The sequence below is a fragment of the Amycolatopsis umgeniensis genome (assembly GCF_014205155.1).
Taxonomy (GTDB): Bacteria; Actinomycetota; Actinomycetes; order Mycobacteriales; family Pseudonocardiaceae; genus Amycolatopsis; species Amycolatopsis umgeniensis.
This window is the reverse complement of sequence record NZ_JACHMX010000001.1, coordinates 2,919,098-2,975,422: the sequence shown is the minus strand read 5'-3', so window position 1 is coordinate 2,975,422 and position 56,325 is coordinate 2,919,098. Positions and strand designations below refer to the sequence as shown.

The 56,325-nt window shown below is 67.8% G+C and carries 52 protein-coding genes (2 of these 52 only partly in view); 28 read left to right on the top strand and 24 right to left on the bottom strand.

Annotated elements, in window-relative coordinates; all coding sequences use genetic code 11:
• From HDA45_RS13570 to HDA45_RS13550, 5 genes are all read right to left on the bottom strand, one after another.
• A protein-coding gene (locus HDA45_RS13570; RefSeq protein ID WP_184895230.1) for an MASE1 domain-containing protein crosses the window boundary here: on the bottom strand, window positions 1–107 show its 5' portion. It extends 928 nt beyond the left edge of the window; only the first 107 of its 1,035 coding nucleotides appear in the window; it begins with the start codon at window positions 105–107; its stop codon lies off the left edge, out of view.
• 151 nt (window positions 108–258) lie between these two features.
• Window positions 259–1,467 carry an acyl-CoA dehydrogenase family protein gene (locus HDA45_RS13565; protein ID WP_007033833.1) on the bottom strand — a complete coding sequence of 403 codons (1,209 nt, stop codon included), beginning with the start codon at window positions 1,465–1,467 and terminating at the stop codon, window positions 259–261.
• An 18-nt stretch (window positions 1,468–1,485) separates the two neighbouring features.
• Window positions 1,486–2,781 carry an acyl-CoA dehydrogenase family protein gene (locus HDA45_RS13560; RefSeq protein ID WP_184895227.1) on the bottom strand — a complete coding sequence of 432 codons (1,296 nt, stop codon included), beginning with the start codon at window positions 2,779–2,781 and terminating at the stop codon, window positions 1,486–1,488.
• 204 nt (window positions 2,782–2,985) lie between these two features.
• Window positions 2,986–4,191, bottom strand: a complete 1,206-nt coding sequence (locus tag HDA45_RS13555; protein WP_184895225.1) for a low temperature requirement protein A — start codon at window positions 4,189–4,191, stop codon at window positions 2,986–2,988.
• A gap of 35 nt (window positions 4,192–4,226) precedes the next feature.
• A complete protein-coding gene (locus HDA45_RS13550) occupies window positions 4,227–5,420 on the bottom strand; it encodes a TetR/AcrR family transcriptional regulator (RefSeq protein WP_184895223.1) in 1,194 nt (397 codons plus the stop codon).
• Between the two features lie 145 nt (window positions 5,421–5,565).
• Here HDA45_RS13550 and HDA45_RS13545 point away from each other — a divergent pair, with 145 nt between their 5' ends.
• The 7 genes from HDA45_RS13545 to HDA45_RS13515 all read left to right on the top strand — a co-directional run bounded on the left by HDA45_RS13545 (window position 5,566) and on the right by HDA45_RS13515 (window position 12,782).
• Complete coding sequence (locus HDA45_RS13545; protein ID WP_184895221.1) at window positions 5,566–6,777, top strand: acetyl-CoA C-acetyltransferase; 1,212 nt, start codon at window positions 5,566–5,568, stop codon at window positions 6,775–6,777.
• A 10-nt stretch (window positions 6,778–6,787) separates the two neighbouring features.
• A complete protein-coding gene (locus tag HDA45_RS13540) occupies window positions 6,788–8,959 on the top strand; it encodes a 3-hydroxyacyl-CoA dehydrogenase NAD-binding domain-containing protein (protein ID WP_184895219.1) in 2,172 nt (723 codons plus the stop codon).
• A gap of 252 nt (window positions 8,960–9,211) precedes the next feature.
• Window positions 9,212–9,385, top strand: a complete 174-nt coding sequence (locus HDA45_RS13535) for a hypothetical protein (RefSeq protein WP_158255732.1) — start codon at window positions 9,212–9,214, stop codon at window positions 9,383–9,385.
• A 61-nt stretch (window positions 9,386–9,446) separates the two neighbouring features.
• A complete protein-coding gene (locus HDA45_RS13530) occupies window positions 9,447–9,998 on the top strand; it encodes a MauE/DoxX family redox-associated membrane protein (RefSeq protein WP_184895217.1) in 552 nt (183 codons plus the stop codon).
• Between the two features lie 2 nt (window positions 9,999–10,000).
• A complete protein-coding gene (locus tag HDA45_RS13525; protein WP_184895215.1) occupies window positions 10,001–10,543 on the top strand; it encodes a TlpA family protein disulfide reductase in 543 nt (180 codons plus the stop codon).
• Window positions 10,540–12,369, top strand: coding sequence for an ATP-binding cassette domain-containing protein (locus tag HDA45_RS13520; RefSeq protein WP_184895213.1), 1,830 nt, complete (start codon window positions 10,540–10,542; stop codon window positions 12,367–12,369). Before HDA45_RS13525 ends, HDA45_RS13520 begins: the two co-directional genes overlap by 4 nt.
• Window positions 12,366–12,782: a S26 family signal peptidase gene (locus tag HDA45_RS13515; RefSeq protein WP_184895211.1), complete on the top strand. Its 417-nt coding sequence runs from the start codon at window positions 12,366–12,368 to the stop codon at window positions 12,780–12,782. Before HDA45_RS13520 ends, HDA45_RS13515 begins: the two co-directional genes overlap by 4 nt.
• Window positions 12,783–12,828: 46 nt before the next feature.
• Here the strand turns inward: HDA45_RS13515 and HDA45_RS13510 are convergent, their stop codons facing one another.
• From HDA45_RS13510 to HDA45_RS13500, 3 genes are all read right to left on the bottom strand, one after another.
• On the bottom strand, window positions 12,829–14,928 hold the full coding sequence (locus HDA45_RS13510) for an MMPL family transporter (protein ID WP_246480703.1): 2,100 nt from the start codon (window positions 14,926–14,928) through the stop codon (window positions 12,829–12,831).
• Window positions 14,929–15,037: 109 nt separating this feature from the next.
• Window positions 15,038–15,706: a response regulator gene (locus HDA45_RS13505; RefSeq protein WP_184895207.1), complete on the bottom strand. Its 669-nt coding sequence runs from the start codon at window positions 15,704–15,706 to the stop codon at window positions 15,038–15,040.
• Window positions 15,703–16,779, bottom strand: a complete 1,077-nt coding sequence (locus HDA45_RS13500) for a histidine kinase (protein WP_184895205.1) — start codon at window positions 16,777–16,779, stop codon at window positions 15,703–15,705. The genes HDA45_RS13505 and HDA45_RS13500 overlap by 4 nt, the downstream gene beginning before the upstream one ends.
• A gap of 67 nt (window positions 16,780–16,846) precedes the next feature.
• Between HDA45_RS13500 and HDA45_RS13495 the strand changes: the two genes are divergently transcribed.
• The 7 genes from HDA45_RS13495 (at window position 16,847) to HDA45_RS13465 (ending at window position 23,794) form a co-directional block, all read left to right on the top strand.
• Complete coding sequence (locus HDA45_RS13495) at window positions 16,847–17,404, top strand: ArsR/SmtB family transcription factor (protein ID WP_184905599.1); 558 nt, start codon at window positions 16,847–16,849, stop codon at window positions 17,402–17,404.
• Window positions 17,397–18,284 (top strand): SRPBCC domain-containing protein, encoded by an 888-nt coding sequence (locus tag HDA45_RS13490; protein WP_184895203.1) that lies wholly within the window; start codon window positions 17,397–17,399, stop codon window positions 18,282–18,284. Before HDA45_RS13495 ends, HDA45_RS13490 begins: the two co-directional genes overlap by 8 nt.
• 9 nt (window positions 18,285–18,293) lie before the next feature.
• Window positions 18,294–19,046: an SDR family NAD(P)-dependent oxidoreductase gene (locus HDA45_RS13485; RefSeq protein WP_184895195.1), complete on the top strand. Its 753-nt coding sequence runs from the start codon at window positions 18,294–18,296 to the stop codon at window positions 19,044–19,046.
• Between the two features lie 72 nt (window positions 19,047–19,118).
• A complete protein-coding gene (locus HDA45_RS13480; protein ID WP_246480701.1) occupies window positions 19,119–19,601 on the top strand; it encodes a DUF3761 domain-containing protein in 483 nt (160 codons plus the stop codon).
• Between the two features lie 63 nt (window positions 19,602–19,664).
• On the top strand, window positions 19,665–21,086 hold the full coding sequence (locus HDA45_RS13475; RefSeq protein ID WP_184895193.1) for an MFS transporter: 1,422 nt from the start codon (window positions 19,665–19,667) through the stop codon (window positions 21,084–21,086).
• A 641-nt stretch (window positions 21,087–21,727) separates the two neighbouring features.
• Window positions 21,728–22,882, top strand: coding sequence for a ParB N-terminal domain-containing protein (locus tag HDA45_RS13470; protein WP_184895192.1), 1,155 nt, complete (start codon window positions 21,728–21,730; stop codon window positions 22,880–22,882).
• 438 nt (window positions 22,883–23,320) lie between these two features.
• Window positions 23,321–23,794: a helix-turn-helix transcriptional regulator gene (locus HDA45_RS13465; protein ID WP_184895190.1), complete on the top strand. Its 474-nt coding sequence runs from the start codon at window positions 23,321–23,323 to the stop codon at window positions 23,792–23,794.
• A gap of 49 nt (window positions 23,795–23,843) precedes the next feature.
• Here the strand turns inward: HDA45_RS13465 and HDA45_RS13460 are convergent, their stop codons facing one another.
• Window positions 23,844–25,397, bottom strand: a complete 1,554-nt coding sequence (locus tag HDA45_RS13460) for an acetolactate synthase large subunit (protein WP_184895188.1) — start codon at window positions 25,395–25,397, stop codon at window positions 23,844–23,846.
• A gap of 12 nt (window positions 25,398–25,409) precedes the next feature.
• On the bottom strand, window positions 25,410–26,792 hold the full coding sequence (locus tag HDA45_RS13455; RefSeq protein WP_184895186.1) for an FAD-binding oxidoreductase: 1,383 nt from the start codon (window positions 26,790–26,792) through the stop codon (window positions 25,410–25,412).
• 189 nt (window positions 26,793–26,981) lie between these two features.
• Between HDA45_RS13455 and HDA45_RS13450 the strand changes: the two genes are divergently transcribed.
• Window positions 26,982–27,770 carry a Calx-beta domain-containing protein gene (locus HDA45_RS13450; RefSeq protein ID WP_184895183.1) on the top strand — a complete coding sequence of 263 codons (789 nt, stop codon included), beginning with the start codon at window positions 26,982–26,984 and terminating at the stop codon, window positions 27,768–27,770.
• On the opposite strand, the gene HDA45_RS13445 is transcribed toward HDA45_RS13450, so the two are convergent.
• The gene (locus HDA45_RS13445) at window positions 27,754–30,741 is read right to left on the bottom strand and encodes an AfsR/SARP family transcriptional regulator (RefSeq protein WP_452039139.1); all 2,988 of its coding nucleotides are present in this window, start codon (window positions 30,739–30,741) and stop codon (window positions 27,754–27,756) included. The genes HDA45_RS13450 and HDA45_RS13445 overlap by 17 nt on opposite strands.
• Window positions 30,742–30,890: 149 nt before the next feature.
• On the opposite strand from HDA45_RS13445, the gene HDA45_RS13440 reads away from it, so the two are divergent.
• Window positions 30,891–31,877, top strand: a complete 987-nt coding sequence (locus tag HDA45_RS13440; protein ID WP_184895181.1) for a hypothetical protein — start codon at window positions 30,891–30,893, stop codon at window positions 31,875–31,877.
• A gap of 62 nt (window positions 31,878–31,939) precedes the next feature.
• Here the strand turns inward: HDA45_RS13440 and HDA45_RS13435 are convergent, their stop codons facing one another.
• Both HDA45_RS13435 and HDA45_RS13430 read right to left on the bottom strand, forming a co-directional pair.
• Window positions 31,940–32,437 (bottom strand): DUF3830 family protein, encoded by a 498-nt coding sequence (locus HDA45_RS13435; protein WP_184895179.1) that lies wholly within the window; start codon window positions 32,435–32,437, stop codon window positions 31,940–31,942.
• Window positions 32,437–33,687 carry an aspartate aminotransferase family protein gene (locus tag HDA45_RS13430; protein WP_184895178.1) on the bottom strand — a complete coding sequence of 417 codons (1,251 nt, stop codon included), beginning with the start codon at window positions 33,685–33,687 and terminating at the stop codon, window positions 32,437–32,439. The genes HDA45_RS13435 and HDA45_RS13430 overlap by 1 nt, the downstream gene beginning before the upstream one ends.
• Window positions 33,688–33,775: 88 nt before the next feature.
• Here HDA45_RS13430 and HDA45_RS13425 point away from each other — a divergent pair, with 88 nt between their 5' ends.
• The 3 genes from HDA45_RS13425 (at window position 33,776) to HDA45_RS13415 (ending at window position 37,549) form a co-directional block, all read left to right on the top strand.
• Window positions 33,776–35,239: an NAD-dependent succinate-semialdehyde dehydrogenase gene (locus HDA45_RS13425; protein WP_184895176.1), complete on the top strand. Its 1,464-nt coding sequence runs from the start codon at window positions 33,776–33,778 to the stop codon at window positions 35,237–35,239.
• Window positions 35,236–36,324: a tartrate dehydrogenase gene (locus HDA45_RS13420; protein ID WP_184895174.1), complete on the top strand. Its 1,089-nt coding sequence runs from the start codon at window positions 35,236–35,238 to the stop codon at window positions 36,322–36,324. Before HDA45_RS13425 ends, HDA45_RS13420 begins: the two co-directional genes overlap by 4 nt.
• 748 nt (window positions 36,325–37,072) lie before the next feature.
• On the top strand, window positions 37,073–37,549 hold the full coding sequence (locus tag HDA45_RS13415; protein ID WP_184895172.1) for a DUF4262 domain-containing protein: 477 nt from the start codon (window positions 37,073–37,075) through the stop codon (window positions 37,547–37,549).
• A 4-nt stretch (window positions 37,550–37,553) separates the two neighbouring features.
• On the opposite strand, the gene HDA45_RS13410 is transcribed toward HDA45_RS13415, so the two are convergent.
• Genes HDA45_RS13410 through HDA45_RS13400 form a run of 3 tightly spaced genes read right to left on the bottom strand, consistent with a single transcriptional unit; the run spans window position 37,554 to window position 39,804 of the window.
• Window positions 37,554–38,246 carry a GntR family transcriptional regulator gene (locus HDA45_RS13410; protein WP_184895170.1) on the bottom strand — a complete coding sequence of 231 codons (693 nt, stop codon included), beginning with the start codon at window positions 38,244–38,246 and terminating at the stop codon, window positions 37,554–37,556.
• A gap of 3 nt (window positions 38,247–38,249) precedes the next feature.
• A complete protein-coding gene (locus tag HDA45_RS13405; RefSeq protein WP_184895168.1) occupies window positions 38,250–39,020 on the bottom strand; it encodes an aspartate racemase/maleate isomerase family protein in 771 nt (256 codons plus the stop codon).
• A gap of 43 nt (window positions 39,021–39,063) precedes the next feature.
• Window positions 39,064–39,804 (bottom strand): maleate cis-trans isomerase family protein, encoded by a 741-nt coding sequence (locus HDA45_RS13400; RefSeq protein ID WP_184895166.1) that lies wholly within the window; start codon window positions 39,802–39,804, stop codon window positions 39,064–39,066.
• A 100-nt stretch (window positions 39,805–39,904) separates the two neighbouring features.
• Here HDA45_RS13400 and HDA45_RS13395 point away from each other — a divergent pair, with 100 nt between their 5' ends.
• Both HDA45_RS13395 and HDA45_RS13390 read left to right on the top strand, forming a co-directional pair.
• Complete coding sequence (locus tag HDA45_RS13395) at window positions 39,905–40,906, top strand: NAD(P)-dependent oxidoreductase (RefSeq protein WP_184895164.1); 1,002 nt, start codon at window positions 39,905–39,907, stop codon at window positions 40,904–40,906.
• On the top strand, window positions 40,903–42,279 hold the full coding sequence (locus tag HDA45_RS13390) for an amidase (protein ID WP_184895162.1): 1,377 nt from the start codon (window positions 40,903–40,905) through the stop codon (window positions 42,277–42,279). The genes HDA45_RS13395 and HDA45_RS13390 overlap by 4 nt, the downstream gene beginning before the upstream one ends.
• Before the next feature lie 43 nt (window positions 42,280–42,322).
• Here HDA45_RS13390 and HDA45_RS13385 read toward each other — a convergent pair whose 3' ends face one another.
• Both HDA45_RS13385 and HDA45_RS13380 read right to left on the bottom strand, forming a co-directional pair.
• Window positions 42,323–43,543, bottom strand: a complete 1,221-nt coding sequence (locus tag HDA45_RS13385; protein ID WP_184895160.1) for an MFS transporter — start codon at window positions 43,541–43,543, stop codon at window positions 42,323–42,325.
• Window positions 43,540–44,052: an ArsR/SmtB family transcription factor gene (locus tag HDA45_RS13380; protein WP_184895158.1), complete on the bottom strand. Its 513-nt coding sequence runs from the start codon at window positions 44,050–44,052 to the stop codon at window positions 43,540–43,542. The genes HDA45_RS13385 and HDA45_RS13380 overlap by 4 nt, the downstream gene beginning before the upstream one ends.
• 108 nt (window positions 44,053–44,160) lie before the next feature.
• Between HDA45_RS13380 and HDA45_RS13375 the strand changes: the two genes are divergently transcribed.
• On the top strand, window positions 44,161–45,135 hold the full coding sequence (locus tag HDA45_RS13375; protein ID WP_184895156.1) for an aldo/keto reductase: 975 nt from the start codon (window positions 44,161–44,163) through the stop codon (window positions 45,133–45,135).
• Here HDA45_RS13375 and pqqB read toward each other — a convergent pair.
• The 5 genes from pqqB to pqqA all read right to left on the bottom strand — a co-directional run bounded on the left by pqqB (window position 45,132) and on the right by pqqA (window position 48,224).
• Window positions 45,132–45,995, bottom strand: a complete 864-nt coding sequence (gene pqqB, locus HDA45_RS13370; RefSeq protein WP_184895154.1) for a pyrroloquinoline quinone biosynthesis protein PqqB — start codon at window positions 45,993–45,995, stop codon at window positions 45,132–45,134. The genes HDA45_RS13375 and pqqB overlap by 4 nt on opposite strands.
• Complete coding sequence (gene pqqE, locus HDA45_RS13365) at window positions 45,992–47,080, bottom strand: pyrroloquinoline quinone biosynthesis protein PqqE (RefSeq protein WP_184895152.1); 1,089 nt, start codon at window positions 47,078–47,080, stop codon at window positions 45,992–45,994. Before pqqE ends, pqqB begins: the two co-directional genes overlap by 4 nt.
• Window positions 47,071–47,343 carry a pyrroloquinoline quinone biosynthesis peptide chaperone PqqD gene (pqqD, locus tag HDA45_RS13360; RefSeq protein ID WP_184895150.1) on the bottom strand — a complete coding sequence of 91 codons (273 nt, stop codon included), beginning with the start codon at window positions 47,341–47,343 and terminating at the stop codon, window positions 47,071–47,073. Before pqqD ends, pqqE begins: the two co-directional genes overlap by 10 nt.
• A gap of 2 nt (window positions 47,344–47,345) precedes the next feature.
• The gene (gene pqqC, locus HDA45_RS13355) at window positions 47,346–48,026 is read right to left on the bottom strand and encodes a pyrroloquinoline-quinone synthase PqqC (protein ID WP_184905593.1); all 681 of its coding nucleotides are present in this window, start codon (window positions 48,024–48,026) and stop codon (window positions 47,346–47,348) included.
• A 102-nt stretch (window positions 48,027–48,128) separates the two neighbouring features.
• A complete protein-coding gene (pqqA, locus tag HDA45_RS13350; RefSeq protein WP_101613483.1) occupies window positions 48,129–48,224 on the bottom strand; it encodes a pyrroloquinoline quinone precursor peptide PqqA in 96 nt (31 codons plus the stop codon).
• 338 nt (window positions 48,225–48,562) lie between these two features.
• Between pqqA and HDA45_RS13345 the strand changes: the two genes are divergently transcribed.
• Window positions 48,563–49,549, top strand: coding sequence for a PQQ-dependent sugar dehydrogenase (locus HDA45_RS13345; RefSeq protein WP_184895148.1), 987 nt, complete (start codon window positions 48,563–48,565; stop codon window positions 49,547–49,549).
• A gap of 47 nt (window positions 49,550–49,596) precedes the next feature.
• Here HDA45_RS13345 and HDA45_RS13340 read toward each other — a convergent pair whose 3' ends face one another.
• Window positions 49,597–50,973 (bottom strand): WS/DGAT/MGAT family O-acyltransferase, encoded by a 1,377-nt coding sequence (locus tag HDA45_RS13340; RefSeq protein WP_184905591.1) that lies wholly within the window; start codon window positions 50,971–50,973, stop codon window positions 49,597–49,599.
• Window positions 50,974–51,069: 96 nt separating this feature from the next.
• Between HDA45_RS13340 and HDA45_RS13335 the strand changes: the two genes are divergently transcribed.
• The 5 genes from HDA45_RS13335 to HDA45_RS13315 all read left to right on the top strand — a co-directional run.
• On the top strand, window positions 51,070–52,083 hold the full coding sequence (locus HDA45_RS13335; protein WP_184895146.1) for a glutathione S-transferase family protein: 1,014 nt from the start codon (window positions 51,070–51,072) through the stop codon (window positions 52,081–52,083).
• A complete protein-coding gene (locus tag HDA45_RS13330; protein WP_184895144.1) occupies window positions 52,067–53,224 on the top strand; it encodes an NAD(P)/FAD-dependent oxidoreductase in 1,158 nt (385 codons plus the stop codon). The genes HDA45_RS13335 and HDA45_RS13330 overlap by 17 nt, the downstream gene beginning before the upstream one ends.
• Window positions 53,217–53,846: a pyridoxamine 5'-phosphate oxidase family protein gene (locus HDA45_RS13325; protein WP_184895142.1), complete on the top strand. Its 630-nt coding sequence runs from the start codon at window positions 53,217–53,219 to the stop codon at window positions 53,844–53,846. Before HDA45_RS13330 ends, HDA45_RS13325 begins: the two co-directional genes overlap by 8 nt.
• A 770-nt stretch (window positions 53,847–54,616) precedes the next feature.
• Window positions 54,617–56,248 carry a thiamine pyrophosphate-binding protein gene (locus HDA45_RS13320; protein WP_184895140.1) on the top strand — a complete coding sequence of 544 codons (1,632 nt, stop codon included), beginning with the start codon at window positions 54,617–54,619 and terminating at the stop codon, window positions 56,246–56,248.
• Window positions 56,245–56,325 carry the 5' portion of a hydantoinase/oxoprolinase family protein gene (locus HDA45_RS13315; protein ID WP_184895138.1) on the top strand. The gene runs 1,980 nt beyond the window's last position, so the window shows 81 of its 2,061 coding nt (coding positions 1–81); it begins with the start codon at window positions 56,245–56,247; its stop codon lies off the right edge, out of view. The genes HDA45_RS13320 and HDA45_RS13315 overlap by 4 nt, the downstream gene beginning before the upstream one ends.

Below are 56,325 nucleotides of genomic sequence, written 5' to 3'. Positions count from 1 at the left end.
GCCCATTGGATCCCGATCTGGCCCGCCGCGAAGTAGCCCACGGTTATGGCGAGAACGATGAGGCACCAGCGTGCGGCAGGGGAGAGCTGTCGAGCGGCGAGTCTCATCGCGACTCCGGCCTTAGCGGGCAAAGGAAGGTTTGAGGGTACCTCTGTCCGGTCGCCACGGCGGTTCACTTGATGGTGTTGTCATTCTGTTGGGAATAAACGAAAAGGGAGCCCGTGCAGCTGCACGGGCCCCCTTCGTGGCACTGGGGTGCTACTTGAGCTCGGCGCTGGTCTTGCCCAGGATCCGGCGAGCCACGATCAGCTGCTGGATCTGTTGCGTGCCCTCGAAGATATCGAGGATCTTCGCGTCCCGGCTCCACTTCTCCAGCAACGATTCCTCGGTGTAGCCCAAGGTTCCGGCCAGCTCGACACACTTCAGCGTGATCTCGACGACCGACCGGCCCGCCTTCGCCTTGGCCATCGAGGCCTGCAGCGAGTTCGGCTTGCGGTTGTCGGCCATCCACGCCGATTCCATGGTCAGCAGGTACGCCGCTTCGTAGTCGGCTTCCAGCTGCAGGAACGTGGCCGCGGCCGCGTGCTGGCTGTGGACGGGCTTGTCGTAGTCGATGGTCACGCCGGCGTCGGTGAGGATCTTCCGGGTCTCCTCCAGCGCCGCGCGGGCGACACCGATGGCCATGGCGGCGACCAGCGGACGGGTGTTGTCGAAGGTCTGCATGACCCCGGCGAAACCCTTGGCGGTGTCGATCTCCGGCGTGCCGAGGAGGTTCTCCTTGGGCACGCGGACGTTCTCGAAGCGCAGCACGGCGGTGTCGGAGGCGCGGATGCCGAGTTTGTGCTCGACGCGCACCACCTCGAAGCCGGGCGTGCCCTTCTCGACGACGAAGGACTTGATCGCCGCGCGGCCCTTCGTCTTGTCCAGAGTGGCCCAGACGACGACGGCGTCGGCGCGTTCGCCCGCGGTCACGAAGATCTTCTCGCCGTTGATCACGTACTCGTCGCCGTCGAGGCGCGCGGTGGCGGTGATCGCGGCCGAGTCCGAGCCGCAGTCCGGTTCGGTGATCGCCATCGCGGCCCACAGCCCGGAGAACTTCTTGAGCTGTTCGTCCGTGGCGACCGAGCCGATGGCGGCGTTCCCGAGGCCCTGACGCGGCATCGACAGCAGCAGTCCGACGTCGCCCCAGCACATCTCGATCGTGCCGAGCACGATGTTCAGGTTGGACCCGTTGCGGTTGCCCGGTTTCTCGTTCTTCTCTGACCGGCGGACGCCCGCCGCGCCCGCACCGCCCTCGCCGGAGGAGTTCAGTCCGTCCAGCAGCGCGGCGAACATGTCGAGTTCGGCCGGATAGGTGTGCTCGGCGCGGTCGTACTTGCGCGAGATCGGCCGGAACACCTCGGCCGCGGCCTGGTACGCCTGGTTGATCAGGGTGCCGGCCTTCTTCGGAACCTCAAGGTTGATCATGATTGCCTTTCGAAAGTCCTAGAGAAGGACGGCGCCTTCCATGACGCCGATCGCCCGGAGGTCGCGGTACCAGCGTTCGACCGGGTGTTCCTTGACGAAGCCGTGCCCGCCGAGTAGCTGCACACCGGCGCTGCCGATCTGCATTCCCTTGTCGGCGGCCAGCTTCCGGGCCAGCGCGACCTCGCGGGCGTACGGTTTGCCCTGTTCTGCGCGAGCGGCGGCGCGGAGCGCGACCAGCCGCAGTCCTTCCAATTCGATGGCGATGTCGGCCACCGAGAACGCGACGGCCTGCCGGTGGCTCACCGGTTCGCCGAACGCCTTGCGCTCGTTGACGTAAGGCACCACGTAGTCGAGGACGGCCTTCGCGGTTCCTGCGGCCAGCGCGGCCCAGCCGAGCCGCGAGAGCCGGACGACCTCGGTGAAGACCTCGGCCTTGCCGCCGCCGAGCAGCGCTCCGGCGGGCAGGGCGACCTTCTCCAGGTGCAGCTTGCCGGTCGCCGCGCCGCGCAGGCCCATCGCCGGTTCGGTCTCGATGGTGACGCCCGAGTTGGACGACTCCACGAGGAACAGCGCCGGACCACGGCCTTCGAGATCGGCCGACACGATGAACAGTTCGGCGTCCGCGGCACGCGGGACCAGTGACTTCACGCCGTCGAGCTGGTAACCCTTCGGCGTGCGGCGGGCCTTGGTGGCCGGCTTGAACGGATCGAACAGCGCCGTCCGCTCCTGTAGCGCGAGCGCCGCGGCCGGGACGTTCTCGCCGACGAACGCGGGCAGGTAGTCCGCCTGCTGCTGCTCGTCGCCGTAGGACACCAGCGCGGTGCTGACCGCTGACGGCGCGAGCACCGTGACGGCCAGTCCGAGGTCGCCGTGCGCGAGGGCCTCGGCGACCAGCGCGTTCGTGACGACCGAACGTTCGGTGCCGATGCCGCCCAGCTCCTCGGGGATGCCGACGAGCGTGATGCCGAGTTCGGCGGCGCGGCTCAGCAGGCCTTCGGGCGCCTGGAGCTTCGCGTCGGCGTCGGCGGCGGCGGGCCGCAGCTGTTCGGCCGCGAACTCCGTCACGGTCTCGACGATGAGCTGCTGGTCCTCGCTCGGGGTGAGGTCGAACAGCCCCGTGTCCTCGGCCGGCGCGAGCCGCGCGGGCTTGCCGAGCTTCTGGGCGGATTTGAACGTCCGTCCCGCCGCGCCCGCGACCCGGAAGCCGTTGCGCGTCCCGGCACTGACCAGGTTCTGCACGGGCTTCCGAAGTCCGGCCCGTTCAATGACCTTGCTCCCGGCCAGCCGGGTGAGCGCGGACAGGCCAAGGCCCATCGCGTCTCGTTTCCTAGGCGCACCCACGGTGAGTCTCCCTGCCTCGCTTACCTACTCGTGAGTAGGTTAACTCCCTTGAGGCCGATGCGCTACCAGGGGGGAGGCGAACGTCACGCTCGTGAGTGATTTGGGTCCGTCGGGGAGGCCGGATTGCTCACGAGGTGAAGGGGTCTTTCCTCGCATCTCACTCGGTGAAGGGCCCCTTCAGCCCAGATCCGGGGTCTCGGTCACCAGTGGTCGCTTCGCCAGCCGGCGCCTCTCGAAGATCACCAATCCCACGGCCGCGAGCGCCACGATGCCGACCAGCACGACCGCGGGCACCAGTTCCAGCAACGGCGTCGCCGCCAGCAGGACGACAGCGAGCACCAGCCGCTGCACGTTCCACGAACCGAGGTTCCGCCGACGCAGCCCGCTCAACGCGATCAGATAGAGCGCGAGCCCGCCGGTGAGCGCCCAGATCGGTGTCCCGTGCAGGCTGTCGGAGAGGCTGTGGTGCTCAGTATCGGACACGTACAGCAGCGACTTCTTCAGCCCCAGTGCCACGAGCACGATCCCGGCGATGAGCGGGAGGTGCAGGAATGTGTAGGTGTCCGTCCCGATCTGCACCCGCTCCACGCCCTCCGCGCGCTTCAGGTTGTGCTCGGAGACGTGCGCGACGACGGCGAAGTACATCCACCACATCGCCGACGCCAGCACCAGCCCGAAGACGGCGGCGAGGGTGATCGGCCAGGACATCGGATACGAGCTGATCCCGATGCCGATCGCCACGATCGACTCGCCGAGCGCGATGATCACGATCAACCCGAACCGCTCGGCGAAGTGACCGGGCTGGTGCAGCCGCCAGTCCGAAGACCGGGTCCGGAAGACGTTGACGTAGTCGGCGAGCAGCGCGACGGCCCAGATGCCGAGCTGGACCCAGCCGGTGAAGAAGGCCGCGACGGTCAGCAGCGCGACGCTCGGCAGCAGTCCGACGAACATCCTCAGGATCACCTTGCGCAGTCCCGGATCGGTCCGGGCGGCGCCGAAGTAGGCGAGCAGGTGCAGCAGCCGCACGATGAAGTAGCAGCCGACGAACATCAGCGGCGCGTACAGGCCGCCGGGCAGGTCGGTGAACGCCTCCGGGATGGTCAGCGAGACGAGGAACATCGTCCCCATCGCGGCGAACATCGCCAGCTGGGCGATGCCCCGGTCGACGTGCAGGGTGTTGGCCAGCCAGGCGTAGGCGCACCAGCACCACCACAGCACGGCGATCGTGGCCACCCCCTGCCCGATGCCGAGCGGGGAGAGGTGGTCGGCCATCAGCTGGGTGGTCTGGGTGATGGCGTAGACGAAGACCAGATCGAAGAAGAGCTCCAGCGGGGAGACCTTGTGGTCTTCGTCCCGGGTCACCAGATGCAAGGGCACGCGCACATCGTGCCCTCGGTGCCTTTGCGGAACACGCGAGTTTACTGAGAGCTGACCTTCAGGACGGCGTGCATCAGCGTCGTCAGCTCGGCCTCGATGTTCGGGCGGCCGTTGACCCGGCGGGTGCGCGCGAGGTCGTTCGCGATGGTCAGCGCCGCGTGCACGGTGATCTTCACTTCGCGCAGGCTCAGTTCCGGGCGGACTTCCGAAGCCAGCGCGATCCAGCGCGCGACGTAGTCCCGCTGGACCCGGATCAGGTCCGCCTTGTCGCGTTCCGGCAGCTCCATGGGGCTGCCGGAGAACGACACCAGCAGCTCGGGCGTGTGCAGCAGGGTGTGCACATAGGACGCCGCCAGCCTGCGCAGCGCGTCACGCTCGTCGTCGGTCCGCAGCGCGCGTTCCGCGGCGAGCGCCAGCCTGTCGGCCGCGCGGTGCCCGATCGCCACCATCAGCGCGGCCTTGCTGGGGAAGTGCCGGTACACGCTGGGCCCGGCGATCCCGGCCGCCGCGCCGATCTCCTCCATGCTCACCGCGCGGAAGCCGCGCTGTCCGAAAAGCTCTGTCGCGGCCGCGAGGATCTGCTCGCGGCGGGACGGCTCGCCGAGCGCGATCGACGGCGTCTCGTCCGGCAACTCCGCGGGCTCGGGCAGTGTGACATGCAGCACCGACTCCGCCAGCTGCACCAGGATCTGCGCGAAGCGTTTCTTCGCCACGGACGTGTGATGGACGGACACGCTCCCGAAGACGCTCAGCCCCGCCCAGCACAGCAGCTCGGCGTCGTCGGCGGTCAGTTCGGGACGAACCGCGAGCAGTGCCTTGGACCACGCCGCGAGCACCGCGCCCGAACGGCGGCGGATCTCCCGGCGGCCGTCCCGGGGCAGATGCCTGCCCTCCCAGCGCCACAGCGCGGCGACCTCCCGCCGCTCCACGGCTTGTGCGGCGAGAGTGTCCAACAGGGCGTTGACCTGGGCGGGAACGGGAAGGTCGACGTCGGCGAGCGCTTCGGTGGTGGCCGTCTCCATGTCGTCGATGCCGGACAACACGACGTAGGACAGCACCGCCTGCTTGTCCGCGAAATGCCGGTACAGGGCGGGGCCGGTGATACCCGCCGCGGCGGCGATGTCGTTGATGCCGACGCCGTGGAACCCGCGGGCGCGGAACAGCTCCGCGGCGAGGCCTGCCAGCTGGGCCTTGCGGTCGCGCGGTCGGGCTGAACGCTCTGTCGGGTGATCCATAGGTGAACACACGATAGCGCCGGTTGCGTGCATCGCAACCCATTGACACCATGGGGTTATCGCGGTTTATGTTAATGACCATTAGCATGGCTACTGGCCGGTACGATCCGTCCTGATACAGCGCCGTACGCGGAGGAGTTTTTCTGTGAGTAGCGAGGCCTACATCTACGAGGCGATCCGTACGCCTCGCGGCAAGAACAAGGGCGGTGCCCTCCACGGCACCAAGCCGGTCGATCTGGTGGTCGGCCTCATCGAGGAACTGAAGGTCCGGCACCCGAACCTCGACCCCGCCGTGATCGACGACATCGTCCTCGGCGTGGTGTCCCCGGTCGGCGAGCAGGGCGCCGTGATCGCGCGCACCGCCGCGCTGAACGCGGGTCTTCCCGAGACCGTCGCGGGCGTACAGCTGAACCGCTTCTGCGCCTCCGGCCTCGAAGCCACCAACACCGCCGCGCAGAAGGTGCGCTCGGGCTGGGATCAGCTGATCATCGCCGGCGGCGTCGAGTCGATGTCGCGCGTGCCGATGGGCTCCGACGGCGGCGCGCTGTTCATGGACCCGGCCACCGCGTACGACAACTACATCGTCCCGCAGGGCACCGGCGCCGACCTGATCGCGACCATCGAGGGCTTCTCCCGCGAGGACGTCGACGCGTGGGCCGTCCGTTCGCAGGAGAAGGCCGAAGCGGCCTGGTCCGGCGGCTACTTCGCGAAGTCCGTCGTCCCGGTGAAGGACATCAACGGCGTCACGATCCTCGACCACGACGAGCACCGTCGCCCCGGCAGCACCGTCGAGGGCCTCGGCAAGCTCAAGCCCGCCTTCGCCGGCATCGGCGAGCTGGGCGGCTTCGACGCTGTCGCGCTGCAGAAGTACCACTCGGTCGAGCGCATCAACCACGTCCACACCGGCGGCAACTCGTCCGGCATCGTGGACGGCGCCGCGGTGGTGCTGGTCGGCAACGAGCAGATCGGCAAGGACTTCGGCCTGACCCCGCGTGCCCGCATCGTGGCCACCGCGACCGTCGGCTCCGAGCCCACGATCATGCTCACCGGCCCGACCCCGGCCACCGAGAAGGTCCTCAAGATCGCCGGCCTCACCCCGGACGACATCGACCTGTGGGAGCTGAACGAGGCCTTCGCTTCGGTCGTCCTCAAGTGGATCAAGGACCTGCACCTCGACGAGGAGAAGGTCAACGTCAACGGCGGCGCCATCGCGATGGGGCACCCGCTGGGCGCCACCGGCGCGATGCTGGTCGGCACCGTCGTCGACGAGCTGGAGCGTCGTCAGGCGCGCCGCGCCCTGGTCACCCTGTGCATCGGCGGCGGCATGGGCGTCGCGACCATCATCGAGCGGGTCTGAGGAAGAGACAATGACTGAAGCGAAGACCATCCGCTGGGAGCAGGACGCCGACGGCATCGTCGTGCTCACCCTGGACGACCCGAAGCAGTCCGCCAACACGATGAACGCCGACTTCCGCGAGTCGCTCGGCGTGGTCGTGGACCGCCTGGAGGCGGAGAAGGACGGCATCACCGGTGTCGTCCTCACCTCGGCCAAGAAGACCTTCTTCGCCGGTGGCGACCTCAACGACCTGATCAAGGCCAAGCCGGAGAACGCGGCCGAGATCACCGAGAGCAGCGCCCTGATGAAGGGCCAGATGCGACGGCTCGAGCAGCTGGGCAAGCCGGTCGTGGCCGCCATCAACGGCGCCGCGCTCGGTGGCGGCCTCGAAATCGCGCTCGCGACGCACCACCGCATCGCGGCCGACGTCAAGGGCAGCCAGATCGGTCTCCCCGAGGTCACCCTCGGCCTGCTCCCCGGCGGCGGTGGCGTGGTCCGCACCGTTCGCCTGCTGGGCATCCAGAGCGCGCTGCTGAACGTGCTGCTGCAGGGCCAGCGGCACCGTCCGGCGAAGGCCAAGGAACTCGGCCTCGTGCACGAGCTCGTCGGCACCGTCGAGGAACTGGTCCCGGCCGCGAAGGCGTGGATCAAGGCCAACCCCGAGGGCGGCGTGCAGCCGTGGGACGTCAAGGGCTACAAGATCCCGGGCGGCACCCCGTCGAACCCGAGCTTCGCGGCGAACCTGCCCGCGTTCCCGGCGAACCTGCGCAAGCAGATCAAGGGCGCCAACATGCCTGCCCCGCGGGCGATCCTGGCCGCGGCCATCGAGGGTTCGACAGTCGACTTCGACACCGCGATCACCGTCGAGACGCGCTACTTCATCAGCCTCGCGACCGGCCAGGTCTCGAAGAACATGACGAAGGCGTTCTTCTTCGACCTGCAGAGCATCAACTCCGGCGGCTCGCGACCGGACGGCTTCGAGAAGTACACGGCCAAGAAGGTCGGCGTCGTCGGCGCGGGCATGATGGGCGCCGCGATCGCGTACGTCTCGGCGAAGGCCGGTATCGACGTCGTGCTCAAGGACGTCACCCTCGAAGGCGCCGAAAAGGGCAAGGGCTACGCGGTCAAGCTCGAGGAGAAGGCTCTCTCCCGTGGCAAGACCACGCAGGAGAAGTCCGACGCGCTGCTCGCCAAGATCAAGCCGACCGACAAGGCGGAGGACTTCGCCGGCGTCGACTTCGTGATCGAGGCCGTCTTCGAGAGCGTCGAGCTGAAGCACAAGGTCTTCAAGGAGATCGAGGGCTTCGTCAACCCGGACGCCGTGCTGGGCTCGAACACCTCCACGCTGCCGATCACCTCGCTCGCCGAGGGCGTCCAGCGCACCGAGGACTTCATCGGGATCCACTTCTTCTCGCCGGTGGACAAGATGCCGCTGGTCGAGATCATCTGCGGTGAGAAGACTTCGCCCGCCACGCTGGCGAAGGTCTTCGACTACACGCTGCAGATCAAGAAGACCCCGATCGTCGTCAACGACAGCCGCGGCTTCTTCACCTCGCGCGTCATCGGCACGTTCATCAACGAGGCCGTCGCCGCGCTGGGCGAGGGTGTCGAGCCCGCGTCGATCGAGCAGGCCGGTTCGCAGGCCGGGTACCCGGCCCCGCCGCTGCAGCTGATGGACGAGCTGACCCTGACGCTGCCGCGCAAGATCCGCAAGGAGACGCGCGAAGCGATCGAGGCGGCAGGCGGCACCTGGAACGGGCACGCGTCCGAGGGTGTCATCGACCGGATGGTCGAGGAGTTCGACCGCAAGGGCCGCTCCACCGGCTCGGGCTTCTACGACTACGACGAGGCAGGCAAGCGGACCGGTCTCTGGCCGGGCCTGCGCGACGCGTTCAAGTCGGGCAGCGCCGAGGTTCCCTTCGAGGACCTCAAGGAGCGCATGCTGTTCGCCGAGGCGCTCGAGACCGTGAAGTGCTTCGACGAGGGTGTGCTCACCACCATCGCCGACGCCAACATCGGCTCGATCTTCGGCATCGGCTTCCCGGCGTGGACCGGCGGTGTCATCCAGTACATCAACCAGTACGAGGGTGGTCTGCAGGGCTTCGTCGACCGTTCGCGCCAGCTGGCCGAGCGCTACGGTGACCACTTCACCCCGCCCGCTTCGCTGGTCGAGAAGGCCGCGAAGGGTGAGATCTACGAGTAAGCCACTTCCCGGCCAGGCATGACACGAAGGGGCCGTTCAGGACAGACATCGTCCTGAACGGCCCCTTCTGTGCGGCAAAGGGGTGGCGCGTTCGCAGCCTGTTGCCTTGCCGTATTTCTCCCGCTATCGTGACCGAATCGGTGGGGGCCGGCCGACTGGGGGTTGGAGTAATGATTTCTTTGGCTTGAAGTCCGTCTATTCTCCCGCTGATGCACGTCAAATTCACTGGAACTGGGGAAGGTGGTATTTGTCATGCTCGAATTGGTTCAGAAACTCGGTGATCGGTTACTGGGCAAAGTGGTGCCCGAAGTGCCGGCGGCGGCGCACGAATTCTGTGGGTGCTGGCCCGACGAGGCCGGGCGCAGGTGGCATTTCTACAAGGACTGCGTGAGCTGCCTCTGCTACCAGGTCAGCACCCGCTGCTGAGAAGTGCCGGAAGACGGCGGCTTCGGCCGCCGTCTTCCCTTTCCAGGGGTGGGGAGAACGCATGTACTTGTCGATCGCTTGCGCCGCCGCGCTGACTCTCGTGTTCGGTATCTCCGCCGCCGGCAAATTCGGCGGCGAAAGATTTCGTTCCTTTGTGGCGTCCGCGGGGCCACTGGGACTGATTCCGCGCGCGCGACGCGCCATTGTCGCGAGAATGGTCGTCGCGGTCGAATTCGTCATCGTGGGGGTGCTGATCACCGGTTCGGCGGGCCGGTGGTGGAGTGCCCTCTTCCCGGCATTCACCGGTGCGGCGGCGCTTCTCGCGGTGTTCACCGCGGCGATCACGCTGTCGCTGTCGCGCGGCGAACGCGCGCCGTGTCATTGCTTCGGCAGGAGCGCGATGCCACTCGGCGTACCCCAGGTGGTGCGCAACGTCCTGTTGCTGGGTATCGCGCTGATCGGCTCGGTGGCTTCCCTCGTCGAATCACCGCACGGCGCTCTTCCGGGAACGGCCGTCGCGCTTTGCGCCGGTCTCGTCGTCGGCTTCGTCGCCGTGCGCTCCGACGACATCGTGGAACTTTTCCGGGACGTCCCGGAACTCGTCAAGGAGTAGGTATGGGGATCCTGATCGCCGTTCTCGTTCTGGTCGGCGCTCTGCTCGTGCTCGATCTGGTGCTGACGTTCGGGGTGATCAAGAGGCTGCGCACCCACTCCGAGCTGATCGGCAAGGCGCTCGAGAACCGCGTTCCCGCGGGGCCGGTCATGGTGGCCGAAGGGAACCGGGTCGCGGACTTCACCGCGCGGACCATCGACGGTGCCGAAGTATCGCGGTCCGGCTTCACCGAACAGACGCTCGCGGGGTTCTTCGCCGTCGAGTGCGATACGTGTATCGAGAAGCTTCCTGACTTCGTCGAGCACGCGAAAGATCATCCCCGGGAGCACGTTCTCGCCGTGGTCCAAGGAGACGCCGACGGCGCGGCCGAGTTCGTCGCCAGGCTGGCACCGGTGGCCCGTGTCGTCGTCGAGCCGGTCGGGGGCGTGGTCAGCAAGGCCTTCGAGGTACGCGGAACGCCCGTGGTGGCGATGCTCGGTCCCGGTGGGCGGGTCGTGGCCGCCGGCTTCCAGCCGGAAGTGCTGCCGCGCCTGGCGGTCAGGTGAGCTCTCCTGGCCCGCGGTCGGCCGTCGTCGCGCTGGGTGTCGCCTGGGCCGCCGCGCCGCTGATCCTGCTGGGCAGTCTCGCGATCAGCGTGCTGACGGGTGTCCTGCCGGTGATCGTCGCGTGGTTGACCAAGCTCGTTCTCGACCGGGTGGTCGCGGCCGAGGTCCGGCTGGACGAGCTGACCTTGCTCGCCGTGGGTCTCGCTGTCGCGGGAGTGTCGGTCGCGCTGCTCGGCGAGGCCGGGCGGTACCTGTCGGGTGAGCTCACCCGCCGGGTCACCCTGCTCACCAGGGACCGGCTGTATCTCGCGACAGGACGGCTGGCCGGCCTCGCCCGCCTCGAACAGCCCGCCTACCGTGACCGGTTGCACCTGGCCCAGCAGCACAGCTACTCCGGTCCCGGCGTGATCCTGGATTCGTTCGTCGGCGGCGTCCAGGCCGTGCTGACCACGGTCGGGTTCCTGGTGTCGCTGGCGGCGGTCAGCCTCCCGGTCACCGCGGTCGTGATGGTCGCCGCGGTCCCGACGCTCATCGCGGAACTGAAACTGAGCAAGCGCCGTGCGCAGGTGCTGACCGGTCTCAGCCCCACCGAACGGCGTGAGTTCTTCTACATGCAGTTGATGACCGGCCTCGACGCCGCCAAGGAGATCCGGTTGCTCGGGCTCGGCAAGCTGTTCCGGGGCCGGATGCTGGCCGAGCTCGGCAAGGCCAACACGCAACGACGCCGTACCGATCTTCGTGAGTTGCGCGTCCAGGGGTTGCTGGGCGCGCTCAGCGCCGTCGTCGCCGGTACCGGGCTGGTCTGGGCGGTGCTGGCCGCGGGCCGAGGTCAGCTGACCGTCGGTGACATAGCTGTCTTCACCGCGGCCGTCGCGGGCGTGCAGGGTTCACTCGCCAATCTGATCGGCCGGATCGGTGCGGCGCACAACGCCCTGCTGTTGTTCGAGCACTACCGCACCGTGACGACGGAAGGCTCCGATCTCCCCGTTCCGCCGGAGCCGGGAAAGGTTTCGCCGCTGCGGCATGGGATCGAGTTCCGCGATGTCTGGTTCCGCTACGGCCCAGGGCATCCGTGGGTGCTGCGCGGGGTGAACCTCTTCATCCCTTGTGGAGAGTCGATGGCGCTGGTCGGGCACAACGGGGCGGGGAAGAGCACGATGGTGAAACTGTTGTGCCGGTTCTACGACCCGACCCGCGGAGCCGTGCTCTGGGACGGTGCCGACCTGCGCGATCTGCCGGTCGACGAACTGAGACGCAGACTCGGCGCGGTGTTCCAGGATTTCATGACCTACGAGATGAGCGCGGCGGAGAACATCGCGCTCGGTGACGTCGACGGCGCGGACGAACTGGGCCCTGTCGACGAGCGGCTCACAGCCGCGGCCGAGCGAGCGGGAATCCACGACACGCTCGCGAATCTGCCTCGCGGTTACCGGACACTTCTTTCCCGGAGTTTCGTCAGCGAGGAGGACAAGGACGATCCGGAAACCGGTGTCCTGCTCTCAGGCGGGCAATGGCAGCGGGTCGCGCTCGCGCGGGCGTTCCTGCGGGACCAGCGGGATCTGCTCATCCTGGACGAGCCCACGTCGGGGCTCGACGCCGAGGCCGAACACGAGATCCACACTTCGCTCGCCGAGCATCGAGCCGGCCGCACGAGTGTGCTCATCTCCCATCGGCTCGGATCCGTACGGGCGGCCGACCGGATCGCCGTGCTCGTCGACGGCCGGGTCGCGGAGCTGGGCACCCACGACGAACTGGTGTCGCTGGACGGCACCTATTCGCGGCTCTTCCGGCTGCAGGCCAACGGATACGTTCAGGAAGTCTCGTGAAGATCCTGGCCCTGCTGGCTTCGGCGGCTTCCGGTCTGCTGGTGCTGCGCTGGGCTAAGCGGCGTTGGGCGGTGATCGCCGTGACGGGTTCCAGCATGACGCCGACGTTCCACGAGGGCGACAGGATACTGGCGCGGCAACGCCCCCAAGCCATCGCGGTGGGGGACGTCGTCGTGCTCGAGAATCCCGGTTCGGGTCCGCTGCCGGTGCGCTGGACCGTCAAACGGGTGGTCGCGGTCGGCGGGGACACGGTCCCCGAGGAAGCGGCGGGCCGTGTCGCGGCCGGTGCGGTCGTGCCGCCACGGCATCTGGTGGTGCTGGGCGACAACCGGGCGCTCAGCGCGGATTCGCGGCATCACGGGTACTTTCCCGAGGACCGGGTCTTCGGCCTGGCGCTTCGCCGTCTCGGCTGAGTACCGGGAAAGGCCCGTTACTGCGGGCCTTTCCCAGCGTCCGGGGTCAGCGGGACGACGGTTCCAGTGCCACGTGCGGCAGTCGCCGGTCCAGCCATCGTGGCAGCCACCAGGCACGTTCCCCGAGCAGGCGCATCACCGCGGGCACCACGAGACAGCGGATCACGAACGCGTCCACCAGCACCGCCACCGCCAGCCCGAGTCCGAACTGCGCCAGCATCCGATCGGGATTGAGCAGGAACGCGCCGAACACCAGGATCATGATCACCGCCGCGGCCGTGATCACCCCTCCGGTGGAGGCGAGTCCTTCGCGGACGGCGTGCCGTGCGTCGCCGGTGCGCCGCCATTCCTCGTGCATCCTGGACACCAGGAACACCTCGTAGTCCATGGAAAGCCCGAAGACGATCGCGAAGATCAGCACCGGAACGAACGCTTCGATCGGTCCCGGCTGCACGCCGAACAGGCCGTCGCCGAACACCGCCGTCATCACGCCGAGCGCGGCGCCGATGCTCAGCAAGTTCAGCAGGGCCGCCTTGAGCGGGATGAGAATCGACCGGAAGACCACCATCAGCAGCAACGCCGATAACCCGACGACCACCAGCACGAACAGCGGCAACCGGTCGCCGACGGCGTCCGCGAAGTCCACCGCCGCCGCGACACTCCCGCCGACCAGGTAGTTCCCGGGCAGACCCGGCAACACCTCGGTCCGCAGCCGCTCCACGAGCTCGGCGGTCGCTTCGTCCTGCGGGGAAGACGTGGGGAAGGCGAGGACCGTCGTGACGCCTTGTCCCCTCGGCGGCGTCACCTTGGCGATTCCCGGTGTGGTTTCGAGTTTCCGTTGCAGCGCGACGCCATCACCGTTCTCGGTGACCACGATCAGCGGCTCGCTGAAGCCCGGCCCGAAGCCCTCGGCCATCAGGTCGTACGCCTGCCGGGTGGTCGACGTTTCCGGAGCCGTGCCCGCGTCGGCGAATCCGAGGCGCATGCCGAGCGCGGGCAGCGACAGTCCGATGAGGACGAGCAGGCCGATCGCCAGCGGGACCAGCGGCCGCCGCTGCACGGCGTCGCCGAGTTTGCCCCAGGCCTTGCCGTGTTCCCGTTTCTCCGCGTGCTTGCGGATGCCCTTTTCCAGGCGGCGGCCGAAAAGCGACAGCAGGGCGGGCAGCAGGGTGACCGACGCGATCATCGTCACCAGGACGGTCAACGCCACCGCGAGAGCGACACCGCGCAGGGAGCCGAGACCGAGCGCGAGCAGGCCGAGCAGCGCGATGATCACCGTTCCACCGGCGAAAAGGACTGAGCGCCCGGCGGTGTCGAGGGCGCGCCGCACCGCTTGTTCGCGGTCGAGACCGCTCAGTATTTCGCTGCGGTAGCGATTGAAGATGAGCAGCGCGTAGTCCACGCCGACGCCGAACCCGACCAGCATCATCAGCGGTGCCGTGTAGCTGGCGATGTCGACGAACCTGCTGACGAGCACGATCACGCCGAGCGTGCTGCCGACGGCGAAGATCGCCGCGATCACCGGGAGACCGGCGGCGAGTATCGAGCGGAACAGGAAGACGAGGACCACCAGCGCGGCCAGCATTCCGACGCCCTCCGACGGCCCACCGCTCTCGCTGGTCCGCTCGATCGGTTCACCGCCGAGTTCGACCCGGAGCCCGGCCGATTCGGCCTTCTTCGCGGTGTCGACGACACGCACGATGTCGTCGTAGGGCAGATCCTTCGACTCGAGGTCGAAAGCCAGTGCGGCATAACCGATCGTGCCCTCGCGGGAAACCGCGGACGGGTCGTCGAACGGACTGGTCACCGCTTTCACATGTGGCTGTGAACGGACTTCGGCGAGCATCTCCTCGATCGGCCCGCGCGCGGTCGCGAGTCCGCTTTCGGTCTTGAAGACGATCTCGGCGGTCGCGCCGGTCTGCGCGGGAGCCTGTGCTTCGAACAGTTCCATGATCCGCTGCGATTCGGTGCCCGGCAGGGAATGGTCGTCGTGGTAGGCGCTGCCCGCCACCTGCGAGCCCAGGGTGACGCCGAGAAGAGTGAGCAGCCAGAGCGAAACGGCGAGCCAGCGGTGGCGCTGTGACCAGCCTGCCAGCCTCGAAAGGCCGCCCCCAGGCCGCCTTTCGGAGAGCGTGATGGTGTCCATGGCGGAAAGCATCGGCTTTTCCCGCCCGCGTTTCGTCGGGCTCCGGCGGGCACTCCGGCCGCAACTTCTGGGTACCCCTAAGGCGTTTCCCGTACTACCGGAGTTGTGGTCACGGGGTCAACCAGCGAGGGGTGACCATGCCCGATTCGTAGGCGAGCACGACGAGTTGCGCGCGATCGCGGACGCCCACCTTGGTCATGATCCGGCTGACGTGTGTCTTCGCCGTGGCGGGGCTGAGCACGAGTTCCTTCGCGATCTCGTCATTGGACAGACCGGCCGCGACCAGGCTCATCACCTCGCGTTCGCGTTCGGTGAGCCGGTTCAGCACCGGCGAAGGCCCCGGCCGCGCCACCCGGCCCGCGAATTCGGAGATCAGACGGCGGGTGATCGACGGCGCGAGCAGCGCGTCGCCCCGTGCGACCACCCGGACGCCGTGGATCAGTTCCTCCGGTTCGGTGTCCTTGACCAGGAATCCGCTGGCGCCGGCGCGCAGGGCACCGTAGACGTCCTCGTCGAGGTCGAAGGTGGTGAGGATGACGACCTTGACCCCGGTCAGCGCCGGGTCTCCGAGCAGATGCCGGGTCGCGGTGAGTCCGTCCATCACCGGCATGCGGATGTCCATCAGGACCACGTCCGGCTGGTGTTCATGCGCGGCTTCGAGGGACTCCCGCCCGTCCGCCGCCTCGGCGACGACCGTGATGTCGGCCTCGCCGTCCAAAATGGACTTGAACCCGGCGCGGACCAGCCGCTGGTCGTCGACGAGCAGGACCCGGATCATCGCGCCGCCCGCAAGGGAAGCCGGGCACGCACACGGAAGCCGCCGTTCTCGCGCGCGGCCGCGGCGAATTCGCCGCCGAGCGCTTCGGCTCGTTCGGCCATCCCGCGGATCCCGTTGCCGGGCTTCGCGGCGCCTCCCCGGCCGTCGTCGTCGATCTGCACGGACACATCATGGTCGGTGTAGCCGATCCGGACCACGACGGTGCCCGCCGCGGCGTGCCGAGCGACGTTGGTCAGCGCCTCCTGGACGACCCGGAAAGCGGCGTGTTCGACGGCGGGTGGCAGCTCCCTCGCCGTGCCGTCGATTTCGGTCCGGACGATCAGTCCGTGCGCGCCCGCCGACTCGGCCAGCTCGGCGACCCTGGCCAGGCTCGGCGTATCCGCCTGCCGCAGCATGCCCAGGGTGGCGCGGAGTTCGCGCAACGCGTCCTTGCTGGTCTGTTTGATCGTGGCCAGTGCCTCCTCGGATTTCGCCGGATCCTTGCCGTGCAGCGCGGCGCCGGCCTGGACGTTGATGAGCGCGAGGTTGTGCCCGAGGACGTCGTGCAGTTCGCGCGCGATCCGGAGGCGTTCGTCGGTGGCCCTTCGTTGTGCTTCCGACTCCTTGGTGCGCTCGGCTTCGCGGCGGTAGTACGTCACGGCTCCGACCGCGACCAGTGCGATGAACCAGCCCGCCATCAGCAGGAACGCGAAGTTGTCCACCTGCCGAGCGGCGCCGCCCCGTGCCTCGCCGACCGCGACACCGCCCATCGCGGCCGCCGCGACGATCGCCGCGCTGCGGATCCGCCCTGTCGAGGCGTTGTTGTACAGCGCGAAGGCGAAGGCGAGCAGCACGAACCCGTCGGGATCCGTGTACGGGTAGTAGAGCGCGCAGCACACCGCGGTGAAGATCGTGACGGGAAGCGGGTGCCTGCGGCGCAGGAACAGGGCGGCACAGGCGAGCACCGCGCAGACCCAGCCGAGGACCGCGTTGCGCGGCGGTTCCGCGCTCGCGCCGAGCGAGACCGCGACGGAACTCGCGATCACCGCCACGGTGATCGCGATGTCCGCCGAGTACCGCCGCAGGATCGCCACACCACGAGAGTAGCGCGATCCGGCGCAATTGACAAAATAGATTTTTACGTTCAAACTGATTTTCGTGATGAAGGATGTGGCGTACCTGGAGCGGCTCGATCAGGCGGAGGCGTTGCTGAAGCCCCAGCGCGTGGACGTCCTGCGGCAACTGGCGGAGCCGCGGTCCTGTACCGAGGTGGCGGCGGTGCTGGATCAGACGCCGCAACGGGTCTATTACCACGTGAAACGCCTGGTGGAAGCCGGTCTCGTGACGCAGGTTTCCGAACGCAGGGTGCGCGGCATCAACGAGGGCGTGTACCAGGCGAGCGCGCGTTCGTACTGGCTGTCGCCAGGGCTGGTCGGCCGGATCGGCCCGCGGGCGGCGCGGGACGAGCTGAGCCTCGGCTACCTGGTGGACCTCACGGAAGAGGTCCAGGCGGACATCGCGGCGCTCGACAGGGCCGCGCCGGAACTGCCGTCGATCGGTGTCTCCGGAGAGATCCGGGTGGAGCCGGAGCGCCGCCAGGAGTTCCTCGACGAACTGAAGACGACTTTGCAGGATCTGTTCACCCGCTACGGCGGAGCGGAAGGCGACGCCTTCAAACTCGCCGTGGCCTGTTACCCGAAAGGAGAGGCTCGTGACTGAACCGGCGAGCTTCCAGGTGCGTGTGCGCGCGCCGATCGACGACGTCTGGCACGCGCTGATCGACCCCGGAGCGCTGCGTATCTGGCTTTCCGAGTACGCGGAAGTCGACCTGCCGTCCCGCTACGAATTCTGGGGCCGCTACACGCCGGACGGCGCCGTCCCACGTCAGCGGCTGTTGACGGCCGAAGACCACGTCCTGCGGTTCGCCTGGACCGTCGACGGTACGGAGACGGTCGTCGAACTCGAGCTGGCGGAAGACGGAGACGGGACCTCTTTGTCGTACAGCCAGACCGGCCTGCCGGACTTCGCCGCGCTGATGGCGGATTCGGACTCGCCGCTCGGCATGATGCACACGTTCTGGGCGCTGGCGGTCGCGAACCTCGTCGATCACGTGGAGGGGCGCCCGATCACCGCCCGCTGCGACCTCACTTCCCCGGTGATGCGGGAAGAAGTGCGCATCGACGCGGCACGACCGGAGGTCTACCGCTCGATCACCGATCCCGCCGCGTTCACGCGCTGGTTCGGCGCGCGGATCGAGGCCGAGATGCGCGTCGGCGGACGCTGGGCGATGGGCTCGCTGGAGCAGGATCCGGAACCGGCGAAGATCGTCGATCTGGTGCCAGACGGGAGGATGACGCTCGCGTACGAGGAAGGCATCGTGACTTCCTGGGAACTCGAGGACTCCGGCGGTGGCACGAAACTGACGTTCGTCCAAAGTGGATTCTCTGACGGGAAGCCGCCGTATGGCTCCTGGATGGGCTGGCTCAGCGGCTTGGCCGAGCTGCGCCGGTTCCACGAGGTCGACATGTGGCTCCCGATCTGGGTCGACGTCCACCTGGACGGAATGCCCGAAGGACTCATCGCGCTGGACGGGAAGTAGGAGGATCCGATGTTGCTCGAAGGCAGGAACGCGATCGTCTACGGGGCAGCTGGCGGGATCGGCTCCGCGGTGGCCCACGGCTTCGCCAGGGAGGGCGCGACAGTCCACCTCACCGGCCGCACACTGAAGAAACTCGACGCACTGGCCGAAGAAATCCGTTACGCGGGCGGGAAGGCCGAGACGGCGGAGTTCGACGCACTCGACGAAGCGGCCATCGACGAGCACGCCGCTTCGGTGGTCTCCTCGGCGGGCAGTGTCGACATCTCGATGAACGTGATCACGCATGAGGACGTCCAGGGCACTCCGCTGGTCGAGATGTCGTTGGCGGACTTCGAAAGCCCGGTGCGGACGGCGGTGCGGACGAACTTCCTGACAGCGCGGGCGGCCGCCCGGCACATGATCGGGCAGGGGTCCGGGGTGATCCTGATGTTCGGCGGCGACGGAGATCCGTTGCCGGGGTACCACCTCGGCGGCCTGCAGGTCGCGTTCAGCGCGATGGAGGCGTTGCGACGAGGGCTGGCGTGCGAACTCGGACCGCATGGCATCCGGGTGGTCACCCTCCGCACCGGCGGAATCCCGGAAACGATCCCGGCGGGCGCCGGACTCGACGACGCCATCCGCGACATGGTCGAGGCGACGATGCTCAAGCGGACGGCGTCTTTGGAAGATGTCGCCCGTGTCGCCGCCTTCGCCGCCTCGGACCACGCGCGCAGCATGACGGCGACGGCGTTGAACATCAGTTGCGGCACGATGGTCGACTGACCTTCCCTCGGCGGTAACACCGGCGAACGATCTCCCGACTACGCGGCACCACCACGTGCCGGGGAGGCCGCTATGCCGAAGAGAACCGTGAAACTGGGGATGGCACTGGCGATCGGACTGCTGATCGCCGGGGGCTGCGGTGTGGAGACCGTGCCCACCGGGCGGGTCACGCCGCAAAGCAGCCCGGTGTCGACGTCGGCCACGCCGACCAGCAGCTGGACGCCACCACCCTCGACCACGGCGACACCGAGCCCGACACCGGCACCTCAGCAGTTCGTGCCACCGGCCACGACCGCGGTCGAGGTGCCGAAGCAGGTCGAGCCGCCACCGTCGAAAACACGTCCGAAGACGACACCCACGGCGAAGGCGCCGAATCTCGCGGAATGCGGGAGCGACTACTACCGCAACACCGACGGCCTCTGCGTCCACCGGCCGGCGACCGGACCCGGCGCGGCCGACGGCGCGACCGCCCTCTGCAAGGACGGTTCCTATAGCTACAGCCAGAATCGCCGCGGAACCTGCTCCGGGCACGGTGGGGTCCGCACCTGGTTGTGATCCTGTCGGTCAACCATTCACCTCGGAAGGGAGTGCTGTGTAAGGTCGGATCATGGGACGCACATGGTGAAACCGGCCGGCCGGGCACCTTCGCCCCGGGTCTTCGTCGTCGTGCTCGCCACCTGTGGCCTGGTGGCCTCGTTCATGCAGACGCTCGTCGTCCCGCTGATCCCGTCGTTTCCCCGGCTGCTCAACGCGACCCCGTCCGACGCGTCGTGGGTGGTGACGGTGACCCTGGTCGCCGGAGCCGTGGTGATGCCGGTGAGCGGACGGCTCGGCGATCTCTACGGCAAACGCCGGTTGTTGCTGATCAGCCTGGGTTTCCTGGTCGCCGGTTCGGTGGTCTCCGCGCTGACCAGTTCGCTGGCGCTGATGGTCCTCGGCCGTGGGTTGCAGGGCTGTGCGATGGGCGCGATCCCGCTGGGGATCAGCATCATGCGCGACGAACTCGCGCCCGAACGCGTCGGCGCGGCGATCTCGGTGATGAGTTCGACGCTCGGCGTCGGCGGCGCCATCGGGCTCCCCGTATCGGCGCTGGTCGCGCAGAACGCCGACTGGCACGTCCTCTTCTGGGCGTCGGCGGGCCTCGGGCTCGTCTGCGGACTGCTGATCCTGTTCGTGGTGCCGGAGTCACCGGTGAAGACACCCGCGCCCTTCGACTACCTCGGCGCCCTGGGGCTGACAGCCGGACTGGTCTGCTTGCTGCTGCCGATCGTCAAGGGCGGCGAATGGGGCTGGGGCAGCGGCCGCACGCTCGGTTTCGCCGGAACCGCGGTGGCGATCCTGCTGATCTGGGGCACCTACCAGCTGCGGCGCCGCGACCCGCTCGTGGACCTGCGGGTCTCCGCGCGTCGCCCCGTGCTGTTCACCAACCTCGCATCGATCATGATCGGGTTCGCGCTCTACTCGATGGCGCTGTCGTTCCCGCAGTTGCTGCAAGCACCCGCGTCGACCGGCTACGGCCTCGGGTTGACGATGGTGCAAGCCGGGCTCTGCCTGGCCCCGAACGGCCTGGTCATGTTCATGCTGTCGCCGGTCTCGGCCCGGCTCATCGAGCGCTACGGTCCGCGCACGACGCTGATGACCGGCGCCGTCACCATCGCGACGGGATACCTCTTCGCGACCGTGTTGATGGACAACGCTTTCGAGCTGATCACGGCGTCGATCATCATCGGCGGCGGCGTCGGCATCGCTTACGCGGCCATGCCCGCGCTGATCATGGGTTCGGTCCCGGTCACCGAAACCGCGTCCGCGAACGGGCTGAACTCGCTGATGCGCTCTGTCGGCACCTCGACGTCCAGCGCGGTGATGGCGACCATGCTCGCGTCGCTGGCGATCACCGTCGGCGGGGTTTCGGTTCCCTCGGCGACCGGGTTCCGGCTGAGCTTCGTGGTCGCCGCCGGTGCGGCACTCCTGGGCCTCGCCCTGACAGCCTTCGTTCCCAAACAACGCCAGCCCGAACCGCTGGTCGCTTCAGTCCACTAGTGCGCTGAGGATGCGGCGGGCGGAAATCCTTAACGTCCCGCTGTAGGGCAGTCGGCTTTCTCGGCTGTTTCCGAGGTTCAGGTATTCCCGAAGCGAAGGGGCTTGTTCTCTCCAGCCGATTGGCTTCGCCAACTATTGCTCGTGCGCACGTGAACGGTATCGGTGAGACGCGGAAGGCAAGGTTGCCTGTCTAGGCTGCTTATTTGCTTGCCCGGACGTGGAGCCGATGCTCCTGAGACGCGCGGCCGTCTGAGCCAGTTTCCCGGCAAGGCTTCGCTCGATCGAGTGAATCGAGTTGGGATTCGCGTCCGGCCTCTTGCGGCACAGGCATGGGGAGCCGTCGTCCGTGGGGGGCGTCGGGAAACGGTCATGACCAGCGCGGGTCGGCGCGATCGCCCTCTTGTCCGTTAGCTCGAGTGCGTGTCGAGTGGTTGCCCGAGGTGTGCTCGAGTGCATCGATCCGTGTTTGACAGGCGAACTCCAGTGCAGCACGATATCGCAATCCGATCGAGAAGCAGGGTGTTGTGCTCGCTCCAAAAATGATCACGGGAATTCGTCGAAGTGCTTTTCACTTCACAACTGTGGTGCCGCTCAGTTGGGTTGTAGAGCATCATATTTCGGGCCTTGCTCTTGAGGAGGCCATGCGGGAGATGGAGGAGGGGCTCAGTGTCGAGCCGCGCGCGGCGAAACTGGCCCCGCTGCGAGGAAGAATGCAGCGCCCCTTTCAAAAGAAGGCCCTGGAGAAACGTAGTGTGGCCGGTGAGTCCACTCTCGTCGAGAGGTACATCGCCACGGCGAAAATGAAGAACACTCAGGGCCCTCTGCGTGCCTATCTGCTTGACCAGTTCGCGCCCAGTCCGGAAGAGGCGTTCGGTGTCCTTCCGGGATTCGTGTCCGTGTGGCCCGAGCCGATGCTGGAGCTTGCCGACCCGGTCACCATCCAAGGTCTGCGAAGCCCATGGTACACCTACGACTACGGGAGCTTGGGGCGTGGAGCCTTGGCCGACGGCGAGTGTCGTCACCTTGCCGCCCTTATCATCAACGCCGATCAGAGCGTGTCCGCCGCTTTGAAGGACCGGCTGCTCAACCAGCCGGTCACCGTCGAGGTTTACCACGGCATAAGCGAAGAACAAGCCGCGCAGATGTTCGTCGATCTCAATTACGAGGGTACTCGGGTCGACACCATCACGAAGGCGAACATCGATCCGCGAAACAAGTGGATCGCCGCGGCGAAGAAGATCTTCGACGAGCTCGGAATCAAGTACGCGACCACGGGCAGGCAGTTGACCGGAACCCACCAGAATCTGGGGGAGTGGATCCTGCTCACGCATGCGGAGCAGATGGTCAAGGCCATCGTTCTCGGCCCGAACAAAGCGCTGCTCAAGTCGAAGCGAGCCGAATCCTGGGACGGAGTCGACTTCGAACGACTGCATGAGGCGGGTGTTACCTGGTTCCGCGAGATCTTCGACCACTTCGGTGGGCACGAGGTGCTTGTCGACAAGTCGCGCGTGGTCAGGACGATCGCTGTCAGGGTCGCGCTGGCCAGTCTGGGGTCGGCGTTCTATCGCAACGACGAAGCCGCCATCGACGCGGCGCGGACCACCCTGAAGGAAGTCAACTGGGTCGTATCCGAGGCGTGGCAGGGGATCGGCGGCAAAGTCACCGTCAAGGACGGCGTCGCCACCATGTCGGCGGGCTCAGGCAAGGAATCGATCACACGGGCTGTCCAAGCGGTCACCAAGCCGGAAACGAAGGCCGGCGAGGCGGTCCGTGGCAAGCTCAAGGGCGTCGACTAGCCCGCTTCCCGGCACGTATTCACTTCTTGACTTCATTGTCCGTCGTTGTGGCGACACCCCTTGGGGAGAGGCCTTCCCGGTCAGGCAGCGGACTCGAATGACCCAGCCCAGGGGGTTGTGTGGCCAAGTACCACAAGCACAAAGCTATCAACCGCGAGATTGAGGAGGCGGTCAAGACTGGTTGGAGGGTGCGGCCTGGTGGGCACGGGGTTGTCCTCGACTGCCCGTGTCCACGGCATCTGAGCAGGAGGGTCTCGGTCAGCGGCACTCCCGCGAACCCCGACGGCGAACTGGCTCGCCTCAGACAAGCGGTCAGGCACTGCCCTGACCGCCACGAGCTGGACAAGCAGCCGAGGCCCCGGAACGGGTGATCGTGCTGCTCGACGGTCGGGCGCCGATGGTAACTTGGCGCTCCCGTACCACTCGGGAAGGCGGAACGTGGGTCAGTTCGAGTTGATCTTTGCTGTGGGTGCCCTGTCGGACGAGACGGTGTTGCGTATCCACCAGGGCCACGATGTGTTCACAGCATCGTATGGCGGGCTGACGATGCTCACGGTGACCACAGACGGCGATGAGCCGATGGACGTCGCCCGGAAGGTCGTGGCGAGCCTGGAGGAGATCTCCGGCGTCCACGTCGACAGGTGCTGCGAGGATCTTATGTCTCTCTCGGACATCGCGGACCGGTCAGACGTAGCGGAGGACACGGTACGTGAGTGGATGGTAGAAGGCGCTGAAGCCGGAAGTCCTTTCCCCAAGCCGTACTACCTCGTGGGCGGCGGAGTGTGGCTGTGGAGTGAAGTGAACGACTGGCTTCGCGAGGTCGGCAAGAAATCAAGCCCCGTACGGCATCTGAGCCGGCTGGATATCCTGCAGACCAACCTTTGGCTGGCCCAGCGCTCGCGGACCACCTGAGAGGTGTCGTAAGTCGCGCCGATGCGCGACTTACGACATACGAGTCCGCTCAGAACAGTGTGGGGACGATCGCGTCGATCAGGTGCGGTCCCGGCTCGGCGAGCGCGCGCTGGAACTGCTCGGCCAGCTCCTCCGCGGTCGTCGCCCTTGTCGCCGGGACGCCCATGCCTTCGGCGATCTTGACGAAGTCCATGTCCGGCCGCGAAAGGTCGAGCAGTTCGTTCGCCTTGGGGCCGCTGGCGTCCGCGCCGACGCGCTGCAACTCCAGCCGCAGGATCGCGTACGCGCGGTTGTTCAGCAGGACCGTGGTGACGTTCAGGTTCTCCCGTGCCTGCGTCCACAACGCCGAAATCGTGTACAGCGCGCTGCCGTCGGACTGCAGGTTGATCACCGGACGATCCGGCGCGGCGACGGCCGCTCCGGTCGCGACGGGCATGCCGTACCCGATCGCGCCACCGGTCAGGGTGAGCACGTCGTGCCGCGGCGCACCGGCGGTGGCGGCGGGCAGCAAGAGGCCGGACGTGTTCGCCTCGTCGGCGATGATCGCGCGTTCCGGCAGCAGCGCGCCGATGACCTCGACCCAGTTCTGCGGCGTCAGCGGTCCGGACGGCAGCGCGGGCCGGGAGGCCTCCTGCAGCACCGGCTCCGTCTCGGCGGCGACCAGGTTCGCGACGTCGTTCAGGGCACGCGGGATGTCCTGCCCGACTTCGGCCAGAACGTGGACCTGCGCGCCTTCGGGCACCAGGTTGCTCGCTTTGCCGGGGTACGCGAAGAACGAAACGGGCGCTTTCGTTCCGGCGACGATCACATGCTTGATCCCGTCGAGCTGGTACGCGACCTGCTCGGCGAGGTAGCCCAGCCGCTCGATCGTCGGCAGGCCTTCGCCGCGCTCGAGCCGGGACGGGAACGTTTCGACGAACGCCTTCACCCCGGTCGCGGCGGCGATCCTGCTGGTCGCGAGCAGCCCGGCCTCGCGGCAGCCGCTGCCGCCGACGAGCAGGGCGACCGGCTCACCGCTCGCCAGCACCTCGGCGATGTTCTTCACCGTCGTCGCGTCGACGGCCTTAGGGATCCGCGGCGGGATGGGCGCGCAAGCCTCGCCGCCTTCGCCCCAGGACGCGTCGGCGGGGAGGATCAGCGTCGCCACCTGTCCGGGGGCGTCCTGCGAGGCCGCGACGGCCGCGGCGGCGTCGGCGCCGACGTCTTTCGTGTGCTCGGAGCGGCGGACCCAGCCTTCGAGCGAACCGGCGACGGCTTCGATGTCCGATTCGAGCGGGGCGTCGTACTGCTTGTGATAGGTCGCGTGATCGCCGATCACGTTGACGATCGGGGTGTGCGCGCGCCGCGCGTTGTGCAGGTTCGCCAGTCCGTTGCCGAGGCCGGGGCCGAGGTGCAGCAGCGTCGCGGCCGGTTTGTCGGCGATGCGCGCGTACCCGTCCGCGGCGCCGGTGACGACGCCTTCGAACAGGCCGAGCACGCCACGCATCTCGGGCACGGTGTCGAGCGCGGCCACGAAGTGCATCTCCGAGGTGCCCGGATTCGAAAAGCACACGTCGACACCACTGTCGACGAGTGTGCGGATCAGGGACTGGGCGCCGTTCATCTCACTCACTTTTCAAGCCCTCTCAGCGAAAAGAACGCCGGGGTTGAGGATCCCGGCCGGGTCGAAGCTCTCCTTGATCCGGCGCATCAGCGCGATCTTCGCCGGGTCCTCCAGTTCGAGGAAGTAGCCGGATTTGGCCTTTCCGAGGCCGTGCTCGCCGGAGATCGCGCCGCCGAGTTCCATGCCGAGCGCGAAGATGTCGGTCAGCAGTTGCTTCCGCTTGGCCGTGTCCTTGCAGAAGATGGCGAGGTGGACGTTGCCGTCGCCGGCGTGCCCGCAGCCGAGGGCGCCTGCCTCGCGCGAGAGCGCCATTTCCCTGCTCCGGCGCATGAACTCCGGCATCGCGGACCTCGGGACCACCACGTCGATGACGTCGTCCGCTCCCGCCGCCTTGGCCGTCCAGAACGCCTTCTCCCGGGCCTCGATGAGCCTGCGTGCCGAATTGCCTTCGAGCACGTACACGTCCATCGCGCCGAGATCGCCCAGCATGCCGCCGAGTTCCTCGATATCGGCGTGCAACCGGTCGTCGTCCCGGTTTTCCAGCGCCACCACCAGATACGCCTGCGCGGTGTCGCGGATGTTGTCCGGGACACCGAGGCTGAGCTTCTCGTTGTAGCCGATCGCGGCGAGCGTCAGGTTGTCGATGTATTCGAGAATGTGCGGCGCGAGCCCGCTGGCGATGATCTTCGGGACGACGGTCATCACTTCGTCGAAGGTCTCGAACGGCGCGAACACCGTGGCGCCGTGCGGCAGGCGCGGGTACAGCTTCACGATGACCTCGGTCGCGATCGCGAGGGTGCCTTCGGAGCCGATGATCAGCTGCGTCAGGTCGTACCCCGTCGACACCTTCGAGGTCTTGCCGCCGGTCCGGATGATCTCGCCGGTCGGCAGCACCGCCTGCAGGCCCACGACGTTGTGCCGCGTGACGCCGTACTTGACCGCGCGCATCCCGCCCGCGTTCGTCCCGACGTTGCCGCCGACGCTCGCGCTCAGTTCGCCGGGGTGAACGGTGTAGCCGAGTCCGGCCTTCGTCGCCTTTTCGTCCAATTCGGACAGTGTGACGCCGGGCTGGACCACGGCGACGTGGTTTTCGGTGTCGATCTCCAGTACGGCGTTCATTCGCTCGAAAGAGATCACGAGACTGTCCTCGCGTGGTTGCGCGCCGCCTGAAAGCCCGGTGCCCGACCCTCTCGCGGTGACCGGCACGCCGTGTTCGCCCGCCACCTTGAGCAGCTCCGCGACCTCCTCGGCGGTTTCCGGTTTCGCCAGGTAGGCGGGTCGCCGCGGGGTGATGGTCAATGCCTCGTCGTGTGCGTAGTCCTCGGGGATCGCTTCGCCTGCCAGCAAATTCGTGTCCCCGACGATCTCGGCGAACCGTGCCGCAACATCGCCCATCGACTGCCCTTCCTCACGCGTCTTTGCCTGGTTACCGAAGCGTAGTACGTCGTGGGCGACGATGGCCATGAATCCTTTTCACGTTTGCTGTCCGGCGGTCACAACCTCACGACAACCTCACTCGGTTACCCATGTCGCAGCGGGCCGCGGCGGCCCGCCGGAAGGGGTGGACGCTCGATGGGACCAAGGATGAGACGGATCGCGACGCTGGGGGCGGCGTTCGCGGTCACGTTCGGGCTCGCGGTGCCGGTGGCCGAAGGCGGGGAAGCGGGTTGCACGGCACCTGTGGTGAACGTCAGCGGCGTCAGCCAGGCCGAGGGAACCAGCGCCGGGTACACCACCCTTCTCTTCACCGTTTCCCTCGACGACGGCGGCTGCGTGCCCCAGGGCTCGGTCGAGTACCGGACGATCGAGGGCAACGGCTCGCCGGTCGATCCGGCGTTCATCGCCAAGGAGGGCGTCGACTACCTGCCGAGCGGCGGCACGCTGACCTGGTCCGGGAGCGCGGATACGCGGACCGTCGCGGTCAAGGTCCGCGCCGATTCCGTCGTCGAGAACGACGAGATGTTCTCCCTGCTGCTCTACGGCGAGAAGGGCCTGCGGATCGGGCACAGCATCGGCGCCGCTTGGGTGGCCGACGACGACGCGACCAAAACCTCCCCCGTGGGTACGACCCAGGAAGGGGAGATCTGCTGGTCGATCCCGCCCAACTTCGCGCCGCGCACCACCTGCAAGGTTCCGCTCGTGCTCTCCCGGCCGTGGGCCGGACCGCTCACGGTCCGCTATCGCACCGAGGGCTCCGGCCATGTCCCGGTGAAGGACGGTGTCGTCACCTTCCAGCGCGGTGAGACGAGGGGATACGCCGAACTCACGCTCCTGCCCGGTCAAGCGGGGAAGGCACGGGTCGAGTTCTTCGAGCCGTCGCAGGGCAGGCTCGTGTACACGACCTCGACCGTGGCGATCAGCCCCGCCCGGTGACGAGGTCGGCGTCGGCCGTCGCGTTCGCCCGCCGGTACAGCTCGATCGCTCGAGCCCAGTGGGCGGCCGCGGCGGCCGTGTCGCCGCACCTCGCTTCGAGGTCACCGAGGTCGCGGTGCAGGTGAGCCTCCTCGTACGGGTCCGGGACCCCTGCCCGGACCGCGAGGCCGCGCTCGAGGTTCTCCCGCGCCGCGACCAGGTCGCCGAGCCCCAGATGAGCGCGGCCGAGCCGGTCGAGCGCGGCCGCCTCACTGTGCCGGTTCCCGACGTCCCGGCTGATCAGCAGCGCCTGGTCGAAATCGTCGCGGGCGGCCGGGAAGTCGCGGCGGGAAAGATGGACCTGGCCGGCGTGCAGCAGTGATTCCCACTCCTGCCATCGGTCACCGATCGCCCGGCTCGCGGCCAGGGCCTTGCCGAGGTGTTCCAGCGCGATTTCGTGGTCGCCGAGTTCCTCGTAGGCTTCGCCGAGCGTGTCCAGTGTGGCGGCCTCCAGACGCGCGTTGCCGAGTTCGCGGAACGTCTCCAGCGCGGCCGTCAGCGGGCTGAGGCCGTCCATCGGCTGGCCGCGGCGGATATAGGCATGGCCGAGGTTGCGCTGGGACAGCGCGCGACCGAGCCGGTTGCCCGCCGAGGTGCACCGCTCGACCGCCAGTTGGTACGCGGTGATCGCCTCGTCGAACCGGCGCAGCGCGGCATAGGCGTTCGCTGTGTTGTTGTAGATGTGCCCTTCGCCTTCGAGGTCACCCGCCGCTCGGGCGGCCTTCAAAGCGCGGGCGTTGGTTTCGAGCGCGTCGGTCAGCCTGCGGGTCATGAAGTAGGCCGCACCCAGCGCGCGCAGCATTTCCGCCTCCGCCAACGGATCGTCGAGCTCGGCTGCCGCAGCGGCCCCTTCGCGGCAGAGTCCGATCCGCTCGTTCCAGCCGCCCGTGGTGTCGTAGAAACTGGTGAGCAGGTAGGTGAGCTGCCAGGCGGCGGTGTTGCGGCCGTGGTCACGCGCGAACCGCACCACGGGCAGCAGGTTCGCGCGTTCGGAACTCAGGAAGGCCAGCGCCGCACGTCTGTCCGCCGGGAACGGTCGTTCGGGCGGCGGGTGGCGCAGCGCCGGGGTGACCAGGTCGCGGTTCGGGTCGATGATCCGGTTCGCCTCGGCGGCGACGTGCAGGTACCAGTCGATCAGCCGGTCCGCCGCCTCGGCGCGGCTCGACGTCGTCTCGTCGGCGCGGGCGCAAGCGACGGCGAACTCGCGGATCAGATCGTGGAGGCGGTAGCGATCCGGGCCCGCCGGGGTGATCAGATGCGCCGCGGACAGCGCGGCGACCGCGGCCCGGCCCGCTTCGGCGGGCACCCCGCACAGCGCGCTCCCGAGAGCCGAGCTGAACGACGTCCCCGGCGTCGACCCGGACAGCCGGAACAGCTGTGCCGAAGCGTGGTCCAACGGCAGGTAGGCGCTCGCGAGGACGGTTTTGACGGTCCGGGAATCTCCCTGCACCGCAAGGGTTTCCAGCCGGCCGGCGCCGGTCAGCTCGCGGGTGAGTTCCGCGATCGGACGGTTCGGTTCGCCGGTCAGGCGCGCGGCGGCGATCCGCAACGCCAGGGGCATCCCGTCGCACAGCCTTGCCAGCCGCGCTGCCTCCTCGGGTTCGCGGGTGACCCGGTCGGGGCCCAGCACCCGGGTCAGCAGGGTCATCGATTCCGGATCGGCCAGCGCGTCGAGGGCGAACACCCGGACAGCGTGCCTGCTGCCGAGCGCGGCCAGGGTCTGTCTGCTGGTCACGATCAACATCGCTTTCGCCGTCCCCGGCACGAGCGGGAGGATCTGGTCGACGCTGCCCGCGTTGTCGGCGACGATCAGGCAACGCTTGCCGTGCAGCAGCGAGCGGTAGAGCGCCGCGCGTTCGGCAGTCGCGTCCGGGAGCCGGTCGTCGGGGAGGCCGAGTCCCCGCGACAGATGGGCGAGCGCGTCTCCCGGTGACACCGCTTCGTGCGGGTCGTGCCCGGCGAGGTCGAGGAAGAGCTGGCCGTCGGGGAAGCGGTCCGCGATGCGGTGCGCCCACTGCACGGCGAGCGCGGACTTGCCCATTCCGGCCGCGCCGGAGATGACCACGACCGGCGGCTCGGGTTCGTCGAGGAGCCTGTCCAAAGAAGCGAGTTCCTGCTGCCTGCCGGTGAAATGCCCGACACGGGCGGGGAGCTGCGCGGGTGCCGTCCCCCGCGCGGGCGCGTCGAGTTCGGGTGCGCGGCGCAGGATCGCCGTATGCAGTTCGACCAGGTCCGGGCAGGGATCGACGCCGAACTCGTCGGCAAGTCCCCGGCGGACGGCCTGGAACGTCTCCAGGGCCTCGGCATGCCTCCCGCAGCGGTGCAGGGCGAGCATGTGCAGCGCGGCGAGCCGTTCGCGGTACGGCTGCCCGGCCCGCAGCCGCGGGAGTTCACGGAGGACCTCCTCGTGTTCACCGAGCCTGAGTTCGGCGTCCCAGAGTTCTTCCCAGGCGGACAGGCGCAGTTCCTGGAGCCGCTCTACCTCGCGCCGCCCCCAGCCGTCGAGTTCGGCGTCCGCGAAGGCCTCGCCGCGCCAGAGCCGCAACGCCTCGCGCAACGCCGCCACCGCTTGGCCCGCGTTGTTCCGTTTGGCGGCACGAAGTTCCTCTTCGAAGCGAAGGGCGTCGACTGAGGACGGTGCGACGGCCAGGACGTACCCGGGTTTGCGTGTCTGCAGGACCGGCGGGAATCCGCAGTCCTCCAGCGCCTGCCGGATCCTGGCGACGTGGCTGTGCAGGGTCTTCACCGCGGTGCGGGGCGGATCTTCGCCCCAGAGCACGTCGACCAGCCGGGGGATCGGGATGACCGAGCCCGCGTGCAGGGCGAGCACGCCGAGCACGGCTCGCTGGCGGGCGCCGTGCAACTCCGCCCGCCCGGTGGGGCCGATCGCTTCGACCGCGCCCAGCACCCGTAGTTCCCCTGGCCCGGGCACGCTGCTCCCTCCGGCATGTGACCTCGGTGAGCGTATCTGGGCGAAGACTCACCGAAATCGGCCAATTAGGGCACACGATCACGACAACCCCGCCACAACCGGCCTGACAGACGGTCAACAGGTCGAATGTTTCGCCCTAGGAGGGAAACATGATCAGCAGTAATCCGCGGCGCCGTCGAACGCTGCTCGCCTCGGCCGTCTTGGCCGTCGCGACCTTGTTCGCAGGTGTCGCACCGGCGGTGCAGGCCGCACCGGAAGCTCGCAGCGACGTCTTCATCCGGGACAACGGATCCGATTACGGGTACGAGGCCTCGTCCGGCTCGCTCTACTCCAGCCCCGATATCCGGGTGTGTTTCTCGGCGACGATCCTGTGCGCCACCGACGACCCGATCGTCCAGGGCGGCAACGCCTTCATCCACGTCACGCTCAATCGCCCCGGCCCGTACGGTGACGCCTACGAGAAGGGGAACCTGCAGGTCTGGTACACCAAGCAGGGCACCGTGGCCCAGTGGCCGAACCAGTGGAACTACATCGGTTCGAAGCTCGACGTGGACGTGCCTTACGGCACCAAGACGGTCGTCATCCCGTGGAAGGTCCCGATCGGCTCGCACTTCTGCCTGCTGGCCCGGTGGCTCTCGCCGACCGACCTGCCGACGGAAGGCGTCAGTACTTCCCTCAACACGCGGAACAACAACAACATCGCCTGGCACAACGTGAACGCGGTCCCGTTCAAGATCAAGGTCCCGGTGATCCGGCCGATCGTGTTCGGCTGGCACGGTCCTGACCCCACGGCGGTCGGTGACATCGTCTTCACCCAGCCGGGCAGGCCGTTCACCGGCCCGGGCCGGATCACCATCGACCTCGGCCCCGACCTCGCCGCGCGGTGGCGGGCAGGCGGCGCGAAGGGTGAAGGCGTCGAACGGGTCGGCGAGACCGAGTTGGCCATCGTGAACCCGCAGCGGGCCCGGATCAGCGGGTTGGCGTTCAAGGCGGGCGAACAGATCGACGCCCGGCTGAGCTTCACCGCCGGCGCCGAGGCCGCGGGTGGGCAGTACACCGTTCACGTGACCCAGGTCGATCAGCGCGGTGAAGAAGTCGGTGGTGTCGAGTACCGGCTCGCCGCCGAACGGCAGTAAGCCAGGGAGGGGTGCCGGCCCGTGGGCGGCGAGGGTGGGGAACCCTCGTCGCCCACGGGTTTTCACGCGCGTGCGAACGAAAGCGTCTCGCCTTCGACACCTCGCAGCCAGAGGTCCTGCGCGGCTTCGGCCATTTCGGCCAGCCCCTCCTCGATCGTCGCGAACACGTTGCCGGGCACCCAGCCCGCGTCACCGTTGATCAGCAGGTTGTTGCGGCCGTAGAAGATCGCGAGGTCCGTCGCGCCCTGGTCGCTGTGCGCCTCACTGCCGTCGTCGTAGCCGTACGCCGGGTTGCCGATCTCCCAGGCCTCGAACCCGAAGTACACGACATCACCCGGAATCGGGGTCACCGTGGGGTTTTCGCGGCCCGGTTTCGGTTCGGCGAAGGGCGGTACGAGGGTGTAGACCTCGTTGCGCGCGTACTTCGCGTGGTACGCCGAACCGCTCTGCGGCAACGCGTCCCACACCGCGCGGCAGGTCCGCGGGGCTTCGGTGTCGAGCAGCCGGGCACGGCAGGACACCCCGCGCTTGTCGAGGGTGATCGTGATGTAGCGCGCCATCACTCGACCCCCGCCACGACGTCACCCCAGATCCGCAGCGCTTCGTCGACCTGTTCGGTGTCGACGATCAGCGGCGGCACCATCCGGACGACGTTCATGTACGCCCCGCACGTCAGCAGCAGCAACCCGTTGGCGGAGGCGGCTTTCTGGGCGGCCTGGGCCTTCGCGGTGTCCGGCTCGCCGTCCGGTGTGGTGAACTCGGAGCCGACCAGCAGCCCCAGCCCGCGGACGTCGCCGATCGACGGCGACTTGTCCGCGATCACCCGGACTCCTTCGAGCAGTTGACGTCCCCGTTCGGCGGCGTTCTCGACCAGCCCTTCCCGCTGGATCACCTCGAGCGTGGCGACCGCCGCCGCACAGGCCACCGCGTTGCCGCCGTACGTCCCGCCCTGCGAACCGGGGAGCGCCTTCGCCATCAGCTCCTCCGACGCGGCGATGCCCGAGATCGGGAACCCGCTCGCGAGACCCTTCGCGATGAGCACGATGTCCGGGCGCACCCCGAAGTGGTCGTGTCCCCAGAACTTGCCCGTCCGGCCGAAGCCGGTCTGGATCTCGTCCATCACCAGCAGGATCCCGTGCTTGTCGGCGCGTTCCCGCAACCCGGCCAGGAATTCGGGGTTCGCCGGGACGTACCCGCCCTCGCCGAGCACCGGCTCGATGAAGAACGCGGCGGTCTCGTTCGGCGCGCAGACCGTCGCGAACAGGTAGTCGAGCTCGCGGAGGGCGAACTTCGTCGCGGTTTCCTCGTCCCAGCCGTAATGGAAGGCGTACGGGAAGGGCGCGACGTGCACACCGGACATGAGCGGCGAGATCCCGGCGCTGAACCGGGTACCCGACGTCGTCATGGTCGCCGCCGCGACGGTCCGGCCGTGGAATCCGCCCTGGAAGACGATGACGTTGGGCCGCTTGGTCGCCTGCCGCGACAGCCGGAGCGCGGCTTCGACCGCTTCACTGCCCGAGTTCGAGTAGAAGAGGGAGTTCAGTCCTTCCGGCAGGACATCGCCCAGCTTCTCCGTCAGCTCCAGCATCGGCTTGTGCATGACCGTCGTGTACTGCCCGTGGATGAGTTTGCCGATCTGCTCCCGCGCGGCGCTCACCACGTGCGGGTGACAGTGACCGGTGCTGGTCACGCCGATCCCGGCGGTGAAATCCAGGTGACGTTTGCCATCGGTGTCGTAGAGGTACACCCCTTCACCGTGGTCGACCACGACCGGCGTTGCCTGCTTGAGCAGCGGTGATAGCTGGGCCATGGGCTGCGCTCCTAGGTCGGCTGAGCTGTTGTCGATTGTTGACAATATCCATAGCATGGCGTTCGGGACAACATGGAGGAGCGTTGGGATGAGCTCGATCAGTGAGACCGGTGTAGTCGCGGCGGTCGACAAGGAACTGTTCATCGGCGGCAAGTGGGTATCCGCCTCGAGCGGGAAGACCTTCCCTGTTCTCGACCCTTCGACGGGTGAAGCCCTGTGCGAGGTGGCCGACGCGTCACCGGCGGACGGTGTCAGCGCACTCGACGCCGCCGTCGCCGCGCAGGCCGACTGGGCGAACGTCGCCCCGCGTGAACGCGGCGAGATCCTGCGCCGCGCCTACGAACTGCTCATCAAACGCGCGGACGAACTCGCGCTGCTGATGACCCTGGAGATGGGCAAGCCGCTCGCGGAGTCGAAGGGCGAGATCACCTACGCGGCCGAGTTCTTCCGCTGGTTCGCGGAGGAGGCCGTGCGCATCGACGGTGGCTTCGCCGTCGCGCCCAACGGAGCGGGCCGGTTCCTGGTGACGAAGCAGCCCGTCGGGCCGTGCCTGCTGATCACGCCGTGGAACTTCCCCATGGCGATGGGCACCCGCAAGATCGGTCCCGCGGTCGCGGCCGGCTGCACGATGATCATCAAGCCCGCTGCTCAGACCCCCCTTTCGATGTTGGCCCTCGCGGCGATCCTCGCCGAAGCGGGACTGCCGGAAGGTGTGCTGAACGTGCTCACGACGTCGGACTCCGGCGGCGTGATGGAGCCCTTGATCCGGGACGGCCGTGCCCGGAAGCTGTCCTTCACCGGCTCGACCGGTGTCGGGCGGAAGCTGCTGGAACAGTGCGCGGACAAGGTGCTCCGCACCTCGATGGAACTCGGCGGCAACGCCCCCTTCCTGGTCTTCGAAGACGCCGACCTCGACGCGGCGATCGACGGCGCTATGACTGCGAAGATGCGCAACATCGGCGAGGCCTGCACGGCCGCGAACCGCTTCTACGTCCAGCGAGGCATCGTCGAAGAGTTCTCCCGGCGCCTCACCGAGCGTATGGAGGCCCTGCCGATGGGGCGCGGTACCGAGGAAGGTGTCGTCGTCGGCCCCCTCATCGACAAAGCCGCGGTCGAGAAGGTCAGCGGCCTGGTTTCCGACGCCACCGGGCGAGGGGCGCGCGTCCTCACCGGCGGGTCTACTGTGGACGGTCCGGGCAATTTCTACCAGGCCACGGTGCTCACCGACGTGCCCAAGGACGCCAGGCTCGCCTCGGAGGAGATCTTCGGACCGGTCGCCCCGATCACTCCGTTCGACAGCGAGGACGAGGCCATCGCGGCGGCGAATGACACCGAATTCGGTCTTGTATCCTATGTGTACACCTCCGATCTCAAGCGGGCGTTGCGGGTTTCGGAACGGCTGGAAGCCGGCATGATCGGCCTCAACCAAGGACTGGTCTCGAACCCGGCGGCGCCGTTCGGTGGGATCAAGCAGTCCGGCCTCGGCCGTGAAGGCGGCACCGTCGGCATCGACGAGTTCCTCGAGACCAAGTACATCGCGGTGGCTCTATGAGTTTTCAAACAGCGGCTTCTCGAGCGGGGACCTCATATCGGATCGCCAGCATCCCCGGCGATGGGATCGGCGTCGACGTCACGGTCGAGGCTCGCAAGGTTCTCGACCGTGCGGCGGCATCTCACGGTTTCTCCTTGTCCTGGAAGGAATTCGACTGGAGCTGTGAGCGGTACACCAAAACCGGGTCGATGATGCCGGACGACGGTATCGAGCAGCTTTCCCGGTTCGACGGGATCTTCCTCGGTGCTGTCGGCTTTCCCGGTGTCCCGGATCATGTGTCGTTGTGGGGCCTCCTCATTCCGGTGCGGCGCGCGTTCACCCAGTACGTCAATCTCCGGCCGGTCCGGTTGCTGCCGGGGACGACGTCGGCGCTGGCTGGCCGGAGCGCCGAAGAGTTGGAGATGGTGATCGTCCGCGAGAACTCCGAAGGGGAATACTCGGAGATCGGCGGCCGTCACAATCGTGGTTTGGAGAACGAGTTCGTCTTGCAGGAATCCGTGTTCACCCGGGTCGGGGTGGAGCGGATCATCCGCTACGCCTTCGAGTTGGCGAAGACACGGACCGGGCGGGTTTGCTCGGCGACGAAATCCAACGGGCTCATCCACTCGATGCCGTTCTGGGACGAGATCTTCTTCGAAATCGCTTCCGAATATCCGGACGTGCACGCCGAACAGTGCCATGTCGACGCACTCGCCGCGCGGATGGTGCAGGCGCCGGACCGGCTCGACGTCGTGGTCGCTTCCAATCTATTCGGCGACATCCTGAGCGACCTGGCGGCGGCCGTGACGGGCGGGCTCGGAATGGCGCCTTCGGGCAACATCAATCCAACCGGTGAGTTTCCTTCCATGTTCGAAGCGGTGCACGGCAGCGCTCCCGACATCGCCGGACAAGGCATCGCGAATCCGGTGGCGCAGATCCTGGCGGGTGCGATGCTGCTCGACCATCTCGGGGAAACCGCTGCGGCGCAAGACGTTCATGCCGCGGTGGAGAAGGTCCTCGAGGAGGGGACCGTGCAAACCCCTGACCTCGGTGGTGAGTCCACCACCGCCGAACTCGGTTCCGCGGTGGTCGCCGCTCTATCTTGAACCATCCGCATAGAGGCGTGTCAAGTCCCGGATGTCATGAACGGTCCATTCATGACTTCGGGGCTGGTCATGTCGGGTGCCAGGACCGTGAAGGGCTCCTTGAGGGACTCTGATTTGCTTGCCCGCTGGTGTGGCTAGCGGTCGAGCGTGAAGGATTTGGGACGTTGGACGTCCCAAATCCTTCACGCTCGGTCTCGTCGCTCGGCGATCTGGGCGCTGAGTGTCCCCCCATTCCCTTGTGCTGGATGCTGGTGTGGTCGAGTGGGGAAGATGTGGGACGTTCAACGTCCCGAATCTTCCCCACTCGAGTTGCCGCCACCGAATGGTCCCGTGCAACCACACTCCTCACGCAAGTCAGACGTAGGTAAGGAAATACCGGCCCGCCTTGAGGGACTCTGAATCCCTCGAGGAGGCCTTTGCAACCTTCGCGCTCGAATCCATTTTGTCCTTGCCTCTCAATGGAAACTCGAATCGCCGTTCGCGGTCACGTACGTCGAAGACTCGCCATGCCTCGCCCGGTCAGCGGCAGGCTACGAGGCTCCCGCGAATCCCGCACTCCGCGTAGACGGTCGAGTGCGGCTTCGGTGGAGCCCGAGTCGATCGCCGCAGCTCGGAACCAGAGGGCTTGTCATCGAAAATTTGTTGTGACAGAACGCTTTCTGGCGGGAATGCCGCGCGGGCCGTGAGTTCTTGTCGGTGCTCCGGTGCACAGTGTCGATCATCGGATTCGACTACTGGAGGAGTACCGATGTGCTGGCATTGCGACAACCCCGGGAAGACGCGCGACGACTACCTCACCGAGGAGGTGCGTCCGCTGATCCGGAAGTACGGCTGGATGGTGCAGACCGTCGAGCGAGGAGCCGCCCATCCCGCCCTCGCTTACACGGTCGGGCTCACCGACGCCGGGCTGCCGGAGCTCGTCGTCACCGGCTTGAGAGAGCGAAGATCCGGTCAGCTGCTGAACTATTTCGCCCAGCAGGTGGTCCGGTCGGGGCCGCCGGAACCCGGCGAGGTGCTGCCCGCGGAGGTGGGGTGGCCCGCGCTCGAGGCCGTCTCGCTCAGTGCGCCGTCGGCACACCTGCTCACCGCTGTCCTCGTGTACGGCGCCGATTTCCGTGCCCTGCAACTGGTCTACGAGGACGAGCGTGGCAATTGGCCGTGGGACAGGGAATTCCGCTGTGGGACGGGCGGGCAGCCGGTGCTGGGGGCGCGGGGCCGTGGCTGAATCCTCAGGGCACCGCGGGAGCTTCGCCCTCCCGAAGGCTGGTCCCCGGGGCCAGCCGCTGGACAGCGTCTTCCATATGCGCTTCCAACAGCGACAACGCGGTCTCTTCGTCGCCCGCGCGCAGAGCCTCGATGATCTTGGTGTGCTCGGTGACCCGCTCTTCGACCTGCTGATAGGTCCCTTGCAGTGCGGTGAGGCACATCCGGGTCTCGATCAGCAGGGTCCGCGCCATGCGCACGAGCCGCTTGCTGCCGGAAGCGTCGATCAGTGCTTCGTGGAAACGGAGGTCCGCCCAGGAGAGCGCTGTCGGATCGTCGTCGTCGGCGGCGACGGCCATCGCGCCCACGGCTTGTTCGAGTTCGGCGGCGACCTTCTCCCGGTCTCCGCGCAGGGCCCGCAGCATCGCGGCGCGCTCGATGGCGGAGCGCGCCGAGTAGATGTCGTAGACGTCGCCGGGTTCGAGGTCGATCACGAACAGGCCCCGGTGGCGCTCGCTGCGCAGGAGCCCTTCGGAGACGAGGTGCTGCATCGCCTCTCGCAGCGGTCCCCGCGACACTTGGAACCGGGAGGCCAGATCGGTTTCACCGAGCTGGGTGCCGGGAGGCAGGGCGCCGGTCATGATCGCGTCCCGCAACTGGCGCGCGATGATCCCGGCGGTCGATTCCCGGCTGACCGGCTCGATATCCGGCAAGGACATGGTTCAGTCGCCTCTCTGCCCGAACAGCGCGCCCAGTGTGCGGACGAGCGGGGACTTCCCGGTGAGCCGCAGGCCTTCCCAGACGGTGACCTGGTTGGCGGTCAGCACCGGCTTGCGGAGCCTGATCTCGAGCGTGTTGATCTCGCCGAGGGTCCGCATGGCGGTGTCGGGGACGAGCAGCGCGTCGGCGGCCGGGTGGTCGTGGCTCACCGCGAGTTCGACGACGGCTTCCGGGCTGAGTTCGCCGACCTCGGCGGCGGTGTCGATGTCCGCGCTGCCCATCGAGACCACTTCGATCCCGCCGGCGCCGAGGAACTCGACGAACAGCCGGGCGACGTCGTCGGGGTAGCTGGCGGCGACCGCGACCCGCCGGATGCCGAGGGCGTGGGCGGCGTGGACGAAGGCGAAGGAGGTGCTCGACGCCGGGACGCCGGCAACGGCGGACAGCCGGTCGGCCTGGTCGCGGGCGCCTTCCCAGCCGTAGACGAAGCTGCCGCTGGTGCACGCCCACACCACCGCGTCCGGTTCGTGTTTGGCCAGCAGCGCGGCACCGTCGGCGAGACGGCTTTCACTGCCGAGGTCCAGGAGCTCCGGCACGGCGTGCAGGTCGGTCCCGTAGATGTGCTCGACCGGCAGCTTGATCCCGGCCATGTCCCCGCCGAGAAGCTGCTCCGCGAGCGGATAGTCGTCTTCGGCCGCGTGATCGGGGTAGATGAACCCGATCGTGGTCGTCTCGGACGGCGGCTCAGGTGGGGTGAGCGGCGAGATGGACACGGGACCTCCGGAGGCAGATTGTCGACAATCGTAGGGGAAGAGGTCAATCGACCTCGCGGAGCCACTTGCCGGGACCGACGATCGGCAGGTTCATCCGCCGGAGGCACGCCCACATCGTGAGCTGGTTCGCGGTGAGGACGGGTTTGCCGAGGGCGCTTTCGAGCGGCTCGATCAGATCGTAGGTGGGGAGGTTCGTGCAGCTGACGAAGATGGCCTCCGCGTCGGCGTGGTCGGCGGCGAGGATGCGTTCGGCGATGGTCCGGTAGCTCACCTTCCAGATGCCGCCGCCCAGGCCGAGGTGGTCGCTCGAGACGGTGTCCACGCTGAGCTCGTCCAGGAAGTCGTGCAGCTTCCCGGTCAGGTCGCCGTCGTAGGGCGTCAGTACCGAGACCCGGTGGAGGTCGAGCTGGTGCAGGACCTCGGCCAGCGCCCCGGAGGTGGTGACGGCGTCCGGAGCGCCCGCGTCGCAGATGGCCTTGGTCAAGGAGCGTTCGTAGTCCACACCGTTGACGAAACTGCCGGAGGTGCACAGATAGGCGACGACTTCGGGCTCCACGTGGAGCACGTCTCTCGTGGCGGCGGCGAGATGCCTGCTGTCGCTGACGAGCTGGGCCATCTCCATGCTGACGGGCACGGGTTCGTAGGGCGTCCGTGCCAGATGGAGGGACACCTCCATGGGCACCCAGCGCCACAGCTCACGTTCCAGGGCGAGGTCGAAGGGAGCGATCACGCCGATGCCGCGCTGCGCCAACGGGCCTTCGAACTCCAATAAGTCGAAATCCAAGTTTCAGCCTCCGGAGAACTTCTGCTGCCACAGGTCCGGTGCTCCGGGGGTCGTTCCTCGGATTGTTGACAATCATACGAGCCACTTTTACGGTGTCAACGTGAAAGCCTCGGAGACCCCAGTGCTGGCGGTGCTCTGCGGAGACGCTCGCCCACCGGACATGCGCGCTATCGAAGCCGACGTGGTGGTTCGTTACACCGGCGAGGCCGGACTGGCCGATGCGTTGTCCGGAGCCGACGCGCTCTTCGTCTATGACTTCCTCTCGACCGCCGTACCTGGCGCCTGGCACGCGGCCGACAGGCTGCGCTGGCTGCACATCGCCAGCGCGGGCGTCGATCCGGTGCTCTTCCCGAGGCTGCGGGAAAGCGACGTCGTGCTCACCAACTCGCGTGGGGTGTTCGACGGGGCGATAGCCGAGTACGTCCTCGGGGTCGTCCTCGCGTTCGCCAAGGATTTTGTCCGTTCGTGGGACCTGCAGCGGCAGGGGCGGTGGAAGCACCGTGAGAGCGAACGGATCGCCGGACGCCGGGTCCTGGTGGTCGGTACCGGGCCGATCGGCCGGTCGATCGCGCGGTTGCTCCGGGCGGCCGGGATGTCGGTGGCAGGCGTCGGACGCCGTCCGCGTGAGGACGATCCCGACTTCGGGGACGTGTACTCCTCTTCGGACTTGGCCCGTCATCTGCCCGACGCGGACTACGTCGTCGCGGTCGCGCCGCTGACCGAGCGGACAAAGGGCATGTTCGACGCGGAGGCCTTTGCGGCGATGAAGCCCGGCGCGCGGTTCGTCAACGTCGGCAGGGGCGAGCTCGTCGTCACGTCCGACCTGGTCGGCGCGCTGCGGGACGGTCGGCTCGGCGGTGCCGCGCTCGACGTCTTCGACACCGAGCCGCTGCCCTCGGACAGTCCTTTGTGGACCATGGAAAACGTGCAGATATCGCCGCATATGTCGGGCGACTTCGTCGGCTGGCGGAACACTCTGGTAGAGGTGTTCGCGGACAACTTCCGTCGCTGGCGCGCGGGGGAGCCGCTGCGCAATGTCGTGGACAAGCAGCTCGGATACGTGCCGTCGGAGACGCTTCGCCAAGGGTTAGGGGCCGGATGAACGACACCAAGTCGACCGCGAGTGAGCTCGTCGCCGCTTATGCCACGGGGGAGCTGTCACCGGTCGAGGCCACCCAGAACGCGTTGCGGGTCATCGAAGAACGGGACGGTGAGACCAACGCCTACTGCCTGGTCGACGCCGATGGCGCGCTCGAACAGGCGAAGGCGTCCGAGATCCGCTGGCGGGACGGGAACCCGATCGGGTGGCTCGACGGTGTCCCGGCCTCGATCAAGGACATGTTCCTGACGCAGGGCTGGCCGACGCTGCGCGGTTCGCGGTGCATCGACCCCGACCAGCCGTGGGACGTCGACAGCCCGGTCACCGCGCGACTGCGCGAGAACGGCTTGGTGCTGCTGGGAAAGACCACGACGCCGGAACTCGCGTGGAAGGGCGTCACCGACAACACGCTGACCGGGATCACCCGCAACCCGCACGACCTGTCGACGACGGCGGGCGGGTCCAGCGGGGGGAGCGCCGCGGCGGTCGCGGCCGGGATGGGCGAACTCTCCGTCGGCACCGACGGCGGCGGCTCGATCCGGATTCCGGCTTCGTTCTGCGGAATCGTCGGCCTCAAACCGACACACGGTCGGATCCCGCTGTTCCCGGCGAGCCCGTTCGGGCCGCTGTCGCACGCCGGTCCGATGGCGCGTTCGGTGGACGACACCGCGTTGCTCCTCGACGTCCTCGCGATGCCCGACTACCGCGACCCGGCCGCGCTCGCCCCGCCCGTCTCGACCTTCCGTGAAGCGGTACGCCGGGATGTGCGAGGGCTGAACGCCGCCTTCTCGCCGACCCTCGGCTATGTCGACGTCGACCCGGAGGTCGCGGCGATCGTCAAGGCCGCGGTCGAGTCGCTGGGCGACGCGGGCCTGCACATCGAAGAGGCCGATCCCGGCTTCACCGACCCCAAAGACGCTTTCGACATCCTGTGGTCGACGGGTGCGGCCAAGTGGCTGGACACCTTCCCCACCGGTTCGGATGCGATGGTCGACCCGGGGCTGCGGAAGGTGTGGGAGTTCGGCAAGACCTTCTCGGCGAGCGACTACCTCGGCGCCAACGCCGAGCGGGCCGCGCTGGGCATCCTGATGGGCGAGTTCCACACGCGGTACGACGTGCTCATCACGCCGACCCTCCCGATCGCCGCCTTCGAGGCCGGGCACGAGGTGCCGCCGGGCAGCGGGCTGAGCGGCTGGCCGGACTGGACGCCGTTCACCTACCCGTTCAACATGACCCAGCAGCCCGCCATCAGCGTTCCGGCGGGCCGCACCTCCGGTGGGCTCCCGGTCGGCCTGCAGATCATCGGCCCTCGGCACTCCGACGACCTGGTGCTCGCGGTCGCGAAACTCCTCGAAGAGGTCCGTCCCTGGCCGTGACCTGCGGAAAGAGAGCAAGGGACCTTTGCTATCGCCGGTGAGGTCAGGGTTGCGCGGCGTGGGTCTTCCGCACCAGGCCGCGCACCTGGCCGCTGCACAGCGCGAGACCGGTGGCGGCCACGACCAGCGCGGCGCAAGCGAGCAGCGTCGTGCTGACCCCGAAGTGCTGCGCGGCAGGCCCCGCCGCCATCTGACCGAGCGGCAGGGCGATGAAGGAACCGAGCATGTCGTAGGAGTAGACGCGCGCGAGTTTCTCCTCGGGCACGTTCTCCTGCAGCGAGACGTCCCAGGCCACCACGAACTGCTCGATCGCCATGCCAGAGACGAACATGGCCGCCAGCAGCAGCGGCAGCCAGGGCGCTTGGCCGAGGAGGATCAACGGCGGCGCTTCGAAAAGGATCACCGCGACGCCGACGAACAGCGCGCGCCGCGGCTGCCATCGGGCCACGAGGATCCCGCCGACGAGCGAGCCGATCGTCTGCGCCGCGAGGGCGAATCCCCAGCCGGTGCGGCCGAAGGAGCTGTCGGCGACGACAGGACCGAGCACGCCGATCCCGCCGGCGATGACGGCGTTCACCACCATGAACTGCACGACCACGACCCACACCCAGGTCCGCGACCGGAACTCGCGCCAGCCCTCGGCGAGTTCCGCCAGCGGGCGGCTGCCGGGAATTCGTTCCCGGCGGTTGAGCCGGATGCGCCGGTAGGACAGGGCGGAGCCCAGGAACAGCAGCGCGTTGCCGCCGAGTGCCCAGCCCGGGCCGACCGCGGTGACCAGAACGCCGCCGAGTCCGGCGCCGGCGATCCGGCCGGAGTTCGAGAGCAGCCTGCCCAGCGCGTTGGCCTGCGCCAGCAGGGTCGCGGGAACCGTCAACGGGGTGAGCGACGCCGAGGCGGGCGCGGAGATCGCCGCCACCGCGCCGTTGACCACACTCAGTCCGACCAGCAGCGGGATCGACGCGAATCCACAAAGGACGCTCGCGGCGATGGTCGCCTGGGTCAGCGTGGCGGCGAGTTCGGTGCCCTGCAGGATCACCGATCGGGGCAACCGGTCCGCCAGTACCCCGCCGAACAGCAGCAACACGACGCTCGCCACCGAACGGGCGCCCACGACGATGCCGATGTCGACGGCCGAACCGGTCAGGTCGATCACCGCGAACGCCAGCGCGAGCGGGGCGACGGCGTTACCGAACTCCCCGAACGTGCGGCCGCCGATCAGCCATCGGAAGTTGTGGTGGCGTAAGGGCTCACGCAGTGATGTCACGATCGCGTCATTTCGAACAGCGAAACCGTCGCGCTGACCGGGATCGTGCCCCGGGTGCGGGGCGGCCGTGCGGCCGCATGCAGAAGCTCGCTCAGTTCGCGAGCGTGTTCGAGCGCCTTTTCCCAGTTCTCGCGGTCGACCCAGATCTCCGCGTCGGTCGCCGAACCCTGTTGACCGAGGAATTCGCCGCGCCGCTTGAGTTCTTCGGCCATCGCCGCGATGAGGAGCTGTTCCTCCTGCGGATTCGTCGACGCGAACCGGCCACCGGACTCCGGATCGTGCCGGTAGCGTTTCGCCAGTCCGCCCCGGATCCGGACCTCCTCGGCGACGTCGAGCAGTCCGGCCTCGTGCAGCCGCCGCAGGTGATAGCTGATATTCGCTTGGGTCTCACCGAGTTCACGCGCGGCTTCGGCCGCACTCATCGCGACACCGGTCAAAAGCGACAGAATGCGCAGCCGCACGGGATGGGCGAGGACGCGCAACCCGTCGAGACTGGGGGACTCGGACATGAGGCCGAGTATCGACTGCCGGGACGCCAACCGTCAAACAGTTATTTGGGGGTTTCGTTGGCCGGGAGATCCGGTGCAATGATCCGATGTCTGTGTTCTGCTGGAGGTATGCGCACGACGACATTGGGCAGGAGCGGTCTCGAGGTGTCGAGGATCGCCTTCGGCACCTGGCAACTCGGCGGGGACTGGGGTTCGTTCGACGAGGACGCGGCGATCGCCGCGATCCACCACGCCCGCGAACTCGGGGTCAACTTCTTCGACACCGCTCAGGCCTACGGGTTCGGGAAATCCGAGGCGATGCTCGGAAAGGCGTTGCGCGACGAACTCAAGCGCGACCGCGAGAACCTCGTCATCGCCACGAAGGGTGGCATCAAGCCACGTTCCGAACGTCCGCGCGACTCCCGGCGCGAGTGGTTGACGCAGGGCATCGAGGACAGCCTCCGCTTCCTCGACGTGGATCACATCGACCTCTACCAGATCCACTGGCCCGATTCCGACGCTCCGGCCGAGGAGACCGCGGGGATCCTGCAGGAGTTCGTCGACGCCGGGAAGATCCGACATATCGGAGTCTCGAACTACGACGCCGCCGAACTGGAGGGTTTCGACAGGACCCGTCCAGTCGAAACCCTTCAACCGCCGTATCACCTGTTCCGCCGCGACATCGAGGCCGATCCTCTGCCGTATGCAAGGAAAAACGACGTCGGCGTGCTCGTATACAGCCCGCTGGGCAGCGGCCTGCTGACCGGTTCCTTCACACCGGAGACGACGTTCGAGAAGACCGACTGGCGTTCGCGGTCGTCCGCGTTCACCGGAGAGACCTTCCGCCGCAACCTCGCCATCGTCGACAGGCTCAAGGAATTCGCCGCGGGCAAAGGGATCTCGGTCAGTCAGCTCGCGATCGCGTGGACGCTGGCCCAGCCGGGCGTGCACGTCGCGATCGTGGGCGCGCGCAAGGCGGCCAACATCGAAGCCAGTCTCGCCTCGGCCGATGTCGACCTGACAGCGGACGATCTCGCGGAGATCGACAGCCTCACCGCCGACGCCGTTCCCGTCGTGGGCGCGAGCCCCGAAGGTGTCGCCTAGAGCTTGAATTCGGTTCCGTCCAAGGGAAGCGAGGCGCCGCCGTCCACTACGGCGGCGTGCTCCGGCGAGGACGGGTCGATCACCGGGTTCGTATTGTTCAGATGTGTGTACGCCCACCGCGGGCCGGGCCGGAGCTTCGCGAGACTGCCGGTGATCGGCAGATGCCCCATCGCCAGCTGGGCACCGTCGCCGACCGCGGCCGCCGTGGCGCCCGACATCTCGTCCGGCGCGTAGAAAGTCCCGTCCAGTAAAACCAGGCCGGCGTCGCGAGTGAAGGAGTCGAACCCGGCCGGCCAGCTCTTCAGGCAAGGCGCGTACACGAGGACACCGCCGGTCTCGACGTCTTCGATCCGGTATGCCACCACCCACGGGCCGTCCTCAGTGGACGAACGAGCGTACTTGGGACGCTTGTCGCTCACGGGAAGCACGCTCACCCGAAGCCCGTCGATCGCGATGTCCGACGACGGTAGCCAGTCCCAGCCGCCGTAACCGTCGATGATGGACCGTGCGGGGAACTGCTCCGACAGCGCGCCGAGAACGGCCTCTGGCGCCCACACCGGGAGTCCGCCTGCTTCCCGCAGGAGAAGCAGGCCGAGTGAATGATCGAGCTCGGCATCGGTGAGCAGCACTCCGCGCAGCGGGATCTCCCTGGGCCCAGGCCCGGCACGGAGCGCCGGCGTGGCGAGGATCTGCGCGCGGATGTCCGGTGACGCGTTGAGCAGGTACCAGCCCTTGCCGTCCGCGCTGACCGCGACACAGTCCTGCGTCCGCGGCGGCGCGTCCGAAGTGCACAGTGCGCAGGCGCAGTTCCATTGCGGGAAGCCGCCGCCCGCCGCGGTGCCGAGCAGGATCACCCTCATCGCGGGCCCCGCATCACGAGTTCGTCCGTTTTCGACGGTGTGGCGAGGATGAGATCGACGACGTCGCGATTCGGGGAACGCGAGCACACGGGATCCGTCGCCGCCGCGTCGCCGGTGAGCTGGAAAGCCTGGCACCGGCAGCCGCCGAAGTCGATCGAACGCCTTTCGCAGGTGCCGCAGGTGTCCGGCATCCAGGCCTCACCGCGATAGGCGTTGAAGGAGCTGGATTCGTACCAGATCCACGCCAGCGGCTTGTTTCTCACGTTGTCGAATTCGAGCGTCTCGATGGCTGTCGACGCGGGGCACGGCAGCACGTTCCCGTTGGGCGCCACCGTCAATTGCCGCGCGCCCCAGCCGTACATGCACGGCTTCGGGTACTGCTCGTAGTAGTCGGCGACGACGTAGATGATCTCCATGCGGCCGCGGAGCCGCTCGGTGGCCGCGCGCACGATCGGCTCGGCCTCGTCGAGTTGCCGCCTGGTCGGCATCAGGGCGTCGCGGTTCCGCAAAGCCCAGCCGTAGTACTGCGTGTTGGCCAGTTCCAGCCGATCCGCGCCCATTTTCTCGGCCAGGTCGATGATCCCGGCGAGCTGGTCGTGGTTCTGCCGGTGCAGGACGACGTTCACCGAGAGCGGCAACCCTGCCTTCTTGATCAATTCGGCGACGACCAGTTTTCGATCGTGGGCCCGGGCGCCCGCGAGCCTGTCCGCGCGTTCGGCCGTCGCACCTTGGACGGACAGCTGGATATGCGCGATTCCTCGTTCGACGAGATCGTCCAATCTGGACTCCGTCAGTCCGAGCCCGGACGTCACCAGGTTGACGTAGCACCCCAGTTTCGTGGCGTGCTCGACCAGGATGGGCAGATCCGGCCGGGCGAGCGGTTCGCCGCCGGACATGTGCACCTGGAGGACGCCCAGCTCCCGTGCTTGCGAGAGCACGGAAATCCATTCCTCTGTGGACATCTCGCCGTCGCGGGCGATCATTTCGACCGGATTCGAGCAGTACGGGCAGTGCAGCGGGCAGCGATGGGTGAGCTCGGCCAGCATTCCCAGCGGTGGCGCCGCGGTGGAAGTGTTCAGGTCCATTCGACGATCCGCCGATCTCCCAGCCGGGAAAGTACGTCCAGGATGTCTTGCTCGCGGACGCCGGCATAGCGCTCGCGCAGCGCGGCCGCGATCGTGGTGACATCCGCCGCGCCGTCACACAGTCCGAGTACGGCGGCGGCGGTCGGATTCGGGACGAGCACGCCTTCGGGGAACAGCAGGACGTGCGTTTCCCTGGTCTGGTCATAACTCAGCCGGACTCCGCGCCGCAGCCGCGGCACGGAGTCCATCTCGAGGGTGGTCATCGCTACTCCTTGGCCGCGGCGCGCTCGATGGCGTCGAGCATGGACCAGAGCACGTCGGTTTTGAACGACAGCGCGGCGATCGCCTTTTCCTGCTGTTCGCGGGTGACGGCGTGCCGCACGACGATGTCGAGCGTTCCTTTGCCCTCACCGGAGACCTTGTCGATGCGATTGGTGAAATAGGCGAGGTCTTCCCGCGCGATCCACGAATAGTTCGCCAGCATGTCGGCGACGCGTCGCTGCATCAGATGGCCCGCGAACATTTCGGTCAGCCCCGAAGCGACAGCCTCGAGCCACGGCTTCGTGCGGGCGAAAGTCACATAGGCGTCGACGGCGAATCGTACGCCGGGCGCGACGTGCCGCTGATCGAGAACCTCTTCGCGATCGAGCCCGACGGCGGTGCACAAACGGAGCCACCGCTCGATTCCGCCGTCCCCGGCTTTCGTCCCGTCGTGATAGACGATCCGGTCGAGCCATTCCCGGCGGATCTCGGGCACCGGACAGTTGCTGATGATCGCCGCGTCCTTCTGCGGGAGCACGCACTGGTAGTACCAGCGGTTCGCGGCCCAGATCTTCAGTTCTTCCTCGGACAGTTCGCCGCCGTGCATCCGCTGATGGAACGGGTGAGTACCCCAATAGCGGTGGGAAAGTCCACGCAGGGCCGCGATGAATTCCGGCGGCGACATCGGCGCGGCGGAAAGGTGAAGAGACACGGTGCTGCTCCAACGGCTCGCTGATCGGGACGGCGGCGCGGTGGTGGGGGACGGCCCCCACCACCGGGTGGGAAATCAGTCCTCCATGCGGGCCGCGTAAGCGGTGACCTCCATGGGGGTTTCGTACTCGACGAAGTCGGGTGTGGTCCATACCTCGATGGCTTCGATCATTTCCTGCTCCTCGGATCGCTGACATTCTCCCCGGAACGTCCACATGGGAACGAACCGGGCCGAGCCCCGTCACCCTAGAAGCGGGCCGCCGATTCTGACCAGACGTAAGGTCCAAGTTCGAGGGGCGTTTTGTAAAGTTTCCTACCTATGGCCGATCGAGCTGCCGCGGTCGTCACGCTCGGCGCATATGACGGTTAACGGGAAGCGCTTTCGTTACCCCGTCCAGTGGTGTCCGTTTCGTCCTGTGGTGTGTTTGTATCCAACTCGACGGGTGACCCCCGACCACCCGCCTACCGCCGCCATCCGAGCTCCAGGGGTGTAGCTGAAGGAGGCGTCCCATGTCCTTACGTCGTACTCTCGCCGCCACGTTCGCCGCCGCGACGGCCGTGTCGATCGCGGCCGTTCCGGCGGCCGCCGCCGAAGCGCCGTCCGTCCAGGCGATCAGACAACTCGCGAGCGGCCTCAACCAGGCCTGGTCGATCGATTTCCTGCCCGACGGCACCGGCCTCTTCACACAGAAAGACGCCAAGACGATCAGCAAGATCGACAAGGCGGGCAAGGTCACCACGGTCCAGACCATCCCCGGGGTGAGCGTCACCGCGGAGGCAGGCCTGCTCGGCATCGCGGTCTCGCCGAAATACGCCACCGACGAGACGGTCTTCATCTACTACACGACCAGTTCCGACAACCGGATCGCCAAGCTGAAACTGGGCCAGACACCGACGCCGATCGTCACCGGCATCCCGCGTGGCGCGAATTTCCACCACGGCGGGCGGATCCGGTTCGGGCCGGACGGCTACCTCTACGCGGGCACCGGCGACGGCCAGAACGGCGCCAACGCGCAGAACAAGAACTCCCTCGGCGGCAAGGTCCTGCGCGTCACCACCGACGGCGCGGCCGCGCCCGGCAACCCGTTCAACAGCCGCGTCTACTCCTACGGCCACCGCAACGTCCAGGGCCTGACCTGGGCGAACGGGCAGCTGTACGTCTCCGACATCGGCGCGAACAAGCTCGACGAGCTGAACAAGATCGACCCTGGCAAGAACTACGGCTGGCCGACCTGCGAAGGCCCGTGCAACACGGCGGGGATGACCAACCCGGTCAAGGCCTGGCCGACGTCTTCGGCGACGCCGAGCGGGCTGGCGGCCTACAAGGGCTCGCTGTACATGGCGTCGCTCAAGGGCGGCACGTACAAGCTCGACGTGAACGGCAACGGCGGCAAGCTCTGGACCAACCTCGGGCGCACCCGTGACGCCACCGCCGGCCCCGACGGGCAGCTCTACACGATCACTCCGGGCGCCATCTACGTCTCCGACGGCAGCTGACCGGCGCGTTTAGTCCTCTGGATGCGGTTTTCACCGCATCCAGAGGGTCAGCCGCGCCCAACAGACACCGCGTGCTCCAGTTCGGCGAGCGCGGTGTCCAGGTGGGTCAGGATGCGCTGCAGATGCGGGACGCTGCGACGGCAGCCGGTGACGCCGAAGTCGAGATTGTCCCCGTTGCTGGTCAACGTGATGTTCAGCGCCTGCCCGTCGAGAAGCACCGACGCGGGGTAGATGCCGTCGAGCGACGCGCCGTTCCAGTACATCTGCTTGCGCGGCCCCGGCACGTTGGAGATCACCAGGTTGAACGGTGGTTTCGTGTTGTTCACGATGCCGGGGATCGGCGACACGCCGAGCTGGGCGACGTTGATCCCGGACAGCAGCAGCGTCTGCAGCGGGGTCAGCTCCGAGAACAGCTTCTTCCCGTTGCGCATGGACGCGTTGATCGTCGCGAGCCGCGCGGCCGGATCGGTCAGGTGGGTGGCGAGGTTGCACAGCAGCGCGCCGATGTTGTTCCCCGCCGCGTCCCCACTGTCCTTGCGTCGCAGGGAAACCGGGACCATCGCGGTGAGCGGCGCGTCGGGAAGGGCGTTCTGCTCCATCAGGTAGTCCCGCAGCGCGCCCGAGCACATCGCGAGGACGACGTCGTTGCGCGACACCCCGGCGGCGGTGGCGACCTTGCGCACGCGGTCCAGCGACCACGACTGCGCGGCGAACCGTCGTGCCCCGCCGATCGGGACGTTCAGCATCGTCTTCGGCGCCTGCGCCGGCAGCGTGAGCCTGTGCTCCTGGAACGCCTCCCGCGCCACCTTCATCGCGGCGGGCGCGATACCGGCGAGCTGGTTGAACGTCTTCCCCATGGTGGTGAGCACCGAGGGTGACGCCTTGCCGTTGCGGCCGCCGTCCGGTTTGGGCCTGCGGCCCCACGGCGGCGGGCAGTCGAGGTCGGCCGGGTCGTCCGACAGCGTGCCCTGCAGATGACGCAGCGCCGAAACGCCGTCCATCAGCGCGTGGTGGATCTTGCTGTAGATCGCGAACCGGCCGTCCTGCAGGCCCTCGACCAGGTGGATCTCCCACAGCGGCCGGTGCCTGTCGAGCAGGGTGCTGTGCCAGCGGCCGGTCAGTTCCAGCAGCTCGCGGATCCGGCCGGGCTGCGGCAGCGCCGAATGCCGGAAGTGGTAATCGAGTTCGAGGTCGTTGTCGGTCGCCCAGGCGACGTGACCCGCGGTGTTGACCGGCCGGGCCGGACGGCGGCGGAACACGTCGCGCATGTTGTCGGAATCGAGCAGTTTCCGCCGGATGTCGCGCATGTACTCCGGCCCGGCGTCCTCGGGTTTCTTGAACAGCTGGAGTCCGCCGACGTGCATCGGATGTTCGCGCGTTTCCACGAGAAGGAACATCGAATCGGTCACGGGCATGAACGGCATCGTCGGGACCACCTTCCGCGCGGCGGCGTGCGAGCACGCCGGGTGCCAGAGTCTACGCACACCGAAACCACCTTCTCACGCTTTAGGGTGGCTCACATGACGATCCCGACCGATCCGAAGACGGGTGAGTTCCGTCGGTCCGCCAACCATTTCGACGCGCGCGTCACCGCCGACGGCCGTGACGGCTGGCCGGTGGAGGCGGGGAGATACCGGCTGGTGGTCAGCCGGGCCTGTCCCTGGGCGAGCCGGGGGCTGGTCGTCCGGCGGCTGCTCGGCCTCGAGTCCGCGCTGAGCGTGGCCGTCACCGACCCGATCCAGGACGACAAGAGCTGGCGGTTCACCCTCGATCCCGATGACCGGGACCCGGTGCTGGGCATCAAATACCTGGCCGAGGCCTATCACTCGGCCGATCCGCACTACATGGGCGGGATCAGCGTTCCGGCCATTGTGGACATTCCGAGCAAGCGGCTGGTGAGCAACGACTATCCGCAGATCACGCTCGATCTGTCCACCGAATGGACCAGTCTCCACCGGCCCGGCGCGCCCGACCTCTATCCGGAACGGCTGCGCGACGAGATCGACGATGTCAACGTCGGTGTCTTCGCCGACGTCAACGCCGCTGTCTACCAGGCCGGTTTCGCGACCAAACAGCGTGCGTACGAGGACGCGTACACCCGGCTCTTCGCCATGCTGGACGCGCTTTCCGAGCGGCTCGAAACCCAGCGTTACCTCGTCGGTGACACGATCACCGAAGCGGACATCCGGTTGTTCACCACGCTCGTCCGCTTCGATCCGGTCTATCACGGGCATTTCAAGTGCAACCGGAACAAGCTGACCGAACTGCCGGTGCTGTGGGCCTACGCCCGCGACCTCTTCCAAACGTCGGGTTTCGGTGACACCGTCGATTTCGACCACATCAAGCGGCACTACTACGCGGTGCACGAGCAGGTGAACCCGACTCGGATCGTCCCAGTGGGACCGGACCTGTCCGGCTGGACGACCCCGCATCACCGGGAGCAGCTGGGCGGACGCCCATTCGGCGACGGCACGCCGCCGGGACCGCCGCCCGAGGACGAACGGATCGAGGCCACGGATGGAGCCACTTCCTGAACGCACCGACGTCGTCGTGATCGGCGGCGGCATCATCGGGGTCAGCTGCGCGTACCGGCTAGCCGCCGCCGGCGCCTCGGTGCTGCTCCTCGAACGTGACAGCCTGGGCGCGGGCTCGACGGCGAAGGCGGCAGGCGGGATCCGGTCGTCGTTCACCACGCGCGTCAACATCGAGATCGGGCTGCGGGGGCTGGCCGAGTACGCCTCGTTCGCCGAAACGTACGGCACCGAGATCGACTTCCGCCGCGACGGCTACCTCTACTTGATCACCGACTCCGCCGATCTGCCCGAGTTCGAACGCTGCGCCGAACTCCAGAACTCCTACGGCGTCCGAAGCCGTCTCGTCGAACCGGCCGAGGCGCGACGGTTCTCCCCGCTGATCGACACCGAAGGCGTGGTCGCGGCGCTGTGGTCGCCGGACGACGCCAAGGCCACCCCGGACTCCGCGGTCCAGGGGTACGCGAGGGCGGCCCGCGGGCACGGAGCGGTGCTGAGGACCGGTGTCGAGGTCGTCGGGATCGAGCGTGACGGCGACGAGATCACCGGCGTCCGGACCGGCGACGGTTTCATCCGGACGAACGCGGTGGTCTGCGCTGCGGGCGCTTGGTCGGGCGAGATCGGCGAGTTCGCCGGGGTCGAGCTCCCGGTACGGCCGTTCCGGCGGCAGGTCGTGTTCACCGGACCGGTCACGGGCCTGCCCGAATCCGTGCCGCTGACCATCGAGATGCCGTCGGCCTTCTACTTCCACCGCGAGGGTCTCGGCCTGGCGATGTCCTTCTGCGACGGTGACGGCGACCCCGGCTTCGACACCCGCTACCAGCCGGGTGACTGGCTGCCGAAACTCGCCGAGATCGCCGCTCGGCGGGTGCCCGCGGTGCTCGAAGCGGGGATCCGCAGCGGCTGGGCCGGGTTGTACGAGGTCACCCCCGACCGCAACCAGATCGTGGGGGAAAGCGTCCAGGTGTCACGGTTCTTCTACGCGACCGGATTCTCGGGACACGGGTTCCAGATGGGTCCGGCCGTGGGGGAGCTCGTGCGGGACCTCTACCTGGGACGGGTCCCGGCCATCGACATCACCGAGCTCGACGTCCGCCGGTTCGCCGGTGACGGGGCCGTGAAGAGGGAGCACAACATTGTCTGACGGGTTCATCGAGGTCACCACCGAGGCGGAGCTGCGCGAGATCCTGCCGCCGCCACTGGAGCGGACGGCGAACAAGGCGCGGCCCTCGCTCCACGAGATGGACCGGCGATGGCTGGCGGAGTCGCCGTTCGTGCTGATCGCGACGTCGGCGGCGGACGGCACCTGCGACGTCTCGCCGAAGGGCGACCCCGCCGGGTTCACGCTGGTACTGGACGACAAGCGGATCGCGATCCCGGAGCGCCCCGGCAACCGACGCGCGGACGGGTTCCGCAACGTGCTGTCGAATCCGCACGTCGGGCTGATCTACCTGATCCCGGGCCGCGGTGACACGCTGCGGATCAACGGCCGCGCGCGGCTGGTGCGGGAGGCGCCGTTCTTCGACGACATGATCGTGAAGGGCAACCGGCCGGACCTCGCGCTGGTGATCGACATCGACGAGATCTTCCACCACTGCCAGAAGGCGTTCATGCGGTCGAAGCTGTGGTCGCCCGAGAGCTGGACGCCCGGCGCGATGCCGTCGAGGGCGGTCATCTCCAAGACCTTCGAGCGGCCGGAGGACAGCATCGCCGACCTCGAGGCGTACTACGAGCCGGATAGGTACGCGGCAGGGCTTTATCGGTAGGTGCGGCGGGTGCTGGGGTTCGTGAGTGGCGTTTCGGGTTAGAGCCGTAGGTGTCTTGGTTACCTACTGGATTGGGGTCGCGGTTGGTCACGGGTCCGCCGCGTGTCGTCCGTCTGGACACGGGAGTCCGCGTCCGTGGTGTCCCGAAGGCCCCCTTTGGGACGGTGAACGTCTCAAAGGGGGCCTTCAGGACACCACGACAAACCCCTCGCAACCCTCGTGAGCGGTGATTCGAGTCAGAGCCAACCGTGTCTTATGTACCTACTGGGATTCCGGCACGGTTTTGATCCCGGCCCAAGTCCGTGAAGGCCTCCTTGAGGGACCCTGGGTCTCTCAAGGAGGCCTTCACGGACTTGCGGATCGCCCCACGCGCACCAGCAGTCACAGCGGCCGCGCGTGAAGGCCACGGACCCGGAACCGAGCAGCACGTCGGCTCGTGAGTGGCGATTCGGGTTAGGGCTAACCGTGTCTTGGGCACCTACGGTCCGGCGGTTTCGCGTAATCGGTGGGACGACACACGTGACCGAGTGGACGACACGCGTGATTGGACGGACGACACGCGGTGGACTCGGCCGTCGCCGATGTCGTCCGTCCAGTCACGCGTGTCGTCCGTCTGATCACACGCGTCGTCCACTCGGTCACGCGAAAGCACCGCTCGGCCCGCGTGGGTCGTGAGTGGTAAGTCGGGTTAGAACCCGAAACGCCACTCACGACCCCCTTGACGTCAGGATGGTTGCTGGATCGTTGAACGATCTGGCACTATCGGCGAGGTGCCTGCACCCACCGGAGCCCAGCATCTCGTCGACGCGCTGACCGCTCTGGGGACCGAAGTCGTCTTCGGTCTCCCCGGGGTGCACAACCTGCCGTTATGGGAGGCGCTGGCCGATACGGACATCCGGCTCATCGGGGTCCGGCACGAGCAGACGGCCGGGTACGCGGCCGACGGTTACGCCCGCGCGACGGGCAAGCTCGGTGTCGCGCTGGTGACCACGGGGCCCGGCGCGGCGAACACGCTCGCCGCCGTCGGCGAGGCCATGGCGTCGGCCGCGCCGATGCTGGTCATCGCGACCGACATCCCGTCGACGCTGCGGCGTCCCGGTGTGGTCCGCGGCGTGCTGCACGAGACGTCGGATCAGCAGGCGATGTTCGCGCCGGTCACCAAGGCCGGGTTCACCGTGCCGAGCGCGGACCAGGTCGCCGCCACCCTTCACCGCGCGGCCCGGCTCGCGCTCCAGCCGCAGAGCGGGCCGGTTTACGTCGGTATCCCCACCGACTTCCTGTCTGAGCGGACGCCTGCCCGTCGCCCGCCGAGGTCGCACGCCCGGCCGTCCGAGATCCCGGATCTCGCCGAGGCCGAGGAACTGCTGGCCACCGCCGATCGCCCGCTGATCTGGGCCGGAGGCGGCGCGCTGCGTGCCGGGGCGGGTGAGGCGATCGGCAAACTCGCCGAACGGCTGGCCGCGCCGGTGCTCACCACGTTCGGCGCTCGCGGCCTCCTGCCGGTCGATCATCCCTGTCTCGCCCCGAACCCGGTGCACGCGCCCGAGGTCGGCGCGTTGTGGGACGAGGCCGATGTCGTCCTCGCCATCGGCACCGACTTCGACGGGCTGATGACGCAGAACTGGCTGATGCCGCAGCCGAAGAAGCTCATCGCGATCAACGTCGACCCGGACGACGCGGCCAAGAACTACCCGCCGGACATCACGCTGGTCGGTGATGCCCGCGTGCTCACCGAGGCCCTGAAAGTCGAGGAACGGGCGGGTATCGCGGCGCTCGTCGGCAGGCTCGCCAAGGTCTCCGCCCGGGTCCGGCAGCGGATCAAGGAAGAGGAGCCGCAGGCCGCCGATCTGCTGTCCACTTTGGACGAAGTGCTGCCGCAGGACGCCGTCGTGGTCGCGGACATGTGCGTCGCCGGGTACTGGATCGGCGGGTTCCACCGCGTCCGCGCCCCGCGCAAGCTCGCGTATCCGATGGGCTGGGGCACACTCGGCTACGGTTTCCCCGCCGCGCTCGGCGCCGGTGCCGCGGGCGCCGGCCGTGCGATCTGCGTCAGCGGTGACGGCGGTTTCCTGTTCGGCTGCGGCGATCTCGCCACGCTGGCACAGGAACAGCTGCCGGTCACGGTGATCATCGTCGACGACGGCGGTTACGGGATGCTTCGCTACGACCAGGATCGTGCCGGGCTGCCGCGCCGGGGTGTCGACTGGGACAGTCCCGATTTCGTGGGTCTCGCCCGGTCCTTCGGGGTGCACGCGGACCGCGTGTCGGGGTTCGGGCGCGCGTTCCGCCGGTTGCTCGGTGAGTTCGTCGAGTCCGACGAGCCGAACGTGCTGGTGGTCCGCGCGAAGATGGCGCCGCCGCTCAACACCTCGCCGCGCTGGTATCGCAAGGGTTCTTCGTGACCGGGCTTCGCGTCGGCGTGGACATCGGCGGGACCTTCACCGATCTCTGCGTGCTCGACGAAACCGGGATCGTCGCC

What these genes read in the sequence shown, in the direction of transcription:
- HDA45_RS13480 (WP_246480701.1), top strand. Translation starts at nt 19,119, where the DNA reads ATGCCGAAGAGAACCGTGAAACTGGGGATGGCACTGGCGATCGGACTG.
- HDA45_RS13540 (WP_184895219.1), top strand. Translation starts at nt 6,788, where the DNA reads ATGACTGAAGCGAAGACCATCCGCTGGGAGCAGGACGCCGACGGCATC.
- HDA45_RS13470 (WP_184895192.1), top strand. Translation starts at nt 21,728, where the DNA reads ATGCGGGAGATGGAGGAGGGGCTCAGTGTCGAGCCGCGCGCGGCGAAA.
- HDA45_RS13435 (WP_184895179.1), bottom strand. Translation starts at nt 32,437, where the DNA reads ATGGCGCGCTACATCACGATCACCCTCGACAAGCGCGGGGTGTCCTGC.
- HDA45_RS13340 (WP_184905591.1), bottom strand. Translation starts at nt 50,973, where the DNA reads ATGCCGTTCATGCCCGTGACCGATTCGATGTTCCTTCTCGTGGAAACG.
- HDA45_RS13390 (WP_184895162.1), top strand. Translation starts at nt 40,903, where the DNA reads ATGAACGACACCAAGTCGACCGCGAGTGAGCTCGTCGCCGCTTATGCC.
- pqqC (WP_184905593.1), bottom strand. Translation starts at nt 48,026, where the DNA reads ATGTCGCCGCCGGAATTCATCGCGGCCCTGCGTGGACTTTCCCACCGC.
- HDA45_RS13375 (WP_184895156.1), top strand. Translation starts at nt 44,161, where the DNA reads ATGCGCACGACGACATTGGGCAGGAGCGGTCTCGAGGTGTCGAGGATC.
- HDA45_RS13475 (WP_184895193.1), top strand. Translation starts at nt 19,665, where the DNA reads ATGGTGAAACCGGCCGGCCGGGCACCTTCGCCCCGGGTCTTCGTCGTC.
- HDA45_RS13560 (WP_184895227.1), bottom strand. Translation starts at nt 2,781, where the DNA reads ATGGGCCTTGGCCTGTCCGCGCTCACCCGGCTGGCCGGGAGCAAGGTC.
- HDA45_RS13510 (WP_246480703.1), bottom strand. Translation starts at nt 14,928, where the DNA reads ATGGACACCATCACGCTCTCCGAAAGGCGGCCTGGGGGCGGCCTTTCG.
- HDA45_RS13485 (WP_184895195.1), top strand. Translation starts at nt 18,294, where the DNA reads ATGTTGCTCGAAGGCAGGAACGCGATCGTCTACGGGGCAGCTGGCGGG.
- HDA45_RS13345 (WP_184895148.1), top strand. Translation starts at nt 48,563, where the DNA reads ATGTCCTTACGTCGTACTCTCGCCGCCACGTTCGCCGCCGCGACGGCC.
- HDA45_RS13440 (WP_184895181.1), top strand. Translation starts at nt 30,891, where the DNA reads ATGATCAGCAGTAATCCGCGGCGCCGTCGAACGCTGCTCGCCTCGGCC.
- HDA45_RS13460 (WP_184895188.1), bottom strand. Translation starts at nt 25,397, where the DNA reads ATGAACGGCGCCCAGTCCCTGATCCGCACACTCGTCGACAGTGGTGTC.
- HDA45_RS13455 (WP_184895186.1), bottom strand. Translation starts at nt 26,792, where the DNA reads ATGGGCGATGTTGCGGCACGGTTCGCCGAGATCGTCGGGGACACGAAT.
- HDA45_RS13565 (WP_007033833.1), bottom strand. Translation starts at nt 1,467, where the DNA reads ATGATCAACCTTGAGGTTCCGAAGAAGGCCGGCACCCTGATCAACCAG.
- HDA45_RS13505 (WP_184895207.1), bottom strand. Translation starts at nt 15,706, where the DNA reads ATGATCCGGGTCCTGCTCGTCGACGACCAGCGGCTGGTCCGCGCCGGG.
- HDA45_RS13425 (WP_184895176.1), top strand. Translation starts at nt 33,776, where the DNA reads ATGAGCTCGATCAGTGAGACCGGTGTAGTCGCGGCGGTCGACAAGGAA.
- HDA45_RS13430 (WP_184895178.1), bottom strand. Translation starts at nt 33,687, where the DNA reads ATGGCCCAGCTATCACCGCTGCTCAAGCAGGCAACGCCGGTCGTGGTC.
- HDA45_RS13550 (WP_184895223.1), bottom strand. Translation starts at nt 5,420, where the DNA reads ATGGATCACCCGACAGAGCGTTCAGCCCGACCGCGCGACCGCAAGGCC.
- HDA45_RS13415 (WP_184895172.1), top strand. Translation starts at nt 37,073, where the DNA reads ATGTGCTGGCATTGCGACAACCCCGGGAAGACGCGCGACGACTACCTC.
- HDA45_RS13330 (WP_184895144.1), top strand. Translation starts at nt 52,067, where the DNA reads ATGGAGCCACTTCCTGAACGCACCGACGTCGTCGTGATCGGCGGCGGC.
- pqqD (WP_184895150.1), bottom strand. Translation starts at nt 47,343, where the DNA reads ATGACCACCCTCGAGATGGACTCCGTGCCGCGGCTGCGGCGCGGAGTC.
- pqqA (WP_101613483.1), bottom strand. Translation starts at nt 48,224, where the DNA reads ATGATCGAAGCCATCGAGGTATGGACCACACCCGACTTCGTCGAGTAC.
- HDA45_RS13450 (WP_184895183.1), top strand. Translation starts at nt 26,982, where the DNA reads ATGAGACGGATCGCGACGCTGGGGGCGGCGTTCGCGGTCACGTTCGGG.
- HDA45_RS13420 (WP_184895174.1), top strand. Translation starts at nt 35,236, where the DNA reads ATGAGTTTTCAAACAGCGGCTTCTCGAGCGGGGACCTCATATCGGATC.
- HDA45_RS13530 (WP_184895217.1), top strand. Translation starts at nt 9,447, where the DNA reads ATGTACTTGTCGATCGCTTGCGCCGCCGCGCTGACTCTCGTGTTCGGT.
- pqqB (WP_184895154.1), bottom strand. Translation starts at nt 45,995, where the DNA reads ATGAGGGTGATCCTGCTCGGCACCGCGGCGGGCGGCGGCTTCCCGCAA.
- HDA45_RS13525 (WP_184895215.1), top strand. Translation starts at nt 10,001, where the DNA reads ATGGGGATCCTGATCGCCGTTCTCGTTCTGGTCGGCGCTCTGCTCGTG.
- HDA45_RS13410 (WP_184895170.1), bottom strand. Translation starts at nt 38,246, where the DNA reads ATGTCCTTGCCGGATATCGAGCCGGTCAGCCGGGAATCGACCGCCGGG.
- pqqE (WP_184895152.1), bottom strand. Translation starts at nt 47,080, where the DNA reads ATGGACCTGAACACTTCCACCGCGGCGCCACCGCTGGGAATGCTGGCC.
- HDA45_RS13380 (WP_184895158.1), bottom strand. Translation starts at nt 44,052, where the DNA reads ATGTCCGAGTCCCCCAGTCTCGACGGGTTGCGCGTCCTCGCCCATCCC.
- HDA45_RS13535 (WP_158255732.1), top strand. Translation starts at nt 9,212, where the DNA reads ATGCTCGAATTGGTTCAGAAACTCGGTGATCGGTTACTGGGCAAAGTG.
- HDA45_RS13335 (WP_184895146.1), top strand. Translation starts at nt 51,070, where the DNA reads ATGACGATCCCGACCGATCCGAAGACGGGTGAGTTCCGTCGGTCCGCC.
- HDA45_RS13495 (WP_184905599.1), top strand. Translation starts at nt 16,847, where the DNA reads ATGAAGGATGTGGCGTACCTGGAGCGGCTCGATCAGGCGGAGGCGTTG.